Source organism: Kitasatospora sp. NPDC004669, assembly GCF_040609455.1.
Lineage (GTDB): Bacteria > Actinomycetota > Actinomycetes > Streptomycetales > Streptomycetaceae > Kitasatospora.
In genome coordinates this window covers 161,596-218,442 of record NZ_JBEXKB010000004.1, presented here as the reverse complement: position 1 = coordinate 218,442, position 56,847 = coordinate 161,596, and the positions used below count along the sequence as shown (strand labels likewise).

50 protein-coding genes (2 of these 50 cut by a window edge) are annotated in these 56,847 nt (G+C 71.9%); 27 read left to right on the top strand and 23 right to left on the bottom strand.

Features of this window, described 5'->3' with window-relative positions; translation table 11 throughout:
- Positions 1 to 361: the 3' portion of a hypothetical protein gene (locus ABZW30_RS05765; protein WP_355669758.1), read on the top strand. It extends 374 nt beyond the left edge of the window; 361 of the gene's 735 nt are visible here — the last part of the coding sequence; the start codon falls outside the window, past its left edge; the stop codon is at positions 359 to 361.
- A gap of 236 nt (positions 362 to 597) precedes the next feature.
- A complete protein-coding gene (locus ABZW30_RS05760; RefSeq protein ID WP_355669757.1) occupies positions 598 to 2,373 on the top strand; it encodes a biotin carboxylase N-terminal domain-containing protein in 1,776 nt (591 codons plus the stop codon).
- A gap of 86 nt (positions 2,374 to 2,459) precedes the next feature.
- On the opposite strand, the gene ABZW30_RS05755 is transcribed toward ABZW30_RS05760, so the two are convergent.
- A complete protein-coding gene (locus ABZW30_RS05755) occupies positions 2,460 to 3,416 on the bottom strand; it encodes a DeoR/GlpR family DNA-binding transcription regulator (RefSeq protein ID WP_355669800.1) in 957 nt (318 codons plus the stop codon).
- A 236-nt stretch (positions 3,417 to 3,652) separates the two neighbouring features.
- The gene (locus ABZW30_RS05750; RefSeq protein WP_355669756.1) at positions 3,653 to 5,113 is read right to left on the bottom strand and encodes an NAD(P)H-quinone dehydrogenase; all 1,461 of its coding nucleotides are present in this window, start codon (positions 5,111 to 5,113) and stop codon (positions 3,653 to 3,655) included.
- Between the two features lie 111 nt (positions 5,114 to 5,224).
- On the opposite strand from ABZW30_RS05750, the gene ABZW30_RS05745 reads away from it, so the two are divergent.
- From ABZW30_RS05745 to ABZW30_RS05735, 3 genes are all read left to right on the top strand, one after another.
- Entirely contained in the window at positions 5,225 to 5,662 is a 438-nt protein-coding gene (locus tag ABZW30_RS05745; protein ID WP_355669755.1) for a gamma-glutamylcyclotransferase, read from the top strand.
- 195 nt (positions 5,663 to 5,857) lie between these two features.
- Positions 5,858 to 6,679: a purine-nucleoside phosphorylase gene (locus ABZW30_RS05740; RefSeq protein WP_355669754.1), complete on the top strand. Its 822-nt coding sequence runs from the start codon at positions 5,858 to 5,860 to the stop codon at positions 6,677 to 6,679.
- Positions 6,680 to 6,842: 163 nt separating this feature from the next.
- The gene (locus ABZW30_RS05735) at positions 6,843 to 8,561 is read left to right on the top strand and encodes a phospho-sugar mutase (protein WP_355669753.1); all 1,719 of its coding nucleotides are present in this window, start codon (positions 6,843 to 6,845) and stop codon (positions 8,559 to 8,561) included.
- Between the two features lie 64 nt (positions 8,562 to 8,625).
- Here the strand turns inward: ABZW30_RS05735 and ABZW30_RS05730 are convergent, their stop codons facing one another.
- The gene (locus ABZW30_RS05730) at positions 8,626 to 9,300 is read right to left on the bottom strand and encodes a PH domain-containing protein (RefSeq protein ID WP_355669752.1); all 675 of its coding nucleotides are present in this window, start codon (positions 9,298 to 9,300) and stop codon (positions 8,626 to 8,628) included.
- Positions 9,301 to 9,406: 106 nt separating this feature from the next.
- Between ABZW30_RS05730 and deoC the strand changes: the two genes are divergently transcribed.
- The 4 genes from deoC (at position 9,407) to ABZW30_RS05710 (ending at position 13,661) form a co-directional block, all read left to right on the top strand.
- Positions 9,407 to 10,393 carry a deoxyribose-phosphate aldolase gene (gene deoC / locus ABZW30_RS05725; protein ID WP_355669751.1) on the top strand — a complete coding sequence of 329 codons (987 nt, stop codon included), beginning with the start codon at positions 9,407 to 9,409 and terminating at the stop codon, positions 10,391 to 10,393.
- A gap of 5 nt (positions 10,394 to 10,398) precedes the next feature.
- Positions 10,399 to 11,874: an aldehyde dehydrogenase family protein gene (locus ABZW30_RS05720; RefSeq protein ID WP_355669750.1), complete on the top strand. Its 1,476-nt coding sequence runs from the start codon at positions 10,399 to 10,401 to the stop codon at positions 11,872 to 11,874.
- Complete coding sequence (locus ABZW30_RS05715) at positions 11,867 to 12,772, top strand: aldehyde dehydrogenase family protein (protein ID WP_355669749.1); 906 nt, start codon at positions 11,867 to 11,869, stop codon at positions 12,770 to 12,772. Before ABZW30_RS05720 ends, ABZW30_RS05715 begins: the two co-directional genes overlap by 8 nt.
- Positions 12,773 to 13,037: 265 nt before the next feature.
- Positions 13,038 to 13,661 (top strand): ATP-binding protein, encoded by a 624-nt coding sequence (locus ABZW30_RS05710; RefSeq protein WP_355669799.1) that lies wholly within the window; start codon positions 13,038 to 13,040, stop codon positions 13,659 to 13,661.
- Between the two features lie 180 nt (positions 13,662 to 13,841).
- Here ABZW30_RS05710 and ABZW30_RS05705 read toward each other — a convergent pair whose 3' ends face one another.
- A complete protein-coding gene (locus tag ABZW30_RS05705; RefSeq protein WP_355669798.1) occupies positions 13,842 to 14,450 on the bottom strand; it encodes a SigE family RNA polymerase sigma factor in 609 nt (202 codons plus the stop codon).
- Positions 14,451 to 15,106: 656 nt separating this feature from the next.
- Between ABZW30_RS05705 and ABZW30_RS05700 the strand changes: the two genes are divergently transcribed.
- From ABZW30_RS05700 to ABZW30_RS05685, 4 genes are all read left to right on the top strand, one after another.
- Positions 15,107 to 15,787: a response regulator transcription factor gene (locus ABZW30_RS05700; RefSeq protein WP_355669748.1), complete on the top strand. Its 681-nt coding sequence runs from the start codon at positions 15,107 to 15,109 to the stop codon at positions 15,785 to 15,787.
- A gap of 46 nt (positions 15,788 to 15,833) precedes the next feature.
- Entirely contained in the window at positions 15,834 to 17,378 is a 1,545-nt protein-coding gene (locus tag ABZW30_RS05695; protein WP_355669747.1) for a HAMP domain-containing sensor histidine kinase, read from the top strand.
- On the top strand, positions 17,375 to 17,698 hold the full coding sequence (locus tag ABZW30_RS05690; RefSeq protein WP_355669746.1) for a hypothetical protein: 324 nt from the start codon (positions 17,375 to 17,377) through the stop codon (positions 17,696 to 17,698). Before ABZW30_RS05695 ends, ABZW30_RS05690 begins: the two co-directional genes overlap by 4 nt.
- 82 nt (positions 17,699 to 17,780) lie before the next feature.
- Positions 17,781 to 18,398 carry a VanZ family protein gene (locus tag ABZW30_RS05685; protein WP_355669745.1) on the top strand — a complete coding sequence of 206 codons (618 nt, stop codon included), beginning with the start codon at positions 17,781 to 17,783 and terminating at the stop codon, positions 18,396 to 18,398.
- Here ABZW30_RS05685 and ABZW30_RS05680 read toward each other — a convergent pair.
- Entirely contained in the window at positions 18,368 to 19,042 is a 675-nt protein-coding gene (locus ABZW30_RS05680; RefSeq protein WP_355669744.1) for a PhzF family phenazine biosynthesis protein, read from the bottom strand. The two genes, ABZW30_RS05685 and ABZW30_RS05680, sit on opposite strands and share 31 nt — an antisense overlap.
- 144 nt (positions 19,043 to 19,186) lie before the next feature.
- On the opposite strand from ABZW30_RS05680, the gene ABZW30_RS05675 reads away from it, so the two are divergent.
- Positions 19,187 to 19,732, top strand: coding sequence for a hypothetical protein (locus tag ABZW30_RS05675; RefSeq protein ID WP_355669743.1), 546 nt, complete (start codon positions 19,187 to 19,189; stop codon positions 19,730 to 19,732).
- 77 nt (positions 19,733 to 19,809) lie between these two features.
- On the opposite strand, the gene ABZW30_RS05670 is transcribed toward ABZW30_RS05675, so the two are convergent.
- On the bottom strand, positions 19,810 to 21,234 hold the full coding sequence (locus ABZW30_RS05670; RefSeq protein ID WP_355669742.1) for a hypothetical protein: 1,425 nt from the start codon (positions 21,232 to 21,234) through the stop codon (positions 19,810 to 19,812).
- Positions 21,235 to 21,582: 348 nt separating this feature from the next.
- On the opposite strand from ABZW30_RS05670, the gene ABZW30_RS05665 reads away from it, so the two are divergent.
- Complete coding sequence (locus ABZW30_RS05665; RefSeq protein ID WP_355669741.1) at positions 21,583 to 21,768, top strand: PspC domain-containing protein; 186 nt, start codon at positions 21,583 to 21,585, stop codon at positions 21,766 to 21,768.
- Positions 21,769 to 21,855: 87 nt separating this feature from the next.
- Here ABZW30_RS05665 and ABZW30_RS05660 read toward each other — a convergent pair whose 3' ends face one another.
- From ABZW30_RS05660 to ABZW30_RS05650, 3 genes are all read right to left on the bottom strand, one after another.
- Entirely contained in the window at positions 21,856 to 22,224 is a 369-nt protein-coding gene (locus tag ABZW30_RS05660; protein ID WP_355669740.1) for an ATP-binding protein, read from the bottom strand.
- A 216-nt stretch (positions 22,225 to 22,440) separates the two neighbouring features.
- Complete coding sequence (locus tag ABZW30_RS05655) at positions 22,441 to 23,598, bottom strand: adenosine deaminase (protein ID WP_355669739.1); 1,158 nt, start codon at positions 23,596 to 23,598, stop codon at positions 22,441 to 22,443.
- Positions 23,599 to 23,723: 125 nt separating this feature from the next.
- On the bottom strand, positions 23,724 to 24,692 hold the full coding sequence (locus ABZW30_RS05650; protein ID WP_355669738.1) for a LysR family transcriptional regulator: 969 nt from the start codon (positions 24,690 to 24,692) through the stop codon (positions 23,724 to 23,726).
- Between the two features lie 92 nt (positions 24,693 to 24,784).
- Between ABZW30_RS05650 and ABZW30_RS05645 the strand changes: the two genes are divergently transcribed.
- Together ABZW30_RS05645 and ABZW30_RS05640 are read left to right on the top strand one after the other, a co-directional pair.
- Positions 24,785 to 26,062, top strand: a complete 1,278-nt coding sequence (locus tag ABZW30_RS05645) for an MFS transporter (protein WP_355669737.1) — start codon at positions 24,785 to 24,787, stop codon at positions 26,060 to 26,062.
- Positions 26,063 to 26,088: 26 nt separating this feature from the next.
- Positions 26,089 to 26,643, top strand: a complete 555-nt coding sequence (locus tag ABZW30_RS05640; protein WP_355669736.1) for a Uma2 family endonuclease — start codon at positions 26,089 to 26,091, stop codon at positions 26,641 to 26,643.
- A gap of 30 nt (positions 26,644 to 26,673) precedes the next feature.
- Here ABZW30_RS05640 and ABZW30_RS05635 read toward each other — a convergent pair whose 3' ends face one another.
- The 8 genes from ABZW30_RS05635 to ABZW30_RS05600 all read right to left on the bottom strand — a co-directional run bounded on the left by ABZW30_RS05635 (position 26,674) and on the right by ABZW30_RS05600 (position 37,184).
- Positions 26,674 to 27,951, bottom strand: a complete 1,278-nt coding sequence (locus ABZW30_RS05635; RefSeq protein WP_355669735.1) for a thymidine phosphorylase — start codon at positions 27,949 to 27,951, stop codon at positions 26,674 to 26,676.
- A 106-nt stretch (positions 27,952 to 28,057) separates the two neighbouring features.
- Positions 28,058 to 28,450 carry a cytidine deaminase gene (locus ABZW30_RS05630; RefSeq protein ID WP_355669734.1) on the bottom strand — a complete coding sequence of 131 codons (393 nt, stop codon included), beginning with the start codon at positions 28,448 to 28,450 and terminating at the stop codon, positions 28,058 to 28,060.
- Entirely contained in the window at positions 28,447 to 29,712 is a 1,266-nt protein-coding gene (locus tag ABZW30_RS05625; protein ID WP_355669733.1) for an ABC transporter permease, read from the bottom strand. Before ABZW30_RS05625 ends, ABZW30_RS05630 begins: the two co-directional genes overlap by 4 nt.
- Complete coding sequence (locus ABZW30_RS05620) at positions 29,709 to 30,863, bottom strand: ABC transporter permease (protein ID WP_355669732.1); 1,155 nt, start codon at positions 30,861 to 30,863, stop codon at positions 29,709 to 29,711. Before ABZW30_RS05620 ends, ABZW30_RS05625 begins: the two co-directional genes overlap by 4 nt.
- A 3-nt stretch (positions 30,864 to 30,866) precedes the next feature.
- Positions 30,867 to 32,690 carry an ABC transporter ATP-binding protein gene (locus tag ABZW30_RS05615; RefSeq protein ID WP_355669731.1) on the bottom strand — a complete coding sequence of 608 codons (1,824 nt, stop codon included), beginning with the start codon at positions 32,688 to 32,690 and terminating at the stop codon, positions 30,867 to 30,869.
- Between the two features lie 51 nt (positions 32,691 to 32,741).
- Entirely contained in the window at positions 32,742 to 33,797 is a 1,056-nt protein-coding gene (locus tag ABZW30_RS05610) for a BMP family ABC transporter substrate-binding protein (protein WP_355669730.1), read from the bottom strand.
- A 254-nt stretch (positions 33,798 to 34,051) separates the two neighbouring features.
- On the bottom strand, positions 34,052 to 35,338 hold the full coding sequence (locus tag ABZW30_RS05605; RefSeq protein WP_355669729.1) for an amidohydrolase: 1,287 nt from the start codon (positions 35,336 to 35,338) through the stop codon (positions 34,052 to 34,054).
- A 256-nt stretch (positions 35,339 to 35,594) separates the two neighbouring features.
- A complete protein-coding gene (locus tag ABZW30_RS05600; protein ID WP_355669728.1) occupies positions 35,595 to 37,184 on the bottom strand; it encodes a methylmalonyl-CoA mutase family protein in 1,590 nt (529 codons plus the stop codon).
- A gap of 127 nt (positions 37,185 to 37,311) precedes the next feature.
- On the opposite strand from ABZW30_RS05600, the gene ABZW30_RS05595 reads away from it, so the two are divergent.
- From ABZW30_RS05595 to ABZW30_RS05565, 7 genes are all read left to right on the top strand, one after another.
- Positions 37,312 to 38,067, top strand: a complete 756-nt coding sequence (locus tag ABZW30_RS05595) for an SDR family oxidoreductase (RefSeq protein ID WP_355669727.1) — start codon at positions 37,312 to 37,314, stop codon at positions 38,065 to 38,067.
- Positions 38,068 to 38,137: 70 nt separating this feature from the next.
- On the top strand, positions 38,138 to 39,778 hold the full coding sequence (locus tag ABZW30_RS05590; RefSeq protein ID WP_355669726.1) for an alpha/beta hydrolase: 1,641 nt from the start codon (positions 38,138 to 38,140) through the stop codon (positions 39,776 to 39,778).
- 297 nt (positions 39,779 to 40,075) lie between these two features.
- Entirely contained in the window at positions 40,076 to 40,561 is a 486-nt protein-coding gene (locus ABZW30_RS05585; protein WP_355669797.1) for a 2-oxo-4-hydroxy-4-carboxy-5-ureidoimidazoline decarboxylase, read from the top strand.
- Positions 40,562 to 41,026: 465 nt separating this feature from the next.
- A complete protein-coding gene (sdhC, locus tag ABZW30_RS05580; RefSeq protein ID WP_033332398.1) occupies positions 41,027 to 41,407 on the top strand; it encodes a succinate dehydrogenase, cytochrome b556 subunit in 381 nt (126 codons plus the stop codon).
- A gap of 8 nt (positions 41,408 to 41,415) precedes the next feature.
- Entirely contained in the window at positions 41,416 to 41,907 is a 492-nt protein-coding gene (gene sdhD, locus ABZW30_RS05575) for a succinate dehydrogenase, hydrophobic membrane anchor protein (RefSeq protein WP_355669725.1), read from the top strand.
- Between the two features lie 51 nt (positions 41,908 to 41,958).
- The gene (gene sdhA, locus ABZW30_RS05570) at positions 41,959 to 43,701 is read left to right on the top strand and encodes a succinate dehydrogenase flavoprotein subunit (RefSeq protein ID WP_355669724.1); all 1,743 of its coding nucleotides are present in this window, start codon (positions 41,959 to 41,961) and stop codon (positions 43,699 to 43,701) included.
- Complete coding sequence (locus tag ABZW30_RS05565) at positions 43,701 to 44,471, top strand: succinate dehydrogenase iron-sulfur subunit (protein WP_355669723.1); 771 nt, start codon at positions 43,701 to 43,703, stop codon at positions 44,469 to 44,471. The genes sdhA and ABZW30_RS05565 overlap by 1 nt, the downstream gene beginning before the upstream one ends.
- Before the next feature lie 67 nt (positions 44,472 to 44,538).
- Here the strand turns inward: ABZW30_RS05565 and ABZW30_RS05560 are convergent, their stop codons facing one another.
- From ABZW30_RS05560 to ABZW30_RS05550, 3 genes are all read right to left on the bottom strand, one after another.
- Entirely contained in the window at positions 44,539 to 46,164 is a 1,626-nt protein-coding gene (locus ABZW30_RS05560) for a hypothetical protein (protein WP_355669722.1), read from the bottom strand.
- Positions 46,165 to 46,247: 83 nt separating this feature from the next.
- Entirely contained in the window at positions 46,248 to 46,505 is a 258-nt protein-coding gene (locus tag ABZW30_RS05555) for a hypothetical protein (protein WP_355669721.1), read from the bottom strand.
- Complete coding sequence (locus tag ABZW30_RS05550) at positions 46,502 to 46,660, bottom strand: hypothetical protein (protein ID WP_355669720.1); 159 nt, start codon at positions 46,658 to 46,660, stop codon at positions 46,502 to 46,504. Before ABZW30_RS05550 ends, ABZW30_RS05555 begins: the two co-directional genes overlap by 4 nt.
- On the opposite strand from ABZW30_RS05550, the gene ABZW30_RS05545 reads away from it, so the two are divergent.
- Positions 46,651 to 47,862: a D-alanyl-D-alanine carboxypeptidase gene (locus tag ABZW30_RS05545; RefSeq protein ID WP_355669719.1), complete on the top strand. Its 1,212-nt coding sequence runs from the start codon at positions 46,651 to 46,653 to the stop codon at positions 47,860 to 47,862. The two genes, ABZW30_RS05550 and ABZW30_RS05545, sit on opposite strands and share 10 nt — an antisense overlap.
- Positions 47,863 to 47,900: 38 nt before the next feature.
- Here the strand turns inward: ABZW30_RS05545 and ABZW30_RS05540 are convergent, their stop codons facing one another.
- Positions 47,901 to 48,824: a YihY/virulence factor BrkB family protein gene (locus ABZW30_RS05540; protein ID WP_355669718.1), complete on the bottom strand. Its 924-nt coding sequence runs from the start codon at positions 48,822 to 48,824 to the stop codon at positions 47,901 to 47,903.
- Between the two features lie 48 nt (positions 48,825 to 48,872).
- Positions 48,873 to 49,871, bottom strand: a complete 999-nt coding sequence (locus ABZW30_RS05535) for a glycosyltransferase family 2 protein (RefSeq protein WP_355669717.1) — start codon at positions 49,869 to 49,871, stop codon at positions 48,873 to 48,875.
- A gap of 135 nt (positions 49,872 to 50,006) precedes the next feature.
- Here ABZW30_RS05535 and ABZW30_RS05530 point away from each other — a divergent pair, with 135 nt between their 5' ends.
- Both ABZW30_RS05530 and ABZW30_RS05525 read left to right on the top strand, forming a co-directional pair.
- A complete protein-coding gene (locus tag ABZW30_RS05530; RefSeq protein ID WP_355669716.1) occupies positions 50,007 to 53,579 on the top strand; it encodes a CDP-glycerol glycerophosphotransferase family protein in 3,573 nt (1,190 codons plus the stop codon).
- A gap of 281 nt (positions 53,580 to 53,860) precedes the next feature.
- A complete protein-coding gene (locus ABZW30_RS05525) occupies positions 53,861 to 56,371 on the top strand; it encodes a CDP-glycerol glycerophosphotransferase family protein (RefSeq protein ID WP_355669715.1) in 2,511 nt (836 codons plus the stop codon).
- 51 nt (positions 56,372 to 56,422) lie between these two features.
- Here the strand turns inward: ABZW30_RS05525 and ABZW30_RS05520 are convergent, their stop codons facing one another.
- Positions 56,423 to 56,847, bottom strand: partial view of a 2'-5' RNA ligase family protein gene (locus ABZW30_RS05520; RefSeq protein WP_355669714.1) — the 3' portion only. Its footprint extends 64 nt past the window's final position; 425 of the gene's 489 nt are visible here — the last part of the coding sequence; the start codon falls outside the window, past its right edge — the gene reads right to left on this strand; the stop codon is at positions 56,423 to 56,425.

The window sequence follows — 56,847 nt, the reverse complement described above, 5'->3', positions numbered from 1 at the left end:
GCCGGGCGTGACCGTCGCCTCCGGCCCCGGCCCGGGCAGCAACGTGATCGTGGTGGGCGGCCACGACTACACCGCCGACCAGGACCAGGTGCACACCCTGCTGGCCCGGATCGCCACCCCGGACGGCGGCCGCCCGGTGTTCCTGATCTCCGGCCAGACCGGCACCGCCAACCAGGCCGGGGTGCGCTACCTGGTCTCCCACCACCGCGAACTCGCCCGCGAGTACGGGCAGAATGGGACGTTCGCGCTCATCCTGAAGGTGGTCAACCCCAACGCGTACGGGCCGGACATGGTGGAGCTCGCCGCCGACGTCACCGCCGAGGCACTGCGGCGCCCCGCCCCCGCCTCGACCACGGCTTAAGCGGGCTGCGGGAAGGTGTGTCCCATGACACCGTCCCGCCACGCCGCCGCCCGGTCACCCGACGTCGACCACAGCGGTCCCAACCCACCGGCCGCGACCTGCGAAGTCCCCGAAAGGGCGGCATCGGGGGCCGCGATTGCCATCACCGAGCGTGTGGGATAGTTCACAACCTGGGGCTACTCGCCGGTACTGCCCAGGAATCCATAAACTCAACGAGGTTCAAGAAGGGAGCCACAGTGCGCAAGGTGCTCATCGCCAACCGCGGGGAAATCGCCGTCCGCGTCGCCCGGGCCTGCTCGGACGCCGGTATCGCCAGCGTCGCCGTCTACGCCGAGCCGGACCGGGATGCGCTGCACGTCCGCGCGGCCGACGAGGCTTACGCGCTGGGCGGTGACACCCCCGGCACCAGTTACCTGGACATCGCCAAGGTCCTCAAGGCCGCCGAGGACGCCGGCGCCGACGCCGTCCACCCCGGCTACGGGTTCCTGTCGGAGAACGCCGACTTCGCCCAGGCCGTCATCGACGCGGGTCTGACCTGGATCGGCCCGCCGCCGCAGGCCATCCGCGACCTCGGTGACAAGGTCACCGCCCGCCACGTCGCCCAGCGCGCCGGCGCCCCCCTGGTGGCCGGCACCCCGGACCCGGTCTCGGGCGCCGACGAGGTCGTCGTCTTCGCCCGGGAGCACGGCCTGCCGGTCGCCATCAAGGCGGCGTTCGGCGGCGGCGGCCGCGGCCTCAAGGTCGCCCGCACCCTGGAGGAGATCCCGGAGCTGTACGAGTCGGCGGTCCGCGAGGCGGTCGCCGCCTTCGGCCGCGGCGAGTGCTTCGTCGAGCGCTACCTGGACAACCCGCGGCACGTGGAGACCCAGTGCCTCGCGGACAAGCACGGCAACGTGGTGGTCGTCTCCACCCGTGACTGCTCGCTGCAGCGCCGGCACCAGAAGCTGGTCGAGGAGGCGCCCGCGCCGTTCCTGACCCCGGAGCAGAACGCCGAGCTGTACCGCGCGTCCAAGGCCATCCTGAAGGAGGCCGGCTACGAGGGCGCCGGGACCTGCGAGTTCCTGGTGGCGATGGACGGCACGATCTCCTTCCTGGAGGTCAACACCCGTCTGCAGGTGGAGCACCCGGTCACCGAGGAGGTCACCGGGATCGACCTGGTCCGCGAGATGTTCCGGATCGCCGACGGCGAGGAGCTCGGCTACGGCGACCCGGAGGTGCGCGGCCACTCCTTCGAGTTCCGCATCAACGGCGAGGACCCGGGCCGCAACTTCCTGCCCGCGCCCGGCACCGTGACGCTGTTCGCCCCGCCGTCCGGCCCGGGTGTGCGCCTGGACTCCGGCGTGGAGACCGGCTCGGTCATCGGCCCCGCCTGGGACTCGCTGCTGGCCAAGCTGATCGTCTCCGGCCGCGACCGCAAGCAGGCCCTGGAGCGCGCCAAGCGCGCGCTGAACGAGTTCAAGGTCGAGGGCATGGCCACCGCCATCCCGTTCCACCAGGCGGTCGTCACCGACCCGGCGTTCGCGCCCGAGGTGCACGGCAGCGACGAGCCGTTCACGGTCTACACCCGCTGGATCGAGACCGAGTTCAACAACACCATCCCGGCGTTCGCGGGCGCGGCCGGCGAGGCCGAGGAGGCCGAGACCCGGGAGACCGTGGTCGTCGAGGTCGGCGGCAAGCGGATCGAGGTCTCGCTGCCGTCCTCCCTGGGCGTCGCGGCGGCCCCGGCGGCCGGTGCCACGGGTGCGGCCAAGGCCAAGCGCCGGGTGGGCGCCAAGAAGGCCGGCTCGGCCGTCAGCGGTGACACCCTGGCCTCGCCGATGCAGGGCACCATCGTCAAGGTCGCCGTCGAGGAGGGCCAGGTCGTCGCCGAGGGCGAGCTGATCGTGGTCCTGGAGGCGATGAAGATGGAGCAGCCGCTGAACGCCCACAAGTCGGGCACCATCGTCGGCCTCAAGGCCGAGGTGGGCGCGAGCGTCAGCAGCGGCGCCGCGCTGTGCGAGATCAAGGACTGACGCGAGGTCCGTCAGCCACCGACCGGTCCGTACGCCCTTCGGGGTGTGCGGACCGGTCGCGTTCTCCGGTCGTACGGGGGACGGGCTCAGCGCCCACGCGGCAGACCCAGCTCGGCCAGCCGGACCGGCATCCCGCCCGGGCCGACCGGCCCGCCGTGCGCGCCGGGGCGGCGCTGGGCGGGCAGCGGGGCGCCGCCGGGGGCCGGGGCGGGCCGGCGGCCCATCGGGCCGGGCTGGGTCTGGTGGACCGGGCCGCTGCCGGTGCCGTGCACCGGGGCGTCGCCGCCGGAGCCCGCGCCGAACGGCGCCAGGTCGATCTGCACCCCGCAGTCGGCCAGCGCGTCCAGCTCGCGGACGGTGGCGTCGTCGGCGGTGGCCTGCTCGTCGGTGACCAGCCGGGTGATGGTCTCGGTGGCGACGGTCTGGAACATGCCGGCCGCGCCGAGCTTGGTGTGGTCGGCGAGGACGATGACCTCGGCGGCCGCCAGCACCATTGCCCGGTCCACGCTCGCGGACAGCATGTTCGCGGTCGACAGCCCGCGCTCGGCGGTCAGCCCGCTGCCGGAGATGAAGGCCTTGGTGACCCGCAGCCCCTGCAGCGACTGCTCGGCACCGCTGCCCACCAGGGCGTAGTTGGAGCCGCGCAGGGTGCCGCCGGTCATCACCACCTCGACCCGGTTGGCGTGCGCCAGCGCCTGGGCGACCAGCAGCGAGTTGGTGACCACGGTCAGGCCGGGCACCCGGGCCAGCCGGCGGGCCAGCTCCTGGGTGGTGGTGCCGGCGCCGACCACCACCGCGTCGCCCTCCTCCACCAGCCCGGCGGCGAGGTCCGCGATGGCGCTCTTCTCCGCCGCGGACAGGTGGGTCTTCTGCGGGTAGCCGGGTTCGCGGCTGAAGCCGCCGGGGAGCACCGCGCCGCCGTGCCGGCGGTCGAGGAGCCCTTCTGCCTCCAGCGCCCGCACGTCGCGACGCACGGTCACTTCGGAGGTCTGGACGACGCGGGCCAACTCCCGGAGCGAGACGGCTCCGTTGGCGCGCACCATTTCGAGGATCAACTGGCGACGTTCTGCTGCAAACACAGAACCGACGGTAACCTGCGTGACCGTCTGCTTTCAGGCGTTTGCAGCTAGTAGCTGGAATTGCTCACGCACGAGCGGCGCGTGACCGTACAATACGCGCCGTCAATAGCCCGGGCCTGCGCCCGCCGTCCGGGTGACGATCACCCATGCGCGAAGGGCGGCCGCCGATCGGCAGCCGCCCTCAACTTCACGCCTTGAGCTCAGGATTCGCCGTCGGCCCGCTTGCGGATGTGCAGCTGTCGGGCGGCCTCGGCGGTCGAGCCGGAGACGGACGGGTAGACGGTGAAGCCGCTGGCCACCTGTTCGACGGTCAGATTGGCGTCCACCGCGAGCGAGATCGGGTGGATCAGCTCGCTGGCACGCGGGGCGACGACCACGCCGCCGACCACGATGCCGGTGCCCGGGCGGCAGAACAGCTTCACGAAGCCGTCCCGGATGCCCTGCATCTTCGCCCGCGGGTTGCCGCGCAGCGGCAGCTTGACCACGACGGCGTCCATCTTGCCGCACTCCACGTCGGCGGCGGTGTAGCCGACGGTGGCGATCTCCGGGTCGGTGAAGACGTTGGAGGCCACGGTCTTGAGGTTCAGCGGCTGCACCGCGTCACCGAGCGCGTGGTACATCGCGATCCGGCCCTGCATGGCCGCCACCGAGGCGAGCATGAAGACGCCGGTGCAGTCACCGGCCGCGTACACGCCCGGGGCGCTGGTGCGGGAGACCCGGTCGACCCGGATCTGGCCCCAGTCGTTGAGCTTGACCCCGGCCCCCTCCAGGCCCATGTCGGCCGTGTTGGGGATCGAGCCGACCGCCATCAGGCAGTGGGTGCCCTCGATCACCGTGCCGTCGGAGAGGGTCACCTCGACCCGGTCGCCGATCCGCTTGGCGCTCTCGGCGCGCGAACGGCTCATCACGTTCATGCCGCGGCGCCGGAAGACGTCCTCCAGCACCTCGGCGGCGTCCGGGTCCTCGCCCGGCAGCACCCGGTCGCGGCTGGACACCAGGGTGACCTTGGAGCCGAGCGCCTGGTAGGCGCCGGCGAACTCGGCGCCGGTCACACCGGAGCCGACCACGATCAGCTCGCGGGGCAGCTCCTCCAGGTCGTACACCTGGGTCCAGGTGAGGATCCGTTCGCCGTCCGGCTGGGCGTCCGGCAGCTCACGCGGGTGGGCGCCGGTGGCGATCAGCACGGCGTCGGCGCGCAGCGACTGGACGCTGCCGTCGGGCGCGTCCACCAGCACCTCGCGGGAGCCGTCCACGGCCTGCCCGCCGGCGCCGAGCCGGCCGCGGCCGCGCAGCACGGTGACCCCGGCGCGGGTGACGGACTGGGTGATGTCGTGGGACTGCGCGATCGCCAGGCGCTTCACACGGCGGTTGACCTTGCCCAGGTCCACGCCGATGACCTTGGCCGGCCCACCCTCGCCGTCCCCGTCGCCGTCCCGGGCGACCGTGATGCCCAGCTCCTCGTACGAGCTGTCGAAGGTGGTCATCACCTCCGCGGTCGCGATCAGGGTCTTCGACGGCACGCAGTCCGTGAGCACCGCCGATCCGCCCAGACCGTCGCGGTCGACGACGGTCACCTCCGCGCCGAGCTGAGCGGCGACCAGCGCCGCCTCGTAGCCGCCGGGTCCGCCACCGATGATCACGATCCGAGTCACGCTCACCATTGTCCCGCACGCCGAGAGTGCCGCCACAACGGGGTCCCGGCTCCGTACGAACCTCGGGGGCTCGTCCCCAGTCGCCCCGCTGCGTGCGCCGACCGGGCTACGCTGGCCCCCATGCCCCTTTACGCCGCGTATGCCACCAACCTCGATGCCCGGCAGATGACCCGCCGAGCCCCGCACTCCCCGCTGCGCGGCACGGGGTGGCTGGACGGCTGGCGGCTCACCTTCGGCGGCGAGCAGCTCGGCTGGGAGGGCTCGCTGGCCACCGTGGTCGAGGACGGGAAGGACCAGGTCTTCGTCTCGCTCTACGACATCGCGCCGATGGACGAGGAGGGCCTGGACCGCTGGGAGGGCGTCCAGCTCGGCATCTACCGCAAGATCAAGCTGCGCGCGCACACCCTGGACGGCGACATCCCGGTCTGGACGTACGTGCTCAACGACTACGAGGGCGGTCTGCCCGCGGCCCGCTACCTCGGCCTGATCGCCGACGCCGCGGAGAGCGCCGGCGCCCCGCACGACTACGTGATGGACCTGCGTCGCAGGCCGTGCTGACGCCGGCCCCTTTTCCGGTCGGCCTTCTTTCTGTACGTACCGACTTTCTGCACGTACCGACTTTCTGTACGTACCGACAAGCCCGGTCACTCGAAAGCGCCACCGAGCTGTGTTTTCGGGTCAACCGGGTAACGATCCGGCATGCCGCGCCAGAATTTCTACGCGCGTAGCCGATTCCCGTCTATCCTCGGACCCGTGAACGCTTCTCCTCAGTCGGTCGTCTCCACCGACCCCTACGCCGCCGCCCAGGCCGCCGCCGAGCGCCTGCGCGAGCTGACCGGTGCCGAGCGGCACGACGTCGCCCTGGTGATGGGCTCCGGCTGGGTGCCGGCCGCCGACGCCCTGGGCGAGACCGTGGCCGAGTTCCCGGTCACCGAGCTCCCGGGCTTCCCCGCCCCCGCCGTCGCCGGCCACGCCGGCAAGATCCGCTCGGTGAAGATCGGCGACAAGCGCGCCCTGATCTTCCTCGGCCGCAACCACTACTACGAGGGCCACGGTGTGGCCACCGTCGTCCACGGCGTGCGCACCGCCGCCGCGGCCGGCTGCGGCATCATCGTCCTCACCAACGGCTGTGGCGGCCTGCGCGAGGGCTGGGTGCCCGGCCAGCCGGTGCTGATCCGCGACCACATCAACCTGACCGCGGACTCCCCGATCGTCGGCGCCAACTTCGTCGACCTCACCGACCTGTACTCCAAGCGCCTGCGCGCCCTGTGCCACGAGGTCGACCCGTCCCTGGACGAGGCCGTCTACGTCCAGTTCCGCGGCCCGCACTACGAGACCCCGGCCGAGGTCAACATGGCCCGGGTGATCGGCGGCGAGCTGGTCGGCATGTCCACCACCCTGGAGGCCATCGCCGCCCGCGAGGCCGGCTCCGAGGTGCTCGGCATCTCCCTGGTCACCAACCTGGCCGCCGGCATGACCGGCGAGCCGCTCAACCACGAAGAGGTGCTGGAGGCCGGCAAGGCCTCCGCCGAGCGCATGGGCGAGCTGCTGGCGAAGGTCCTGGAGCGGATCTGACGCCTGCCGGGCGCAGAATCATGAGTGTGACGGGGCCCACGGGCGGCGTGATCCGCTGATCACGCCTTCCCGCGGGCCCCGTCCGCATGTGCACACCTCTTCCCTTCTTGCGCGGAACCCTCCGGCCGACACACCGACGCACTTCCCGATGGAGCAGGCAACCATGACGCAGGCAGTTAACCCCGACCTCCTCGCCCGGGCCCGGGCCTGGCTGGCCGAGGACCCCGACCCGCAGACCCGCGAGGAGCTCACCGCCCTGCTGGCCCGGGCCGAGGCCCCGGAGGCCGAGACGGACAGCAAGCTCGCCTGGGCCGACCTCACCGAGCGCTTCTCCGACCGCCTTCAGTTCGGCACCGCCGGCCTGCGCGGCGAACTCGGCGCCGGCCCGATGCGGATGAACCGCGCCGTGGTGATCCGGGCCGCCGCCGGCCTGGTCGCGTACGTCAAGAAGGAGAACCTGGGCGACCTGGTCGTCATCGGCTACGACGCCCGGTACAAGTCGTACGACTTCGCCCGCGACACCGCCGCCGTGGTGGTCGCCGCCGGCCTGCGCGCCGCGCTGCTGCCGCGCCCGCTGCCGACCCCGGTGCTCGCCTTCGCCGTCCGCCATCTGGGTGCGGCCGCCGGAGTGACCGTCACCGCCAGCCACAACCCGCCGCAGGACAACGGCTACAAGGTCTACCTGGGCGACGGCTCGCAGATCGTCCCGCCGGCCGACGCCGGGATCGCCGCCGAGATCGACGCGATCGGCTCGCTGAACGACGTCCCGCGCGCCGAGGAGGGCTGGGAGGTGCTCGGCGAGGACGTCATCGAGGCCTACCTGACCCGGGCCGTCTCCATCGTCGACGAGCACAGCCCGCGCGAGCTCGACGTCGTCTACACCCCGATGCACGGCGTCGGCCGCGACACCCTGGTCGCCGCCTTCCGCCGGGCCGGCTTCCCGGCGCCCACCGTGGTCGCCGAGCAGGCCGAGCCCGACCCGGACTTCCCGACCGTGGCCTTCCCCAACCCGGAGGAGCCGGGGGCGATGGACCTCGCCTTCCGCACCGCAGCCGAGGTCGGCCCGGACATCGTGATCGCCAACGACCCGGACGCCGACCGCTGCGCGGTGGCCGTCCCGGCCAACGGCAACGCGGCCGGCAGCGGCAACGGCACCTCCGGCTGGCGGATGCTGCGCGGCGACGAGGTCGGCGCGCTGCTCGGCTCCGCCCTGGTCGCCAAGAAGGCCGAGGGCACCTTCGCCACCACCATCGTCTCCGCCACCCTGCTCGGCCGGATCGCCGAGGCGGCGGGCCTGGGCTACACCGAGACCCTGACCGGCTTCAAGTGGATCTCCCGCGCCGAGGGCCTGCGCTACGGCTACGAGGAGGCGCTCGGCTACTGCGTCGACCCGGAGGGCGTCCGGGACAAGGACGGCATCACCGCCGCCCTGCTGGTCGCCGAGCTCGCCGCGACCCTCAAGAAGTCCGGCCGCACCCTGACCGACCTGCTGGACGACCTGGCGCTGGAGCACGGCCTGCACGCCACCGACCAGCTCTCCGTCCGGGTCCAGGACCTCTCGCTGATCGCCGACGCCATGCGCCGCCTGCGCGAGCAGCCCCCGACCGTCCTGGCCGGTCTGACCGTCACCCGCGCCGACGACCTCTCGGCCGGCTCCGCCGACCTGCCCCCGACCGACGGCCTGCGCTACCACCTCGCCGGCGAGGCCGTCCGCTCCGCCCGCATCGTGGTGCGCCCCTCCGGCACCGAGCCCAAGCTCAAGTGCTACCTGGAGGTCGTCCTCCCGGTCGCCACCGCGGCCGACCTCGCCGCCACCCGCACCCGCGCCGCCGAGCTCCTCGCCACCGTCAAGCAGGACCTCGCCCGGGCCGCGGGCATCTGACCCACCCGTGTGAAAGGGCCCGCCGGTACGCGACCGGCGGGCCCTTTCCCGTACGTTCGTCAGGTCAGACCGTGATCACCGTGATCAGGGCGACCAGGCCGGCCAGGGTGGGGGCGATGACCCACCAGCACCACTGGACGACGACGGGACCGGCGGCGTCGGGACGGGTGGCGTTGCGCTCGGCCATCTCCTGGAGGACGTCGGTGATCTGGTCGGACCAGGCGCGGGTGGGATCCGGGGAGCCCTGGACCACCGGGTTGGCCTGACGGCCGAAGACCATGCCCATCCGGGAGGCGTGCTCGGCGGCGCCGCGGGTCTGGGCGCGGGTGGCGCGCTTGCGCTGGCGGAGGGAGACCGGGACGGCCCAGACCTGGTACTTCTTGCCGCCGGCGAGGAGCTCGACCGAGTAGCCCGCGCGCAGGGCGTCCACCGAGGCCCAGGGGGCGGTGATGGTCCGCCACGGGTTGCGGACGAGCAGGCGGCTCTTGTCGGCCAGCACCGCCGGGCGCAGCGTGTAGGCGATCACCGGGAGGGCGAACACCGGTACGGCCGCGAGGGCGACGTACGGGGTCTTCCCGGTGCCGGTCACCACCGCGTCGCCGATCAGCCAGGCGGCGACGGCCAGCAGGAACACGCCGGAGATGACGCCGGGGACGGAGCGGTACACGCGGTCCGCGTACTCGGGTTCCCCGTCGGGGGCGGCCGAGCCCCGGTGGGGCTTGCCGTCGGATTCGGTCATGGCGTCGATTCTGCCCCATACCCCTCACCAGCAGGTCTCGGTCCGGCCACGAATGGCAGGCGCCCTAGCGGTCGACTACGCGCGTAGATATGCTGGTCTGGTGACTATGTCCACTGTTGCAGCCAATGCCCCCGGCGTTGCGGGCAGCGGCCTCGCGGACGTTGCGGCGTCCGAGGCCTCACTCCGCCGCTTCCTGCACGGCCTGCCCGGCGTCGACCAGGTCGGCCTTGAGGCGCGTGCCGCCACCCTCGGTACCCGCTCGATCAAGACCACGGCGAAGGCCAATGCCATCGACCTGGCGATCTCCATGATCGACCTGACCACGCTGGAGGGCGCGGACACGGTCGGCAAGGTGCGCGCCCTGTGCGCGAAGGGCAGGACCCCCGACCCGACCGACCCGACCACCCCGCGCGTCGCCGCCATCTGTGTCTACCCCGACATGGTCGCCACCGCGAAGGACGCCCTGCGCGGCACCGACGTCCAGGTCGCCTCCGTGGCCACCGCCTTCCCGGCCGGCCGCGCCGCCCTCCCGGTCAAGCTCGCCGACACCGCCGACGCGGTGGCCGCGGGTGCCGACGAGATCGACATGGTGATCGACCGTGGCGCCTTCCTCTCCGGCCGCTACCTCGACGTCTTCAACGAGATCGTCGCCGTCAAGGAGGCGTGCAAGCGCGCCGACGGCAGCTACGCCCACCTCAAGGTGATCTTCGAGACCGGCGAGCTGCAGACGTACGACAACGTGCGTCGCGTCTCCTGGCTGGCGATGCTGGCCGGTGCCGACTTCATCAAGACCTCCACCGGCAAGGTCGCCGTCAACGCGACCCCGCCGGTCACCCTGCTGATGCTGGAGGCGGTCCGCGACTTCCGCGCGCAGACCGGCGTCCAGGTCGGCGTGAAGCCCGCCGGCGGCATCAAGACCACCAAGGACGCGATGAAGTACCTGGTGATGGTCAACGAGACCCTCGGCGACGACTGGCTGACCCCGCACTGGTTCCGCTTCGGCGCCTCCAGCCTGCTCAACGACCTGCTGATGCAGCGCCAGAAGCTCGCCACCGGACGCTACTCCGGCCCCGACTACGTGACGGTGGACTGATCACCATGGCCAAGAAGAAGAACATCGAGGAGCCCGTGCGCAAGGCCGGCCTCTTCGAGTACGCACCGGCCCCCGAGTCCCCCGCCGCCGCGGGTGACATCGCCACCTCGTACGGCCACTTCATCGGCGGCGAGTTCGTCGACTCCTCCGGCAGCGAGGCCCTGAAGACGGTCAACCCGGCCACCGAGCAGGTGCTCGCCGAGTTCGCCCAGGGCACCGACGAGGACGTGGACCGCGCCGTCGCCGCCGCCCGCAAGGCCTTCGCGGACTGGTCGGCGCTGCCCGGCAGCGAGCGCGCCAAGTACCTGTTCCGGATCGCCCGGATCGTCCAGGAGCGCAGCCGCGAGCTGGCGGTGCTGGAGTCGATCGACAACGGCAAGCCGATCCGCGAGACCCGCGACGTCGACCTGCCGCTGGTCGCCGCGCACTTCTTCTACTACGCGGGCTGGGCGGACAAGCTGGACTACGCCGGCTTCGGTCCGAACCCGAAGCCGCTCGGCGTGGCCGGCCAGGTCATCCCGTGGAACTTCCCGCTGCTGATGCTGGCGTGGAAGATCGCGCCCGCCCTGGCGACCGGCAACACGGTCGTCCTGAAGCCGGCCGAGACCACCCCGCTGACCGCGCTGCGCTTCGCCGAGATCTGCCGCCAGGCCGGTCTGCCGAAGGGCGTCGTCAACATCGTCACCGGTGACGGCCGCACGGGCGCCGCGCTGACCGCGCACCCGGACGTCAACAAGGTCGCCTTCACCGGCTCCACCCCGGTCGGCCGGGCCATCGCCAAGCAGCTGGCCGGCACCCGCAAGAAGCTCTCGCTGGAGCTGGGCGGCAAGGCCGCGAACATCGTCTTCGACGACGCGCCGATCGACCAGGCGGTCGAGGGCATCGTCAACGGCATCTTCTTCAACCAGGGCCACGTCTGCTGCGCGGGCTCGCGCCTGCTGGTCCAGGAGTCGATCCAGGACGAGCTGCTGGAGGCCCTGAAGCGTCGGATGGGCACCCTGCGGGTCGGCGACCCGCTGGACAAGAACACCGACATCGGCGCCATCAACTCGGCCGAGCAGCTGGCCCGGATCACCGCGCTGACCGAGGCCGGCGAGGCCGAGGGCGCCGAGCGCTGGTCGCCGGCCTGCGAGCTGCCGGGCACCGGCTTCTGGTTCAAGCCGACCCTGTTCACCGGCGTCAGCCAGGCCCACCGGATCGCCCAGGAGGAGATCTTCGGCCCGGTCCTGTCGGTGCTGACCTTCCGCACCCCCGACGAGGCGGTCGCGAAGGCCAACAACACCCCGTACGGCCTCTCCGCCGGCATCTGGACGGAGAAGGGCTCGCGCATCCTCTGGATGGCCAACAGGCTCAAGGCCGGTGTGGTCTGGGCCAACACCTTCAACAAGTTCGACCCGACCTCGCCGTTCGGCGGTTACAAGGAGTCGGGCTACGGCCGCGAGGGTGGCCGCCACGGTCTGGAGGCCTACCTCGATGTCTGACACGACCTTCGCGCGTCTTGACGTCCTCAAGACCTACAAGCTGTACGTCGGCGGGAAGTTCCCGCGCTCCGAGAGCGGGCGGGTGTACGAGGTGACCGACGCAAAGGGCGAGTGGCTCGCCAACGCCCCGCTGGGCACCCGCAAGGACGCCCGCGACGCCGTCGTGGCCGCCCGCGCGGCGGTCAAGGGCTGGGCCGGCACCACCGCGTACAACCGCGGCCAGGTGCTGTACCGGGTGGCCGAGATGCTGCAGGGCCGGCGCGAGCAGTTCGCCGCCGAGGTGGCCGTCTCCGAGGGCATCGGCCCGAAGAAGGCCGCCGCGCTGGTGGACGCCGCGATCGACCGCTGGGTCTGGTACGCGGGCTGGACGGACAAGGTCGCCCAGATCGCGGGCGGCGCCAACCCGGTGGCCGGGCCGTACTTCAACCTGTCCACCCCGGAGCCGACCGGCGTGGTCGGGATCGTCGCGCCGCAGGCCGGGTACGGGCACTCGCTGCTCGGCCTGGTCTCGGTGATCGCCCCGGCGATCGCCACCGGCAACACGGTCGTGGTCGCGGCCGCCGCGGACGCCCCGTTGCCCGCGCTGTCGCTGGGCGAGGTGCTGGCCACCTCGGACGTCCCGGGCGGCGTGGTCAACATCATCTCGGGCCGGACCGCGGACATCGCCCCCACGCTGGCCTCGCACCAGGACGTCAACGCGCTGGACCTCACCGGGGCCATCGCCTCCGACGGCCCCGGCGCGGCGCCCGCCCTGGAGGCCGCCGCCGCGGATACCCTGAAGCGGGTGGTCCGTCCGGAGCTGGACCCGTTCGCCCAGGACTGGACGAATGCGCCCGGTACGGACCGGCTACTCTCGTTCCTGGAGACGAAGACGGTCTGGCACCCGATGGGGATCTGACCCTTCGTCGCCGATCGGTAACAACTCCACAGACTGACCGTCCCCAGTGCCCTCTCCCCCCCAGGGCCCGGGCGGTCATTGGACGGACCCGCGCCTCTCCCCCCTGGCGCGGGTCCGTCGGTGTTCCGGCGACTTTCGTCGACAGCCGCTACCCGCCGACGGTCCACCTCGCCCCGGCCGCCCCGGCGGCCCGGAAGTTCCGCGCACACCGGTTTCGGCAACCGGCCGGGATGCGTCAGACTGGTGTCCCGTGAGTGACTCCCCCATGAATCCCGCCCAGCCGGCCCACGCCCGGGTGATCCTGCTCTCCGGACCCTCCGGATCGGGGAAGTCCTCGCTCGCCGAGCGCAGCGGCCTGCCGGTGCTCCAACTGGACGACTTCTACAAGGACGGGGACGACCCGACCCTGCCCCGGCTGCCGGACGGCGCCGTGGACTGGGACTCCCCGCTCGCCTGGCACCGTGACCAGGCCGTCGCCGCGATCCGCGCGCTCTACGAGCACGGCCGCGCGGACGTACCGGTGTACTCGATCCCGGACAACGGCCGGATCGCCACCCGCAGCCTGGAGCTGGGCGGCGCGACCGCGTTCATCGCGGAAGGCATCTTCGCCGCCGAGATCGTGGCGCAGTGCGCCGCCGAGGGGCTGCTGGGCGACGCCCTGTGCCTGCGCAACGGCGCGCTCACCACGGCCTGGCGCCGGCTGCGCCGGGACGTCCGCGAGGGCCGCAAGTCGCTGCCGGTGCTGCTGCGCCGGGGCTTCCGGCTGATGCGGGCCGAGCGCTCCATCGTCGGGCGGCAGGTCTCGCTGGGCTCGTACCCGTGCGCCGGGCCGGAGGCCTACCGCCGGGTCCGCGCGGCGGCCGGGCGGCGCGAGCTCTCGGCGGTCTGAGGCCCTGGGGGCGCATCCCCCGAACAGCGACGACGACGGGCCCGGTGCGTCTCCCCCGCACCGGGCCCGTCGCCTTCCCGAACGGCTCTCGGCTCCCCACAGGCACCCGCTCCCCCGAGTCGGTGCCCCCGAACCGCGACCGTCCGCTACCCGTCCCCCGACGGGAGTCCTCTGTGAGTCCTACGCGACCAGCTCGCCGAACGCCCGGACGGTGTCGCCCGACTTGTTCAGGTGCTCGTCGTCGCGCAGCCGGCGCAGGGCGCGCCAGATGCTGCTCTTGACCGTGCCGACGCTGATCCCCAGCACGTCGGCGATCTCCGGGTCGGTCTTGCCCTCGTAGTACCGCAGCACCAGCATGGTCCGCTGGTTCTCCGGCAGCTTCGCCAGCGCCTGCCAGAGCACGGTGCGCAGCTCGGTGCCGCCCATCGCGTCGGTGTCGCCGGCCGTCTCCGGCAGCTCCTCGGTCGGGTACTCGTTGACCTTGCGGCGCCGCCAGGCGGAGATGTGCAGGTTGGTCATGGTGCGGCGGAGGTACCCGCCGACCGCGGCCTTGTCGGTGATCCGGCCCCAGGCCCGGTAGGTGCTGAAGAGCGCGCTCTGCAGCAGGTCCTCGGCCTCGTAGCGGTCACCGGTCAGGTGGTACGCCGTGGCGTACAGGGAGGCGCGGCGCTCGCGCACGTACGCGGTGAACTCCGTGATGTGGTCCTCCGCGACGGCCGAGTGCTCCCCCTGCGCGTCTCCCTGTCCCGCCTCGGTGGTGCGGGCCGGTGCGGGGTTCAGCCGCAGCAGCGTCGCACCGGCGGCCTCGCGGCTGGTCGGCTCCCCCGAACCGACCGTCCGCAGGCCGTTGTTCCCCCCGGTTCCCCTGGTTCCCCCATGACCCCCCAGGGCGTCCTTGCCCTCGACGCGGACGGGGAGGATCCCCCGCAGCGTGAGGGTGTTGGCGGAGTCGACCGCACTCCCCAGTCGGCCGATCCCGTACAGCTCCCCCGTCCTGCCGCCGCCGCTCACCCGGCGTGCGACAGGGTTTCCACCGGTGCTGTGCGCGCACCCCCGTACGGTTACGGCACCGGAGTTCTCGTCGGTCCTGATCTCGTACCGGGTCCGATGGGTGGTCGCTGAGGAACGCGCGGTGCGGAGAGCCGGGTTGGTCCGGGTCTGAAGCGTGGCGTTCATCGTGCGCCCCCTGGGTCGGTACGAGCGGTTCCTGTTGCCGCCCTCCAGCCGGCCCTTGCGGCCCGCTGTCCTGCGGCGACATGGAAAATCCTGCCCGCCGGTTGTGATGGCGCTGTCCGCCGACTGTCACAGGGGTGTCACAGGGGCGGGCCTTTCGTCCCGGTCCGCCTCCCCCCTACCGGACGCCGGTAGCCGTCCTTCCGGTTCCCATACGGGCGGTGACCGGTCCGGGGGGTGATTCGCCGCCTCCGGTGGGCCAAAATGGGGCCGTGCCTTTCCTCCTACTGATCGAGGACGACGACGCCATCCGGACCGGCCTCGAACTCGCCCTCACCCGCCAGGGCCACCGCGTGGCCACCGCCGCCTCCGGTGAGGACGGTCTGAAGCTCTTCAAGGAGCAGCGACCCGACCTGATCGTGCTGGACGTGATGCTGCCCGGGATCGACGGCTTCGAGGTGTGCCGCCGGATCCGCCGCACCGACCAGCTGCCGATCATCCTGCTCACCGCGCGCTCGGACGACATCGACGTGGTCGTGGGCCTGGAGTCCGGCGCGGACGACTACGTGGTGAAGCCGGTGCAGCCGCGCGTCCTGGACGCCCGGATCCGGGCGGTGCTGCGGCGCGGGGAGCGGGAGAGCTCGGACTCCTCCGCGTACGGCAGCGTGGTGATCGACCGGGCGGCGATGACCGTCACCAAGGACGGGCAGGACCTCCAGCTCACCCCGACCGAGCTGCGGCTGCTGCTGGAGCTCAGCCGCCGGCCCGGTCAGGCGCTCTCCCGCCAGCAGCTGCTGCGACTGGTCTGGGAGCACGACTACCTCGGCGACTCGCGTCTGGTGGACGCCTGCGTGCAGCGGCTGCGGGCGAAGGTCGAGGACGTACCGTCCGCTCCGACGCTGATCCGCACCGTGCGCGGCGTCGGCTACCGACTGGACCCGCCGACGGTCTGACCACGCACTCCAGGCATTCTGAACTCCCGTACGACGACAGGCTCTTGTGACTGACCATCAGCAGACTGCCCGACGGTTCTCCGCGGGCCGGTGGCGAAAGCTGCGCTCCCTGCGGGTGCGGCTGATCGCGGTGTTCGCGGCGGTCGCGCTGCTCGCCGCCGTCTCGGCCTCCGGCATCGCGTACTGGCTGAACCGCGACGCGGTGCTCAAGCGTGCCCAGGACACCGCGCTGAACGACTTCCGGGTCTCGCTCAGCCGCAACGTCTCCGACCTGCCGCTGAACGCCAGTTGCCCGGACCTCGCCACGCTGGCCTCCAACGTGGCGAGCTCCGGCCTGAGCTACGACGTGGTGGTGGTCGACCCGGCGCACCCGGAGTGCCCGGCCTCCTCCGACCCGCAGCGCTACACGCTGGCCGACGTGCCGGCGGCACTGCAGTCCACCGTCGCCAAGCCGCGCGAGGTCAGTGAGAGCAACCCGTACCCGTACCACCTGTACTGGCAGCGGCAGAACCTGGCGGGCCGCCCGTTCGTGATCGGCGGCACCAAGGTGGTGCCGAACGGCCCGACGGCATACGTCTTCAAGTCGCTGGAGAACGAGCGGGCCGACCTCAACACCCTGGGCTGGTCGCTGGCCATCGCGACGCTGCTCGCGCTGATCGGCTCGGCGCTGCTCGCCCAGGCCGCCTCGGCGACCGTGCTGCGGCCGGTCAAACGGCTCGGCGAGGCCGCCCGGCGGCTCGGCCAGGGGCACCTGGACACCCGGCTGGAGGTCGAGGGCTCCGACGAGCTCGCCGACCTGGCGCGGACGTTCAACCGGGCCGCGGAGTCGCTGCACGAGCAGGTCGAGGAGCTGAGCGCGCGCGAGGCGCAGAGCCGGCGGTTCGTCGCCGACATGTCCCACGAGCTGCGCACCCCGCTGACCGCGATGACCGCGGTGACGGACATCCTGGAGGACGAGGCCGAGTCGCTGGATCCGATGATCGAGCCGGCCGTCCGGCTCGTGGTGAGCGAGACCCGGCGGCTGTCCGACCTGGTGGAGAACCTGATGGAGGTGACCCGCTTCGACGCCGGCACCGCCAAGCTGGTCGCCGACGAGGTGGACATCGCCGACCTGATCATGTCCTGCATCGACGGCCGGGCCTGGTACGACGCGGTCGAACTGGACGCCCCGCGCGGCATCCTGGCCGTGGTCGACCCGCGCCGACTGGACGTGGTCTTCGCCAACCTGATCGGCAACGCGCTCAAGCACGGCGGCTCACCGGTGCGGGTCAAGGTCCGGCAGACCGAGGACTCGGTCGTGATCGAGGTCTCCGACAGCGGCCCCGGCATCCCGGAGGACGTGCTGCCGCTGGTCTTCGACCGCTTCTACAAGGCCGACCGGGGGAGGGCCCGCTCGGAGGGCAGCGGTCTGGGGCTGTCCATCGCGATGGCCAACGCACAGATCCACGGGGGGACGATCACGGCGGCCAACGGGGAGGTCGGCGCGGTGTTCACCCTGACGCTGCCGCTGGCCCCGCCGCCTCCGCCGTCCGCGGGCGAGGCCGAGGGCCGCCCCGCCGGCGACGCCGCCGAGGACAAGGACGCCACGTGACCGCCCCCACCCGCACCACCGTGCGCCGCACCGCCGGCGTACTGCTCCTGCTCGCGCTGGCCTCCGGCTGCGGCATCCGGCCGACCGCCGTACCGGTGGACGCCGGCGCGCCGGCCAGCCGGACCGCCTGCCCGACCGCGCCGCACGTACCGACCGCCCTGGCCACCCCGTCCGGCCCGGCGCCGGTCTCGACCCCGGCCCGCGGCGCGGCGGCCAGGGCGAGCCTCAGCCCGAGCCCGTCGCCCACCCTGGTGACACCCGGTTCGCCGCCGCCGGACAACGTGTTCAGCGCGGTGCCGACGGCCTCGCCGTGTAAGTGAGGAGGCGGTGCGAAGGGGCGCGTCCGGGAATGTTCACGCCCGGCGTGGAACCGCCGCGCCACCGGTTCACGTCCTTCCCCCCGTGCAGCGAGATGGCACCAGGACACGCGACGAGCGTTCCGGCGCGCGGACCGAGACGAGGCCGGCGGCGGCCGTCCACCGTTCCCTCCGACTGGCGGGGCTGGCGGGCCTGGCCCTCCACCTGACGCTGGCGCTCTGGCTGGTGCTGAGACCCCTGCCAGTGGCCTGGGTGTACGACGCCAACCTGACGCCGCTCGCCTCGCTCCGCTCCTCCACCACCTGGCAGGTGGTCGGCGAGTTCCTGCTGCTCGCCCCGCTCGGGGTCCTGCTCCCGTTGGCCGGCGGCCGGATCCGGGCCCCCTGGCTGCCGTCCTTCCTGCGCACCACCGGCGTGTCCGCCCTGCTGGCGACCGGCCTGGAGTTCCTCTCCTCCTGGACACCCGGGCACGTCCTCAACGTGGACCACATACTGTTCGCCGTGATCGGCGTGGTGATCGCCCACCTCGCCCTCGTCCCCGGCCTGCGCCACCTGCTGCGGGACCGCCGGCCGAATCCGCGGGCACCGCGGGTCGCCGTCCTGACCGGCGCGCCGGTGACCGCCACCGTCGCCCCGACGGTGGCGGTCGCGCCCGCGGCCCGTCCGCGCGCCTACGCGGAGCCGACGCCGCCGGTGGGCTGAGGTTCCGCCCTCACCACCCGGCCGCCGACCTCGATCAGCCCGTCCGGGCGCGGCTCGGTCAGCAGCTGCGAGCCCCGACCCTGGGTGATGGTCAGCTCCCGTCCGAGCCGGGCGGTCAGCAGCAGGGCGGCCGCGCCGGTCGCCTCGTCCTCGTCGATCCCGTCGCCCCGGCCCGGGAAGGCCCGCGCCCGGATCGTCCCGGCCGCCTCGTCCTGCCAGGCCCACGCGTAGATCCACTCCCCCGGCGGCGGCACCCGGAGCCCGTCCACCTCGGCCGCCGAGCCGTACTGCCGCAGGGTGCGCCCGGGGGCCCACTCGGGCCGGGCCCCGATCCGGGTGAGCCCGTCCTCGTGCCGGACGGCGACCGGGCCGGCCGCGGTGACCAGCCGGTCCACGCCGAGCAGCCAGGCCACGCCGACACAGGGGTGACCGGCGAAGGGCAGCCGCACACCCGGGGTGTAGATGTCGATCTCCCCGCGCTCCGGGTCGTCGACGAACACCGTCTCGCTGAAGCCGAGTTCGCGCGCGAAGGCCTGCCGCTCCGTCCGCTCCGGCACGGCGGCGCCGTCGCGCACCACACCGAGTTCGTTGCCGTGCCGTCCGTCGGGCCCGCAAAAGACCCGCAGCACCTCATAGCCAGTCATTTCCCACCTCGTCAATTGCCGTTCCGGCGCGGCGCAACAACACCGTGATGAAAAGGCGACGACGGATGTCGGCCGCCTCCAGTACTGTGCGCTCTCGTCCCCGAACGGTTCCCGCCGTTTTTCTTCCTCCCACAGGAAACCCCCTTGAACAATCTCGACTTCAGCGCCGAGCCGCTGTTCTCCTGGTACGTCGTCGTGCTGGCGTTCAGCGGCATCTCCATGCTGGTCTTCGGGGCGTTGCCCATCGCCGGCCTGAAGGTCGGCCTGCGGATCGTCAGCATCCTCGTCGGCCTCGGGTTCCTGGGGTACGCCTACTACCTCGCGTTCGTGTTCGAGGGCGGCACGTACACCGTCTACTACAAGCTGTTCCTCGTGCCGATCGCGGTGATCGCCGCCTTGGTGAAGGAGATCGTCGATCGCGGCAAGGCCAGGAAGCGGCCGCCGACCCCGCCGGTCGGGACGCACAGCCCCAACGCGGCGTACGACCCGAACGCCCCGTACGGCCCCAACACGCCGTACAACCCCGGCGCGCAGCAGGCCCCGTTCAACTCGAACGCCCCGCAGCCCAGCCGGCCGGTGCCGCCGCAGGGTGCCGTGCCCGCCCCGCCGTACCAGCCGGGCGTCCCGTCGCAGCCGGTGGCGGACAACCCGTACGCCCAGCCGCAGCCGCCGCAGCACCCGGCCGGCTGACCCGCCGTACGTAGGCCGAAGGCCCGTCCGTCCCCGCTTCGCAGCGGGTGACGGGCGGGCCTTCGGGTCGTACGGGGTCAGTTCCCGGTGCCCTGCGCGCCCTTGCGGCGGTGCGCCACGACCATGGTGCCGACGCCGAGGGCGATCGCCGTCGCACCGGTGATCGCCATCGGGGCGGCGGAGGAGCCGCCCCCGGTGGAGGCCAGCTGGGTGCCGGTCCCGGCGACGGGGGCGGCCGGGACCGCGGCGGCCCGCACGGTGTCGCCGGACTGCTCGACGGCGGCCGCCGGGCTCGGCGCACCGGTGGTGGCCTGCACGGCCGGGACGGCCGGTGCGGTGGACGGGTCGGCGGTGGCGGCCGGGGTGGTCGGCGCCGCACCGGTGGCCGGGGAGGTGGGGGCCGGGGTGTCGGTGCCGCCCGCGGCGGCCTCGATCCGGAAGGCGACCTTCGGGCTGGTGGCGGCGGACTCGTGCCCGCCCGGGCCGGCCAGGCTCCACCCGTTGGCGAACACCGACTCGGCCGCCGCCGGAGCGCCCTTGGTCCAGGCGACCCGCAGGTTGACCGTACGGGTCTCGCCGTTCGCCAGCGCGATGACGTCGGCGTCCTTGGAGCCGCTGAGCAGCTGCACGCCCAGCTGGCTGCCGGGGAGGTCGTGCCACTCCGGCGTGCCGGAGATCCAGACGCCCTCCTGGGTCTGGAATTCGATCTTGATCATGTCCGCGCGGAGCAGGCCCTCGCCCTCGAACACGACCGTCGGGACGACCCGGAGGTCCTTGCCGGTGTGGTTGCCGTAGACCACCTTGAACGGCTTGGCCTCGCCACCGGCGGTGAAGGAGGCGGGCACACCCTCGACCTTCACGTCCGGGATCCCGGCCGGGGCCGGGGTAGTCGGGTTGCTGCTCTCGACGGTGAAGTTCGGGGTGCCGCCCCAGACTGGGGTGCCGCGCTGCTCCGGGGGCAGGGTCGGGTCCGAAACCACGGCGCTGAGGGCCGCGGAGGCCGGGCCGGGAGCGGCGTCGGCGGCGAAGGTCAGCCGCAGCCGGTAGGTGAACTCGGTGCCGGGCGCCAGGTGCAGCTCGGTGGCGAACGGGTCCAGGTCCCAAAGGCCGCCGGCGTCGGTGCCCTGCGCCTTGGCGTTCTGCCACTGGGTGTCGCCGGGGCGCTGGTATTCCAGCTTGAGCTGGCTCGGCCTGGGACCGCTGCCGCGGACCGTCGTGACGACGAAGCCGGTCGTCACGTCCACCTGGTGGTCGGCGGTGTTCTTGAGGGTCGAGGTGAGCTCGACCACGGTGCCCGCCTTGACCGTGGCCGGCATGCCGCTCGTGGTGATCACGACGGGCGACGCCCAGCCGTGCGGCCCGGGGGTGGGGGCGGTGGAGCCCGTGGCGGTGGGGCCGGCCGTCGGGGCCGCGACGGCGGCCGGGGCCGAGGCCAGGGCGAGACCGGAGACCAGGGCGGCGGTGGCGGCTGCGGCGAGGAGTCTGCGGGACTGACTGCGCAATGGAACCTCACGGAAGAATTCGGGCGAACACCCGAGGAGAGTGCGAAATCGCAGGCGTGAGGAGCCGTTTGAGGCCGTGCAGGCGCCGCCGATCCGCCCCCCACCATCCGCGACCGCGGAATCATATCCCCCCGGTCGTACAGCTTTGCGAACGGGTTTTCCGCACCCCGCGGGACCTTGTCTCAGGGGCGTCCCTGAGACGGACCCCGACTCCGGCCTACGCCTCCCCGGTGACCTGTCGGGGTGGGGAATCGCCTGGTGGGCGGAGGTTTTCGGGCCGGCGGACGCCGAGTATGGAAGTACGCCCGCCGGACCAGCCGGACCGGGCCGCCAGCCCGAGGAGCCGACATGAGTGCCCGTCTCGCCCGCCCCCGTCACAACCGCGTCATCGCCGGCGTCTGCGCCGGGATCGCCGAGCGCTTCGGCCTGACCCCGTGGACCGTCCGCCTGGTCTTCCTGCTCTCCTGTCTGCTGCCCGGCCCGCAGCTCCTGATCTACCTCGCCCTGTGGGTGCTGCTCCCCCAGGAACCGTGACGCCGTACGGGCGGGCACGGCGACGGGCCGCCCGCTCCCGGGTTCTCCGGGGGCGGGCGGCCCGTCGCCGTTCAGGGCCTGGGCGGATCAGCCCAGCGGCAGGCCCGGCAGGGTGTTGGCCAGTCCGCCGACGGGGGTCTTGTCCAGGCCGGGGACGCCCGGGAGCGCGCCGCGCTGCTGGGTGACACCGGCGATCGGGGCGACGTCGGCGGCGGACGCGGCCTGACCGGCGGTCGGGGCCAGGGTGCCCAGCGTGCCGGCGACCTTGTCGCCGCCGGGCAGCTTGGCGGCGGTGTCGGTGACCGCGCCGGTCACCGCGGGGTTCGTCACCGCGCTGGTGGGCAGCCCGAGGCCGCCGGTCGCCTGGCCGGCGGCCGCGGAGGCCGTGCCGGCGCCGACCGCCGCGATCGCGATGCCGAGCGCCGCGGTGCCGGCGGCCTTGAGAGCCTGCTTCATGGTTCGTCCCCTTGGGTCGTCGTCGGTGGCCGACATCGCGCGGGGCCGCCGGACGGGCGACCGACGCCATGGCCTGTCGGCAATGACTGGCACACCGTAGTGACAGGGTCGCGCGAGAACCAAAGGGTGTTCACTCACCCGAGTGAGTAGTCGGATGAACGCCAACTTCCATGCCTGGAAGCCGCGTTCATCCGACCGCAAGGACGGGGTGTCGACTCAGTTGCCGCCGGTACCCGCGCTGAACAGCCACTCCGCCTTGAGCTCGGCGTAGCCCGGCTTGATCACGTCGTTGATCATCGCCAGCCGCTCGTCGAAGGGCAGGAACGCGGACTTCATCGCGTTCACGGTAAACCACTCCATGTCGCCCAGGGTGTAGCCGAAGGCGTCCACCAGGTGGCCGAACTCCTGGCTCATGCTGGTGCCGCTCATCAGCCGGTTGTCGGTGTTCACGGTGACCCGGAACTTCAGTCGGCTGAGCAGCCCGATCGGGTGCTCGGCGTACGAACTGGCCGCCGCCGTCTGGAGGTTGGAGGTCGGGCACATCTCCAGCGGGATGCGCTTGTCACGCACGTACGCGGCCAGTCGGCCGAGCTCGACGCTGCCGTCCTCGTTCACCGTGATGTCGTCGACGATCCGCACGCCGTGACCGAGCCGGTCGGCGCCGCAGCACTGCAGGGCCTCCCAGATCGACGGCAGGCCGAAGGCCTCGCCCGCGTGGATGGTGAAGTGGTTGTTCTCTCCCTTGAGGTAGTCGAAGGCGGCCTGGTGGCGGGTGGGGGGGTAACCGGCCTCGGCGCCCGCGATGTCGAAGCCGACGACGCCCTGCTCCCGGTGGCGGTTGGCCAGCTCGGCGATCTCCTGCGAGCGGGCGGCGTGCCGCATCGCGGTGATCAGGGTGCCGATGCGGATGCGGTGGCCGGCCGCGCGGGCGTTGGCCTCGCCCAGACGGAAGCCCTCCTGGACGGCCTCGACGACCTCGTCCAGGGTCAGGCCGCCCTCCAGGTGCTGCTCGGGGGCGTAGCGGACCTCGGCGTACACGACGCCGTCGGCGGCCAGGTCCTCGGCGCAGTCGGCGGCGACCTTGATCAGGGCGTCACGGGTCTGCATGACGGCGCAGGTGTGTGCGAAGGTCTCCAGGTAGCGGACCAGCGAGCCGGAGTCGGCGGCCTCGCGGAACCACTCGCCGAGCTCCTTGACGTCGGTGGTCGGGAGGCCCTCGTAGCCGGTCGCGGCGGCCAGCTCGACGACGGTCTCCGGACGCAGCCCGCCGTCCAGGTGGTCGTGCAGCAGGACCTTCGGCGCGCGGCGGATCTGTTCGGGGGTGGGGATGCGCGGGCCGGTGCCCGCGGTGGTGACGGGAATCTGCTTCTCCATTGCGGAAATATAGCCCCTACGCGCGTAGACCTACCACCGCGAACAGCACCGAATGGTCCAAACCCGGCCCAGAATTCCACCGACCGGTCCATAGGATCCGCCAAACCGGTGACGGTTGCGCCATCTCAGTCGTGGTGCAGCAGCCGCCCGCGCCGGGACAGCACGAAGTCCCGGAACGCCGCCACCGGAGGGGTCAACGGCCGCCCCGCCGCCCAGGCCAGGCCGATCGCCCGCCTGGTCCGCGGCGCGGTCACCTCCAGCTCCACCACCCCGGGCCGCGGCACCAGCGCAGGCGGCAGCAGCGCCACCCCCAGCCCGGCCGCCACCAGCCCGCGCAGCGTCTCGGTCTCCTCCCCCTCGAAGGCCAGCCGGGGCGTGAACCCGGCCTCGGCGCAGAAGCCGTCCGTGATCACGCGCAGCCCGTACCCCTGCTCCAGCCCGACGAACGGCTCCTCGGCCACCTCCGCCAGCCGGATCCGGCGGCGGCCGGCCAGCCGGTGGTCGGCCGGGACGACCAGGTGCAGCCGCTGCTCGTCCAGCGGGCGGGCGGTGAACGCCGGGTCGTCCGGCAGCGGCGCGACCAGGCACAGGTCCAACTCCCCGGCCCGCAGCCGCTCCAGCATCGCCATGCCGTAGTCCTGCACCAGCTGGAACCGCACCTGCGGGTGCGCCGCCCGGAAGCCGCGCAGCAGCGCCGGGACGGCATCCGGCCCCATCGTGTGCAGGAAGCCGAAGGCCACCCGACCCACCGCCGGGTCCGCCTCCGCCCGGGCCGCCTCCGCGCCGCGCTCGACCTCCGCCAGCGCCCGCTCCACCGAGGCCAGCAGCAGCCGGCCCGCCCTGGTCAGCCGGACCGCCCGGCCCTGACGGGCCAGCAGGTCCACCCCCAGCTCCTCCTCCAGCCGGGCCACCGCGCGCGACAGCGTCGGCTGCGGCACCCCGAGCAGCGCCGCCGCCTGGGTCACGTGCTCCAGCCGGGCCACCGCGGCGAACTGGGCCAGCCGGGGCGCCAGCAGGACGGCCGGCTCGTCCGGCCCCAACTCGGCTGCCCGGTACCGCTGCTCCGTGCCGTCCGACACATCCGGCACCGCCATCCCGCCACCACCTCGACTCATACGCCAATGCATCGATCATCCACTCTTCATGCATTGGACGCATCAACCGGGCCGGGCCTACGGTCGACGCCATGCAGCCCTCAAATACCAGGGCATCCGCGCCCGCCCCGGATGCCACCGCCGCCACCGTCCCCACCGAGGACGACCGCCACCGCCCCGGCCAGCGCGACTTCCGCCGCGCCAACCTCGCCCTGTTCGCCGCCGGGATCGCGACCTTCGTCCTGCTCTACTCCACCCAGGGCCTGCTGCCGATCCTCTCGGCCGACCTCGACCTCACCCCAGGCCAGGCCAGTTGGACCGCCTCCGCCGCCACCCTGGGCCTCGCCCTCGGGCTGCTCCCGGCCAGTGCGCTGTCCGACCGGTTCGGCCGCACCGCGGTGATGACCGCCTCCACCCTCGCCGCCTCCGCCCTCGCCGTCGCCCTGCCCTTCGCGCCCGGCCTCACCGCCCTGGTTGCCCTGCGCGTCCTGCAGGGCGCCGCCCTCGCCGGACTGCCCGCCACCGCGATGGCCTACCTCGCCGAAGAGGTCCACCCCAGCGCGCTGGCCTCCGCGATGGGCCTGTACGTGGCCGGCAACAGCATCGGCGGCATGGGCGGGCGGCTGCTCTCCGGCTGGACCGCCGCCGCCCTCGGCTGGCGCTGGGGCCTGGCCGCCTCCGCCGTCCTCGCGCTGCTCGCCGCGCTCGCCTTCCGGCTGCTGATCCCCGCCGCCCGGCACTTCGCCCCGGCCCCGGTGGACGCCCGCGCGCTCGCCCGTACGGTCGGCCGGCACCTGCGCAACCCGCTGCTGGTGCGGCTGTACGCGCTCGGGATGCTGTTCATGGCCGTGTTCGGCGCGGTCTACAACACCGTCGGCTACCGGCTGATCTCCGCGCCGTTCCACCTGCCGGAGTCGGTCGCCGCCTCGATCTTCGTGGTCTACCTGGTCGGCACCGGCACCTCCGCCGCGGCCGGCCGGCTCTCCGCCCGTCTGGGCCGTCGCGGCGCCCTCTACGTCTCCATCGGCGTCACCGCCGCCGGCCTGCTGCTCTCCCTCGCCGACTCACTGGCGTGCGCGCTGCTCGGCCTGGTCCTGATCACCGCGGGCTTCTTCGCCGGCCACGCCACCGCCTCCTCCGCCGTCGGCCGCACCGCCACCGAGGGCCGCACCCAGGCCTCCGCCCTCTACCTGATCGCCTACTACCTCGGCAACAGCCTCGGCGGGACCCTCGGCGCCGACGCCTACCACGCGACCGGCTGGCCCGGCGCCGCCACCGTCGGCCTCATCGCCATGGCCCTCGCCGCCGCCGTCACCCTCTACGCCAGCCGTCAGGCGCACACGGCCCGGCGGGCGGTCGCCGACGCTTGACAGTGGGCGCCGATACACTCCGGGACATGAGCATCGATCCTGCTGTGTACGCCCGGCTGCGGGAGATCGCCGACCAGTTGCCACAGGTGCCGGGGATAGGGAAGATCGAGATCGCCGACGGCGAGATCGTCATGATGATGTCACCGGTCAGGAAGCACGAACTCGCCGTCATCCGGATCGCCCGGCAGCTCAACGCTCAATTGCCGACCACTCACCCGGGCTACATCGCGCATCCCGGCGCGGACCTGGAAGATGCCGGTCTGGGCAGGCTTCGCAACCCTGATCTGATGGTCTTCTCCGAGAAAGTGCTCGAAAGCGACCAGCCCGCACTTCTGCCTCACGAAGTGCTGCTCGTCGTGGAGATCGTCTCCAAGTCCAACCCTGAGAACGACTATCGAAACAAGGTCCACGATTACGCCGCCATGGGCATTCCGCTCTACGTGATCGTCGACCCCCGCACGGGCACCGGCATCGTGCACTCGGAGCCCGGTTACCAGTCCCGCGAGAAGTTCTCCTTCGGCGACAGCATCGCCGTCGGTCCGTGGACGCTCGACACCAGCGGTCTGCTCACGTACGCCTGACCTCGCGTACGTGAGCAGACCTCAGGCCCGTCAGGCGATGCGGTCCAGCACGATCGGGTTCGGGGTGAACGCCGTACCGGCCGGGGAGACCTCGATGCCGCCCGTCAGCGCCTCGATGGCGTAGTCGTAGCGCTCGGGGGTGTCGGTGTGGAGGGTCAGCAGCGGCTGGCCGGCCACCACGGTGTCACCGGGCTTGGCGTGCATCTCGACACCGGCGCCGGCCTGCACCGGGTCCTCCTTGCGGGCGCGGCCGGCGCCCAGACGCCAGGCACACACGCCGACGGCGTAGGCGTCCAGCGCGGTGAGCACACCGGAGGCGGGCGCGGGGATGACGTGCTGCTCGCGGGCGACCGGGAGCGGGGCGTCGACGTCGCCGCCCTGGGCGGCGATCATGCGGCGCCAGTGGTCCATCGCGGAGCCGTCGCGCAGCGCGTCGGCCGGGTCCTTGCCGTGCACGCCGGCCGCGGCGAGCATCTCGCGGGCGAGCGCGAGGGTCAGCTCCACGACGTCGGCCGGGCCGCCGCCCGCCAGCACCTCGACGGACTCACGGACCTCCAGCGCGTTGCCCGCGGTGAGGCCGAGCGGGGTGGACATGTCGGTGAGCAGGGCGACGGTGTTGACCCCGGCGGTGGTGCCCAGGCCGACCATGGTGCGCGCGAGTTCGCGGGCGTCGTCCAGGGTCTTCATGAAGGCCCCGGAGCCGACCTTGACGTCCAGCACCAGCGCGCCGGTGCCCTCGGCGATCTTCTTGGACATGATCGAGGAGGCGATCAGCGGGATGGCCTCGACGGTACCGGTGACGTCGCGCAGCGCGTACAGCTTCTTGTCGGCGGGCGCGAGGCCGTCGCCGGCCGCGCAGATGACCGCACCCGCGTCGCGCAGCACGTCCATCATCTCGTCGTTGGAGAGCAGGGCGCGCCAGCCGGGGATGGACTCCAGCTTGTCCAGGGTGCCGCCGGTGTGGCCGAGGCCACGGCCGGACAGCTGCGGGACGGCCGCGCCGCAGGCGGCGACCAGCGGGGCGAGCGGGAGGGTGATCTTGTCGCCGACGCCGCCGGTGGAGTGCTTGTCGCTGGTGGGCAGCGGCAGCGAGGAGAAGTCCATCCGGACGCCGGAGCGGATCATGGCGTCGGTCCAGCGGCTGATCTCGCGCGGCTGCATGCCGTTCAGCAGGATCGCCATGGCCAGCGCGGACATCTGCTCGTCGGCGACCTCGCCACGGGTGTAGGCGTCGATGACCCAGTCGATCTGAGCGTCGCTCAGCTCTCCGCGGTCGCGCTTGGTCCTGATGACGGAGATGGCGTCCATGCGTGCTCCCAGTGGGGTTTCTAAAAGCCTGAAATGCGAAGAGTGCCGCGAGATGACCGGGTTCCGGCCCACTCGCGACACTCTACGCGCGTAACAAATGCCGATGCTAGAGCCGCTCCGGCCCGAACGCGTCGGGCAGAACCTCGCTCATCGGCTTCACGCCCGAGGCCAGGTCGACCAGCAGCTCGGGACCGCCGTGCTCGTACAGCAGCTGGCGGCAGCGCCCGCACGGCATCAGCAGCTCACCCGCGCCGTCGACGCAGGTGAAGGCGACCAGCCGGCCGCCGCCGGAGGCGTGCAGCGCGGACACCAGACCGCACTCGGCGCACAGCCCGAGCCCGTACGAGGCGTTCTCCACGTTGCAGCCGCTGACCACCCGGCCGTCGTCGACCAGCGCCGCCGCGCCGACCGGAAACTTGCTGTACGGGGCGTACGCGCGGCCCATCGCCACGCGCGCCGCCTCGCGCAGCCGCTCCCAGTCGATCACGGGGGCGGTCACTTGCCCTGACCCTTGCGGTAGATCTGACCGTCCGCCTTGGGCATCCGCAGTCGTTGCGAGGCCAGCGAGAGCACCACGAGGGTGATCAGGTACGGCGTGGCGACGATCAGCGGACGCTGGACCTCATCGGTCAGCGCGTACCAGGCACCCATGCCGCCGGCCACCACGAAGGAGATCACCGTCGCGACGTACTTGCGGCGGTACAGCTGCCACAGGGCGAGCAGCGCCATCGCGATCGAGACGATCAGGATCAGCACGTGGACCGACTCCGGGTCGCGCAGCTGGAGGCTGTCGGTGAAGCCGAACAGGCCGGCGCCCATGGCGAGACCGCCGGGCATCCAGTTGCCGAAGATCATCGCCGCGAGGCCGATGAAGCCTCGGCCGAGGGTCTGGCCGTCCTTGTAGAAGTGCGCGGCGACCAGCGAGAGGTACGCACCGCCGAGGCCCGCGAAGGCGCCGGAGGCGATGACCGCCATGTACTTGTACTTGTAGACGTTGACGCCCAGCGACTCGGCCGCGGTCGGGTTCTCACCACAGGAGCGCAGCCGCAGGCCGAACACCGTGCGCCAGAGCACGAAGTAGCTGACCACGATCAGAGCGGCGGCCAGGATCACGACCACCGAGATGTTGGTGACCAGACCGCCGAGCACGCCGGCGATGTCCGAGACGAGGAACCAGTGGTGGCTCTCGATGGTCTTCAGGCCCGAGGACAGCCCCGGAACGGTGATGTACGGCAGCGGATCCGCCGGCGGGGACTGGTTCGCACCGGCACCGGCCGAGATGTAGTCCTTGTAGTAGATCCGGTTGACGTACGCGCAGATGCCGGGGATCAGCAGGTTGATGCCGACACCGGAGACGATGTGGTCGACGCCGAAGGTGACGGTGATGACCGCGTGCAGCAGACCGCCGAGCGCACCGCCGAGCATGCCGGCCAGCAGGCCGACCCACGGGTTGACCAGGTAACCGGCCCAGGCACCGCAGAAGGTGCCGGCGACCATCATGCCTTCGAGGCCGATGTTGACCACACCGGCCCGCTCGGACCAGAGACCGCCCAGACCGGCCATGCCGATCGGCACGGCGGCGCTGAGCGCGGCGGTGACCTGGCCGGAGGAGGTCAGCGAGTGGTTGCCGGTGGCCATGCCCACGGCGGAGAACAGGACCAGGGCGCCCGCGATCAGGAGCAGGACCACCGGCCAGGACAGCTTGCGCTTCTTAGCAGGCGCGCCCGGCGCCTTGGGACGAGCAGCGGTAGCCGTGCTCATGCCGACACCTCCTTCTTCTCAGTGGCCGCGAGCTGGGCGGCGAGCTGGGCGCCGACCTTCTGCTGCTGGCGCTTCAGGCCGTAGCGGCGCACCAGCTCGTACGCGACGACGACGCAGATGACGATGGTGCCCTGCATGACCGCGACGATCTCGGACGGGAAGCCGCCCTGCAGCGGCAGCTGGGAACCGGTGGCGTCCAGGAAGGCGAACAGCAGGGCCGCGAAGGCCATGCCGATCGGGCTGTTGCGGCCGAGCAGGGCGATCGAGATGCCCAGGAAGCCGAGGCCGGGCTGGAAGCTCTGGCCGTAGGAGTACGAGTTCTGCAGCAGCTCGGGCAGGCCGATCAGACCGGCGATGGCGCCCGAGGCGACCATCGAGATGATCACCATGCGCTTGACGTTCACGCCGGACGCGGTCGCGGCGGACTCCGAGCGGCCGGTGGCGCGCAGGTCGAAGCCGAAGCGGGTGCGGGTCAGGGTGAACTGGAACAGCACACCGACCAGGGCGGCGATGAAGATGAAGCCCCAGAGGTCTCCACCGGCGGTGGGGATGCTGAAGAAGTGGCTGGACTGCGAGACCGGGTCGGTCTGGATCGAGTTGCTGGTGGCGCTGGTCTTCGGCGCGAAGACGCCGGGAGCGAGCAGCAGGCCGACGATCGCGACCGCGATCGAGTTCAGCATGATGGTCGAGATGACCTCGCTGACGCCGCGGTAGACCTTCAGCAGACCGGCGATGCTGGCGTACAGACCACCGACCAGCATGGCGGTGATCAGCAGCAGCGGGATCTGGATGAACGACGGCAGGTCGACCTGGGCGCCGACGAAGGCCGCGAACAGCCCCGCGACCTTGTACTGGCCCTCGACGCCGATGTTGAACAGGTTCATCCGGAACCCGAAGGCGGCGGCCGCGGCGGCCAGGTAGTAGGTGGTGGCCCGGTTGAGGATCAGCACCTGGCCGTCCGACTTGGTGGCGTACGTGATCATCACGTTCCACGCGTCGAACGGGTTCTTGCCAGAGGTCGCCAGCAGGACGGAGCAGATCGCGACGGACAGCACGACCGCGAGCACCGGCGCCGCCAGTGCGAGCACGATCCGCTCACCGCTGATCCGCTGCGCCAGGCTGCGCTTGGCGGCGGGGTTGGGACTGGTCATGGGTTACTCCCCCGCCTGCTGGTCGTCGGCGGTGTCGGTGTGCGGGTGCTCGGCCGCGGCCTCGGTGCCCTCGGCCGCGGCGGCCTGCGCCTCGGCGACGGCCTCCGGCTCGGACTCGATGTGGCCGGCGGCGGCACCGGTCATCGCGGTGCCGAGGTCCTCGGCGGTGACGGTGGCCGGGTCGGCGTCGGCGACCAGGCGGCCGCGGTAGATGACCCGGATGGCGTCGGAGAGGCCGATCAGCTCGTCCAGGTCGGCGGAGATCAGCAGGACGGCGAGGCCCTCCCGCTGCGCGGACCGGATGTGCTCCCAGATCTGCGCCTGCGCGCCGACGTCCACACCGCGGGTCGGGTGGGCGGCGATCAGCAGCTTGGGCTGGTGGCTCATCTCGCGGCCGATGATCAGCTTCTGCTGGTTGCCGCCGGAGAGCGAGGCCGCGGTGACCTCGATGCCGGGGGTGCGGACGTCGTACTGCTCGACGATCCGCCAGGTGTCCTCGCGGGCGGCGGTGGGCTTGAGCAGGAGGCCGCTGGAGTTGGGCTCCTCGGTGACGTGGCCGAGGATGCGGTTCTCCCAGAGCGGGGCCTCCAGCAGCAGGCCGTGCTTGTGGCGGTCCTCGGGGATGTAGCCGATGCCGGCCTCGCGGCGGGCCCGGGTGAGGGTGCCGGAGAGGTCCTTGCCGTCCAGGGTGACGGTGCCGCCGTCCAGCGGCAGCATGCCCATGATGGCCTCGACCAGTTCGGCCTGGCCGTTGCCCTCGACACCGGCGATGCCGAGGATCTCGCCCTTGTGGATGCGCAGCGAGATGTCGTCCAGGACGACGCGCTCGATGCCCTCGGCGTCGGTCTTGGCGATCCGCAGGTCCTCGACCTTGAGCATCTCGGTCGTGGTGACGGTCGACTCGCGGCTCTCGGGGGAGGGCAGCTCGGCGCCGACCATCAGCTCGGCGAGCTGCCGGGCCGTGACGGCCTTCGGGTCGGCGTCGCCGACCGTGGTGCCGCGCCGGATGACGCTGATCGCGTCGGCCACCGCGAGCACCTCGTGCAGCTTGTGCGAGATGAAGATGACGGTGACGCCCTCGGACTTGAGGTCGCGCAGGTTGTCGAACAGCGCGTCGACCTCCTGCGGGACCAGCACGGCCGTGGGCTCGTCGAGGATCAGGATCTTGGCGCCGCGGTACAGCACCTTGAGGATCTCGACGCGCTGGCGGTCGGCGACGCCGAGGTCCTCGACCAGGGCGTCCGGGCGCACGCCCAGGCCGTACTGGTCGGAGATCTCCTTGATCTTCGCCTTCGCCTTGGCACCGATGCCGTGGAGCTGCTCGCCGCCGAGGACGACGTTCTCCAGCACCGTGAGGTTGTCGGCGAGCATGAAGTGCTGGTGCACCATGCCGATGCCGCGGGCGATGGCGTCGCCCGGGGTGTGGAACTCGCACAGCTCACCGTTGATCGCGATGGTGCCCTCGTCCGGCTTCTGCATGCCGTAGAGGATCTTCATCAGCGTCGACTTGCCGGCGCCGTTCTCGCCCATCAGGGCGTGCACGGTGCCGGTGCGGACGGTGAGGTTGATGTCGTGGTTGGCCACGACACCGGGGAAGCGCTTGGTGATGCCGCGCAGTTCGACGGCCGGTGTCGCCGTCCCCGCGCTGGGGGTGCCGTCCTTGCGCAGGGGGACGGGGTCGGATCCGGTGATGGCGATCTCCTGGTGGTCTGGAGGCGCGTCATTGCGCGGGGAGGGCCAAGGGGGGGAAACGTGAAGACGGAACGGGGCCCGGGGGTACGCGTTGAGCGCACCCTGCCGGGCCCCTCCCGTAACTGTGTCGATCATCGCGCCACCGGGCAGGCGGCAGGCGCATGACGCGTCCGAGACGCGCGGGCCTTACTGGGCCGGCGTGGTCGGGATGGTGGTGGCGCCGCTGGTGATGGCGTCCGTGGCGGCCTTCAGCTTGTCCTGGATGTCGTCGATCTTGCCGCCGGTGGTGGCGAGCGAGACACCGTTGGCCTTCAGGTCGAACAGCTTGACGCCGGTGAACGGCGAGCCCTTCTTGACCGAGTCGATGTACGAGTAGACCGCCGTGTCGACGTTCTTGACCATCGAGGTCATGATGCTGTTCTTGAACTTCGCCAGGGCCGGCTGGCTGGCCTGGTCGGAGTCGACACCGATGGCGAGCTTGCCCGCGTTGGCGACGGCCTCGATGGCACCGTTGCCGGAGGAGCCGGCGGCGGAGTAGACGACGTCCGCGCCCTTGTCGAGCTGGCCCTGCGCGGCCTCCTTGCCCTTGTCGGGCGAGTTGAAGCCGGTGAAGTCCGGGGGCGTGGTCAGGTAGGTGGTCTCGATCTGGATGTTCGGGTCGACGGACTTGGCACCCGCCTTGTAGCCGGCCTCGAACTTCTTGATCAGCTCGGACTGCACACCGCCGATGAAGCCGATGTGGTGGGCCTTCGACTTGTTCGCGGCGGCGACACCGGCGAGGTACGAACCCTCCTGCTCGGCGAAGACCAGCGACGTGACGTTGGACGGCTGGTCCTTGTCGTTCGAGTCGATGATCGCGAACTTGACGTTCGGGTTGTCCTTCGCGACCTTGTCGACCGCCTGCTGGTAGACGAAACCGACGGCGATGATGGTCTTGTAGCCACCGTCGATCAGGTTCTTGAGGCGGGTCTCCTTGTCGGCCTCGGCCTCACCGGTCTTGGCCTCGGCCTCGGTGACGGAGACGCCCAGGTCGGACTTGGCCTTGTCGAGACCGCGCGCGGCGGAGTCGTTGAAGGACTGGTCGCCACGGCCGCCGATGTCGTAGGCCATACCGACCTTGAGACCGTCGGACGAACCGGAGGAGGCGTTGGTGTCAGTGCTCTTTGCGCCGCAAGCGGCGAGCGAGGCCATGCCCAGGGAACCCGAGAGCACAACCGCGGCGAGCTTCATTGAACGGCGCAAGGGAGTATCTCCTTCTCACACGCACCCGTTTAGCGTGGTCGGACGCCACCGTAACGCGCGTAGAACACGGTTGTATTACGGGGTGCCGGAGCATTCGGGTTGTTATCAAACCGTGGTCTGAAGGCCTTCCGAAGGCTCCATTCCCGTGCACGGACGGCGATCCGAGATTGGTCCGACCCAGTTTACGGAACCCAATCGGAACTCCGGGTCTCGACAACGCGATCACGCACCGACCACAACTCGCCGGTGAACGGTCAGTCCCGGTCCTCCTCCAGGGCCAGCGCCGCGAACAGCTCCACCCCGACGCCGATCGCCCGCTCGTCCACGTCGAAGCGGCCCTGGTGCAGGTCGCGGACCGTGGTGTCACCGGGGGCGCGGACGCCGAGCCGGGCCAGCGCGCCCGGGGCGTGCTCCAGGTACCAGGAGAAGTCCTCGCCGCCGAGGCTCTGTTCGGTGCTCTCCACCACCTGGGCGCCGCTCAGTCCGTCGACGGGCTCGTGACCCTCGCCCCCGTGACCGAAGCGGGCGGTCATCGCGGCGTCCAGCCGGGCGACCGAGACCGCCTCGTTGACCACCGGCGGCACCCCGCGGTGGTAGTCCAGCGTCCACTTGGCCCGGTAGGTCTCGGCCAGCTTGGCGATCAGCTCGTGCAGCAGGTCCGGCGCCTCGCGCCAGCCGTCCAGCTCCAGGCAGCGGACGGTGCCCTCCAGTTCGGCGTGCTGCGGGATGACGTTGGGCGCGGAGCCGGAGGCGATCCGGCCCCAGACCAGGCTGACGCCCCAGCGCGGGTCCATCCGGCGGGCCAGCGCGGCCGGGAGCTCCGCAGCCATCCTGGCGACCGCGGTCACCAGGTCGGTGGTCAGGTGCGGGCGCGCGGTGTGACCGCCGGGCCCGTCCAGGTGCAGCACCAGGCGGTCGCAGGCCGAGGTGATCGCCCCGGTGCGCAGGGCGATCCGGCCGACCTCCACCTTCGGGTCGCAGTGCACCGCGAAGATCCGGCCGACGCCGTCCATCCCGCCGGCCTTGATGACGTCCAGCGCACCACCGGGCATCACCTCCTCGGCGGGCTGGAACACCAGCCGGACCGGGCCTCGCAGCTCACCGGCGCGGGCGGCCTCGGCCAGCACCAGGCCGGTGCCGAGCACCACCGAGGTGTGCACGTCGTGGCCGCAGGCGTGGGCCCGGCCGGGGACGGTCGAGCGGTAGGGGACGTCGGTCTTGGCGTCGTCGATCGGCAGCGCGTCGATGTCCGCGCGGAAGGCCAGGAACTCGGCGCCCGGGACGGTGCCGGCCGGGACGATGTCCACCAGTAGGCCGGTGCCGCCGGGCAGCACCCGCGGGTCCAGGCCCGCCTGCACCAGCCGGTCGCGCAGCAGGTCGGTGGTGCGGAACTCCTGGCGGCCCAGCTCCGGGTGACGGTGCAGATCGCGGCGGAAGGCGACCAGCTCGGGCTCCAGCCTCCTGACCCGGCCGCGCAATTCGGCGGCGGGGCGTGCGGCGGCGAGGGTAGCGCCCGACTGAGCGGGCTCAGGACGGTTCATCTCCCCAAGAGTAGGCCCGTTGGGGGGATTTGGCCCGACTTCCGGAAAACTAGTCCCCGGATGGGCGCATACCGGCCGGACAGGTGGGTATGACATCTCGTTTCAGCCGCCTTCCCCGGGTTGCTTGCCCTGTGCAACGATCACCCGAGCCGGTGGTCACGGCCACCACCGGCTTGACGGACTCCGGTCATTGACGACGGCTCAGCGTGCCGGTCCGGACCCCCCGATCGGACGCGCCGGTCAGGCGCACCGGATGTCAGAAGCGCTCCACCGGAACGTACGTGCCCCACACCCCGCGCAGCGCGTCGCAGACCTCGCCGACGGTGGCCCGGGCGGCCAGCGCCTCCTTCATCGGGTAGAGCACGTTGTCCGACCCCTCGGCGGTACGGCGCAGCGCGTCCAGCGCCCGGGTGACGGCGGTCGGGGACCGGTCGGCCCGAAGCCGGGCCAGCCGCTCGGCCTGCTGCCGTTCGATCGCCGGGTCCACCCGCAGCGGCTGGTACGGCTCCTCCTCGTCCAGCCGGAAGCGGTTGACGCCGACCACGGTCCGCTCGCCGGAGTCGGTCTCCTGCTGGAGGCGGTAGGCGGTGCGCTCGATCTCGCCCTTCTGGAAGCCCTGTTCGATCGCGGCCACCGCGCCGCCCCGCTCCTCGACCCGGGCCATCAGGGCCAGCGCGGCGGCCTCCACGCCGTCGGTCAGCGACTCGACCGCGTAGGAGCCGGCGAAGGGGTCGACGGTGGCGGTCACATCGGTCTCGTGGGCGAGCACCTGCTGGGTGCGCAGGGCGAGCCGGGCGGCCTTCTCGGTGGGCAGCGCGATCGCCTCGTCGAAGCTGTTGGTGTGCAGCGACTGGGTGCCGCCGAGCACCGCGGCCAGCGCCTGCACCGAGACCCGGACCAGGTTCACCTCGGGCTGCTGGGCGGTGAGCTGCACCCCGGCGGTCTGGGTGTGGAAGCGCAGCATCTGCGAGCGCGGGTCCCTCGCGCCGAACTCCTCGCGCATGATCCTGGCCCAGATCCGGCGCGCGGCCCGGAACTTGGCCACCTCCTCCAGCAGCGTGGTGCGGGCCACGAAGAAGAAGGAGAGCCGGGGCGCGAAGTCGTCCACGGCCATCCCGGCGGCGAGCGCGGTCCGGACGTAGGCGATGCCGTTGGTCAGGGTGAAGGCGATCTCCTGCGCCGGGTCGGCCCCGGCCTCGGCCATGTGGTAGCCGGAGATGGAGATGGTGTTCCAGCGCGGGATCTCGGCCCGGCAGTACCGGAACACGTCCGCGACCAGCCGCAGCGAGGGCTGCGGCGGGAAGATGTAGGTGCCGCGGGCGATGTACTCCTTCAGCACGTCGTTCTGGACCGTGCCGGTGAGCGCGGACGGCGCCACCCCCTGGGCCTCGCCGACCAGCTGGTAGAGCAGCAGGAGCAGGGCGGCCGGCGCGTTGATGGTCATCGAGGTGGACACCCCGCCGAGCGGGATGCCGTCGAAGAGCACCGCCATGTCCTCGACGCCGTCCACCGCCACGCCCACCTTGCCGACCTCCCCGGCGGCGAGCGGCGCGTCCGAGTCGTAGCCCATCTGGGTGGGCAGGTCGAAGGCCACCGAGAGGCCGGTGCCGCCGCCCGCGATCAGCTGCCGGTAGCGGGCGTTGGACTCGACGGCGGTGCCGAAGCCCGCGTACTGGCGCATCGTCCACGGCCGGCCGGTGTACATCGTCGGGTAGACGCCCCTGGTGTAGGGGTACTCACCCGGTCGGCCCAGCCGGGTGTCCGGGTCCCAGCCGGCCAGCGCGTCGGGGCCGTACAGGGGCTCGATCGGGAGGCCGGACTCGGTGCGGCGCGGCTCGGCTGCCATGGGTCCCTCCACGGGATCGGCGGGGGCACAGGTCGGTTCTCGAAATGTAGAACGCGACCGGGCGGCGGGGTCGCCGACGCGGTTGAGATGATCGGCTGAACGACCGATGAGCCCCCAGGGAGTGGCAATGACCGAGCAGAAGGTGGCCGTGGTCACCGGTGCCAGCAGCGGAATCGGCGCGGCGACCGCCCGCCGGCTGGCCGCCGAGGGCTTCGACGTGGTGCTGACCGCCCGCCGGACGGAGCGGATCGAGGCGCTGGCCAAGGAGATCGGCGGCCGGGGCGGTTCAGCCAGGGCGGTCACCCTGGACGTCACCGACCGGGCCGCGGTGGACGCCTTCGCGGCCGAGGTCGGCCGGGTGGACGTCCTGGTGAACAACGCCGGCGGCGCGATCGGCGCCGAGACGGTCGAGCACGGCGACCCGGCCGACTGGCGGGCCATGTACGAGGTGAACGTGCTCGGTGTGCTGCACATGACGCAGGCGCTGCTGCCCGCGCTGCGTGCCACCGGCGACGGCACGGTGCTGGTGCTCTCCTCGACCGCCGCGCTGGCCGCGTACGAGGGCGGCGGCGGGTACGTCGCGGCCAAGCACGCGGCGCACACCATCGCGGCGACGCTGCGGCTGGAGCTGTGCGGGGAGCCGATCCGGGTGATCGAGATCGCGCCCGGCATGGTGAAGTCCGAGGGCTTCGCCGTCACCCGTTTCCGCGGCGACGAGGAGAAGGCCGCCGCCGTGTACGCGGGCGTGGCCGAGCCGCTGACCTCGGAGGACATCGCGGACACCGTGGCGTGGACGGTCACCCGGCCTTCACACGTGAACATCGACCTGCTGGTGGTCCGCCCCCGGGCGCAGGCCGCCAACCACAAGGTCCACCGCGGCTGACCGACGACGGGCGGGCGGACCGGCAGGGGTCAAGATCGAACACGCCACCCCAGGGTGGTACACACGTGCGATGAAGACCTTCCGGGCCGCCCGCCCACGTGTCCTGCTGACCGCGCTGGCGGCAGGCACTCTGCTGCTCACCTCCGCCTGCGACGACACCGCACAGCCGTCCCGGGACCAGGCCGCCGGCACCACCGGCGCCACCGCGAGCCGGTCGGCCGCCCCGGCGTCCAAGCCCGGCGGCGAGGCGGACCCGGCGCTGAAGCCCTTCTACGGTCAGAAGATCAGCTGGTCCGACTGCCCGGCGGACCCCAAGGCCGAGGAGGCCAAGGCCGACGTCTCCGGGATGAAGTGCGGCAAGCTGCACGTCCCGCTCGACTACACCGACCCCGGCGCCGACGCGATCGACCTCGCGCTGGTGAAGTACCCCGCCGGCCGGCAGGACCAGCGGATCGGCTCGCTGATGGTCAACCCGGGCGGCCCCGGCGGCTCCGGCGTCGAGATGGTCAAGTACGGCGCCAAGGACTTCGCCGGCGCCCTGCACGACCGCTTCGACGTGATCGGCTTCGACCCGCGCGGCACCGGCGACAGCTCGCCCGTCCTCTGCCTGGACGACAAGCAGCGCGACGCCCAGAACCAGGTGGACTCCCCGCTGGACCCGGCCGCCCGCCGGACCGCCGAGGAGAAGCAGAACACCGAGTACATCGCCGCCTGCAAGGCCAAGTCCGGCAAGCTGCTGCCCTTCGTCGGCACCCGCAACACCGCCCGCGACCTGGACGTGCTGCGCGCGGCGGTCGGCGACAAGAAGCTCGACTACCTGGGCGTCTCCTACGGCACCTACCTGGGCTCGCTCTACGCCGAGGAGTTCCCGCAGAACACCGGCCGGCTGGTGCTGGACGGCGCGGTCGACCCGGCCGCCGACGACCTGGACTCCGCGATCAAGCAGCGGATCGGCTTCGAGACCTCCTTCGAGCACTTCGCCGCCGACTGCGTCGAGAACCACGCCGACGAGTGCCCGCTCGGCACCGACAAGGGCCAGGCCGCCAAGAAGGCCGCCGACTTCCTGGACGGCCTGATCGACAACCCGCTGCCCACCAAGGACGGCCGCAAGGTCGGCCGCGACCTGGCCTGGAACGGCGTCACCGCGGCCCTCTACGGCGACCAGACCCAGGACTGGAAGTACCTGCGGGTGGGCCTCGGCATGGCGATGACCATGAAGCAAGGCGACATCCTGCTCGCCTTCTCGGACAGCTACCTGGAGCGGGACGAGAACGGCCACTACTCCCCGATGGAGTCCGCCCACACCGCGATCAGCTGCGCCGACGGCTCCGCCCCGGCGCCCTCGCCCGAACGCGCCCAGGCCGCGGTCAAGGAGCTCCAGGAGAAGGCCCCGCTGCTGACCAAGGGCGTCACCGCCGAGGACTTCACCGACGCGGCCTGCGAGGGCTGGCCGTACCAGTCCCCCGAGAAGCCGCACACCATCCGGGCCGAGGGCGCCGCGCCGATCCTGGTGATCGGCACCACCAGCGACCCGGCCACCCCGTACGCCGCGGCCGAGTCACTGGCCAAGGGCTTCGCCAAGGCCACCCTGCTCACCCGGGTGGGCGAGGGCCACGGCGCCTTCGGCAAGGGGAACACCTGCATCGACCGGGCTCTGGAGGCCTACCTGACCGAGGGGACCATGCCGGCCGAGGGGACCCGCTGCTCCTGAGCCCACGGCGGTGAACCGGCAGACGACGGCGGGGAGGGCGATGACGCGAAGGTGTCAACGTCACAACTTGATAGCTCGTCCGGATGAATTCCGCGCGCGCCCTCCCCAACTGATGACGGCTCAACTACCGTTGAGTCGCTGCCCGACCGGCGCCGTGCGCCCCCCGCAGCCTCCATACTTCACCTGCTTCACCACCCCACTCCACCGGCACCTTCCCGCCCTCACGAGGAGGACCCGCTGGCCAGCGACATCCCGCCACAGCGGCTCGACGCCAGCACCGAGCCGACCCTCCTCGGGCTGCACCGCTTCAACGAGGCCGACGCCGGCGCCGCCGAGGAGGCCCTGCTGGCCTGCTGCGGCAGCCACCGCTGGGCGCTCAGGCTCACCGCGCACCGGCCCTACCCCGACATAGAGTCCCTGCTGGCCGCCGCCAGCGAGGCCTCCTACGACCTGCGTCCGGCCGACCTGGCCGAGGCACTGGCCGACGAGAGCTGGATGCCGCAGCCGCTGCTCGGTATGCGGGCCCCCGGCAGCCAGGCCGCGCACACCGCGCTGCGGGCGGCGCACGCCGCGTACGAGGCCCGGTTCGGCCACGTGTTCGTGGTCTGCCTGGAAGGCGTCGCCCCGGAGGAGATGCTCGACACCGTGCTCTCCTCGATCCGCACCCGGCTGGCCAACGACCCGGACGAGGAGCGGCTGATCTCGGCGGACGAGCTCCGGCGGATCGCCCTCACCCGACTGGAGCACCTGGTCGCCACCCACTCGGAGGCCGGGGCCCGGTAGGGCCCGTCCGGCCCCGGCCACCTCCCCTTCGCCTGCGCGACGCGCAGCTCGGCCACCCGCTGCCGGACGATCCGTTCGTCCGGCACGGCCGTACCCGATTCATTCGTGAGGGTGAATCCGGCTGACAGACCGGAACGTCCGCGGCCTCCCGCCCCGGTGTCGCCGTGACCGGGCGTCATCAGGGTCACCGGACGGGTGGGGCGAAATGACACGGACGCCTCGGCAGGGTGTCGGCGGGCGGGGGGGGTGCCACCGTAGCGCAGCCCGACGGTCACCCAGCGTCACCAAAGCGGGGCCGGTTCCCTCGCTACTAGGCCAGAAGTGCCTGATTGATCACACATGGGGGCCCCGGAGGCGGTTCCCGACAAGGCGTCGATAGGATGCTGGCGGCCGGTGGACCGACCCGGCCGGGCTGACCGACACCGAAGCCGGCCGAGCCCCCAATCGCTTCCGGAGGGTTTTTCCGTGCCGGCTGGAACGCTGTACCGCGGCCGGGAAGGCATGTGGAGCTGGGTGGCTCATCGAGTCACCGGCGTCCTCATCTTCTTCTTCCTGTTCGCCCACGTCCTGGACACCGCCCTGGTGCGAGTGTCGCCGGAGTCCTACGACACCGTCATCCAGACGTACAAGACTCCCCTTGTGAACCTGATGGAGTACGGCCTGGTGGCCGCCATCCTGTTCCACGCGCTCAACGGCCTGCGCGTCGTCGCCGTGGACTTCTGGTCCAAGGGCCCGAAGTACCAGAAGCAGATGCTCTGGACCGTGGTCGGAGTCTGGGTCGTCCTGATGGCCGGCTCGTTCTACGGGATCCTGCAGCACACGCTGATCTCCTGGTTCGGGAAGTGAGCTGAGACATGTCCACGGAAATCTCCGACGCCGTCGTCGTCCCCTCGAAGCAGGCGCACACCGGCAAGGGTCTCGGCACCGGCAACCCGGCCGAAGCCTTCGTCATCGAGCCGCCCCGCAAGCGGACCACGAAGACCCCGCGCCGCACCCGCACCAACTTCGAGATGCTGGCCTGGCTCTTCATGCGCCTGTCCGGTGTCGTCCTGGTCGCCCTGATCCTCGGCCACCTGATCATCATGCTGCTGCTCGACGGCGGCGTCTCCAAGATCGGGTTCGCCTTCGTCGCCGGCCGCTGGGCCTCGCCGTTCTGGCAGGGCTGGGACCTCCTGATGCTCTGGCTCGCCATGCTGCACGGCGCCAACGGCATGCGTCAGGTCATCAACGACTACGCCGAGAAGGACTCGACCCGGCTCTGGCTCAAGGGGCTCATGGGTACCGCCACGGTCTTCACCGTGCTGCTCGGCACCCTGGTGATCTTCACCTTCGACCCCAACATCTGAGCCGCGAGCACCATCGACCATCGGCAGAGGCCAGAGGCGAGTTAACCCCCCATGCAGATTCACCAGTACGACACCGTCATCGTCGGCGCCGGCGGCGCCGGCATGCGCGCGGCCATCGAGTCGACGCAGCGCAGCCGCACCGCGGTCCTGACCAAGCTCTACCCGACCCGGTCCCACACCGGCGCGGCCCAGGGCGGCATGTGCGCCGCCCTCGCCAACGTCGAGGAGGACAACTGGGAGTGGCACACCTTCGACACGGTCAAGGGTGGTGACTACCTGGTCGACCAGGACGCCGCCGAGATCATGTGCAAGGAGGCCATCGACGCCGTCCTCGACCTGGAGAAGATGGGTCTGCCCTTCTCCCGCACCGAGCAGGGCCGGATCGACCAGCGCCGCTTCGGCGGTCACTCCCGCAACCACGGCGAGGCCCCGGTCCGCCGCTCGTGCTACGCGGCCGACCGCACCGGCCACATGATCCTCCAGACGCTGTTCCAGAACTGCGTCAAGCACGGTGTCGAGTTCTTCAACGAGTACTACGTCCTCGACCTGCTGATCAACGAGGGCAAGACCGCCGGCGTCGTCGCCTACGAGCTGGCCACCGGCGAGATCCACGTCTTCCAGGCCAAGTCGGTCGTGTTCGCCTCCGGCGGCACCGGCAAGATGTTCAAGGTCTCCTCGAACGCCCACACCCTCACCGGTGACGGCCAGGCGGTGGCCTACCGCCGCGGCCTGCCGCTGGAGGACATGGAGTTCTTCCAGTTCCACCCGACCGGCATCTGGCGCATGGGCATCCTGCTCACCGAGGGCGCCCGCGGTGAGGGCGGCATCCTGCGCAACAAGGACGGCGAGCGCTTCATGGAGCGCTACGCCCCGGTCATGAAGGACCTCGCGTCCCGTGACGTCTGCTCCCGCGCGATCTACACCGAGATCCGCGAGGGCCGCGGCTGCGGTCCGGACGGCGACCACGTCTACCTGGACCTGACCCACCTGCCGCCGGAGCAGCTGGACGCCAAGCTCCCGGACATCACCGAGTTCGCGCGCACCTACCTCGGCATCGAGCCCTACACGGACCCGATCCCGATCCAGCCCACCGCGCACTACGCCATGGGCGGCATCCCGACCAACGTCGAGGGTGAGGTCCTGCGCAACAACACGGACGTCGTCCCGGGCCTGTACGCGGCCGGCGAGGTCGCCTGCGTGTCCGTCCACGGCGCCAACCGCCTGGGCACCAACTCGCTGCTGGACATCAACGTGTTCGGCCGTCGCGCGGGCATCGCCGCCGCCGACTACGCCAACGCGAACGAGTTCGTCCCGCTGCCGGAGAACCCGGAAGAGCTGGTCCAGGGCATGGTCGACAAGCTGCGCGAGTCGACCGGCACCGAGTCCGTGGGGCAGATCCGCACGGCCCTGCAGGAGACCATGGACGCCAACGCGATGGTGTACCGCACCGGCGCCACCCTGAAGCAGGCGGTCGAGGACATCGCCGCGCTGAAGGAGCGCTACAAGAACATCTCCATCCAGGACAAGGGCTTCCGTTACAACACGGACCTGCTGGAGGCCATCGAGCTGGGCAACCTGCTCGACCTGGCCGAGGTGCTGGCCGTCTCCGCGCTGGCCCGCGAGGAGTCCCGCGGCGGTCACTACCGCGAGGACTTCCCGACCCGTGACGACGTGAAGTTCATGCAGCACACCATGGCGTACCAGGAGGTCGCCGCCGACGGCAGCACCTCCATCCGCCTCGACTACAAGCCGGTCGTTCAGACCCGCTACCAGCCGATGGAGCGTAAGTACTGATGAGCACTCCGACTGTGGAGCACTCGGCCGCTCTGGACGCGGTCGAGGCCGGTGGCACCCAGCTGATCACCGTCACCTTCCGGATCCGCCGGTTCAACCCGGAGGAGCACCCGGACCCGGTGTGGGTCGACTACCAGCTGACGATGGACCCGAAGGAGCGCGTCCTGGACGCGCTCAACAAGATCAAGTGGGAGCAGGACGGCACCCTCACCTACCGCCGTTCCTGCGCGCACGGCATCTGCGGCTCCGACGCCATGCGGATCAACGGCCGCAACCGGCTGGCGTGCAAGACCCTGATCAAGGACGTCAACCCGGAGAAGCCGATCACGATCGAGGCCATCAAGGGCCTGACGGTCCTCAAGGACCTGGTCGTGGACATGGACCCGTTCTTCCAGGCGTACAAGGACGTCATGCCGTTCCTCATCACCAAGGGGAACGACCCGACCCGCGAGCGCCTGCAGTCCGCCGAGGAGCGCGAGCGCTTCGACGACACCACCAAGTGCATCCTGTGCGCCGCGTGCACGTCGTCCTGCCCGGTGTTCTGGAACGACGGCCAGTACTTCGGCCCGGCCGCCATCGTCAACGCGCACCGCTTCATCTTCGACTCGCGCGACGAGGGTGCCGAGCAGCGCCTGGAGATCCTCAACGACCGTGAGGGCGTGTGGCGTTGCCGCACCACCTTCAACTGCTCCGAGGCCTGCCCGCGTGGCATCGAGGTCACCAAGGCGATCCAGGAAGTGAAGCGGGCGCTGGTCACCCGCCGCTTCTGATCCCTGCCTGACACACGCCGAAGGCCCCCGCCCGATCGAAGGATCGGACGGGGGCCTTCGCTTTCCGTCAGTTCAGCGCGCCGAGGTCGTTGGCGTCGGTCCAGCCGCTGTACATCACCAGGTGCCGGTCGGCCGTGACGGCCCACAGGTCCGGCTTGCCGTCGCCGTCCGCGTCGCCCGAGCTGCCGAGCGTCGGGTAGGCGGCCACGGTGAAGCCGCTCGCGACCACGTCCGCCTTCGGGTCGGCGAGGGCGGAGAAGTCGAAGGTGCCGTCGGCCTTCTTCGGGATGGGGTAGGCATGCAGCTCGCCGGTGGCCCGGTCACGGGCCCAGAGGGCGAGGTTGCCGTCCTTGTCCGCCCCGGGGGCGATCAGGTCGTAGCCGTTCCAGGCGCCGGAGGTGGTGAGCTTGCGGACCTTCTGGAAGCCGAAGCTGAAGTCGCCGCCGGCGTGCAGCCAGAGGTTGCCGCCTTCGAGGGTCACCAGCGACGGGGTGAAGCCACCGGTCACCGGGCCCAGCGCGACAAGCTGGTCCACCTTCGACCAGTCGGAGGCGTAGTCGGCGGGGCACGCCGCGGAAGCCCCGGTGTCGTTCACACAGCGGGTCGAGCGCTGGGCGCCCGTCCAACCCTGGGTGAACGAGCCGTAGTCGAGGTTCCGGTACTGGTAGAGCCAGCCGTCGCCCGGCTTGTGGATGAAGAGGTCGTCCGAGGACGGCGCGTGCTGGTTCGACCAGCCCCGGTGAGCCACCTGGAACGGCGCCCAACTGCCGTCGTGGGGCGCATGGGCGCCCGCGATCACCGAATTGGGCGTGGTGTCGGACGCGTTGACGCTGATGTACTGCAGGTTGCCCTGGGCGTCCGGCAGCAGGATGTCCGCGACGCCGTCCCCGTCGACGTCGCCGAGGGTCTTCGGCGGGTTCGGGTTCGAGGGGGCGTAGAAGCTGTAGGACGCCCCGCCGACGTTGCCCGCGTTGTCGATCACCTGGATGTTGAGGTTGTTGGTGCCCCAGTTCAAAACCTTGAGATCGAGCGTCACCGTACCGTCGCCCTCCGGCGTGACGGCATCCGGCGAGCTGCAGCCGCCCACCCCGAGGTAGTCGAATCCGTACCGGACGCAGGCGACCCCGGAGGCCTCCCCGCCGGCCGGGGCGGGGTCGGCGGTCTTGAGGACGAAGGTCCCCTTCTGCCCCGCGTACTTGGTCGCGGTGCCACCGGAGCCGCTGGCCGGGAAGTCGGGCGAGGAGACCGTGACGGTCGGGGACGTGGTGTCCACCGTGAAGTGGCAGTCCGCCGACGGCGCGGAGAGCTGCGTGCCCTGCAGCGCCCAGGCGTGCCAGGCGTAGCTGTGCCCGTCCACCAGGCCGGGGACGTGGAGGCCGGCGCTCGGCTGGCCGTAGGTCTGGGCGTCGCCGGTGAACACCGGGTCCTCCGCGCCCGTGGTCACGTCCCAGACGCTGAACCGGACCCCGCTGCCGGTGACCTTCGCGTTGAGCGCCGGTCCGTCGACGGACCGTCCGAGCCAGGTCGGATCGGCGGTCGAGTCGCAGGCGGCGGTGTTGTAGCCGACGCCCTGGCTGGTGCCGAGGACGGCCGGCGCGGTGTCGGCCGCCGCCGACGACGGTGCGGCGACCAGGCCCGCGGCCACGGCGAACACCGCGCCCGCCCCCAGCCGCCGGGCATGCGTGTGCTTCATCAAGTTTCCCCACCCTGGAACGATTTCGTGATCGAGCGGTGAGGATCTTGCCAGTGCGCACCGACAGTGGCAACGGGGATTTCTCAGTCGGTGGCCGGGGTGCGGCGGGTGGCGCGCAGGCCGCGCACGCCGATGGCGCCGACGGCGATGCCGAGGCAGAAGGAGGTGACGGCGAGCAGGAGGTGGATCCAGAAGAAGGCGGTGGGCTGGGAGTGGTCGCCGTTGACGAAGGCCTGGCCTCCGGAGTCCTTCCACAGGTTCTTGACGAAGGTCGTCCAGATGATCACCGACCAGACGCCGAAGGCGGTCAGGAACCAGGAGGTGCGGCGGCTGAGCTTCATGCGGGGTCCTCGGCGGCGGTGGGGGAGGCGGTGTGCAGCACCCCCAGTATGCGCGGGCCGCCGATCGGCGTACGGCGGGCCCCTCGCAGGGAGGAGCGTTGCGGCGTGGCGAACGGCGGCGGCGCCGGGTGGGTACGGTCTGCGGGTGACTGCACGCCTTCGAAAGCTCGCGCACCGGCTCGTCGCCGCCACCGCCGTCCTCCCCGCGCTGCTCGCCGCCCCGGGGGCGGTCGCGGCCCCGTCCGAGCCGGCCCCGTCGGCCGTGGTCGGGGGCGGCCGGCTCGGCCAGTCCGGGGTCCAGGTCTCGCCGTCGGCCGGCGCGCCGGCGCTCCCGGGGGATCTGACCGGCCAGTCCTGGATAGTCTCCGACGCCGCCACCGGGGACGTGCTGGCGGCGTACAACCCCCATCTGCGGCTGCCGCCGGCCAGCACCCTGAAGATCCTCTTCGCCGACACCGTGCTGCCCAAGTTCGACCGCAACGCGGTGCACAAGGTCGCGGACGAGGAGATCCAGGGGATCGGGCCCGGCAGCAGCCTGGTGGGGATCAAGGAGAACCTCGAGTACCGCGTCGAGGACCTGTGGCGCGGGGTGTTCCTCAGTTCGGGCAACGACGCCGTGCACGTCCTCGCGCACATGAACGGCGGCGTCCAGCGGACCGTCGCCGAGATGCAGGCGCGCGCGGACGCCCTCCAGGCGCGGGACACCACGGTGATCTCCCCGGACGGCTACGACATGGACGGCCAGCTCTCCTCGGCCTACGACCTGACGCTGTTCGCCCGGGCCGGGCTGCGCAACCCCGACTTCCGGACGTACTGCGCGACCCGGTCCGCGATGTTCCCGGGCGCGGTGGACCGCAACACCGGCCAGCGCGGCAGCTTCGGGATCGCCAACACCGACCGGCTGCTGGGCAAGTACCCCGGTCTGATCGGCGTGAAGAACGGCACCACCACCAACGCCGGCTCGACCTTCGTGGGCGCCGCCGAGCGGAACGGCCGCACGCTGCTGGTGACGGTGATGCACCCCGCGTCGTACCAGAAGGTCTACGACGAGACGGCCGAACTGCTGGACTGGGGCTTCTCGGCGGCCGGCAAGGTCCAGCCGGTGGGCCGGCTGGCGGACGACCTGCCGGCCGGCGACGCCGAGCCGACCGCCCCGGCGGGCGAGGCCTCCGGACTGCCCGAGCCGCCGCCGCACCTGTCGCCGTCCACCCCGGCGGCATCGGCCGCATCGGCTGCATCGGCCGCATCGGGTGACGGGACCGACTGGATCGGCGTCGGCGGCTGGCTCGCGGTCGTCGCGGTCGGGGCCGTGGTGGGCGCGTGGGCCCTGACGGTGCTGCGGCGCCGAACGGTCTAGCCCTCGAACGGCCGAGGACGCCCTACCCCGGCCCAGCCTCACGCGGGAGGTCGGGCCGCTTCCATCTCGTCCGCCGCCGCCAGCAGCGCCCGGCCGTGCGCCCTGGTCCGCTCCCGGGCGGCCTCCGGGTCGGCCGTCGCCGTCCAGGCCACGCAGTACATCAGCAGTCGGCAGACGACGTTGATCCACAGCAGCAGCGCCACCGGTGTGGCGAAGGCCCCGTACAGGCTCCGCCCGGCGACCGAGCCGAGGTAGGAGGCCAGCAGCAGCTTCAGCAGTTCGAAGCCGACCGCGCCGATCAGCGCGCCGCGCAGCAGCTCCCGGCGGCGCTGGCCGGTGATCCCGGGGAAGGGCGCCAACAGGTACACGAAGAGCAGGGTGTCGCACCCTATGGAGATCAGCACGCCGACCCCGGTCAGCAGGTAGCCGTTGCCGAGGCCGATCTCGTCGGCGATCCGCCCGGCGAGCGTCGTCCCGGCGGCGGAGGCGGCCAGCGAGAACAGCGACACCAGGCCGAGGCCGCCCAGCACCGCGACGTCCCGCGCCTTGCGCAGCACCGGGTTGCCCTTCTCCTCGGGCAGCTGCCACAGGTCCCGGATCGAGGTGCGCATGGTGTCCACCCAGCCGAGGCCGGAGATCAGCAGCAGCGCACCGCCGACCAGTCCGACCGTGCCCGCGTCGGCCACCAGGGACGGCAGGTTGAGCGCGTCCGAGATGCCGGGCAGCTGGTCGGAGATGCGCTTCTGCAGGTCGTCCACCTGGCTGTCGTCGAGCGTCGCGACGGCGATCGCCAGGCCCACCGTGAGCAGCGGGAAGAGGGCGAGGAAGCCGAAGAAGGTGACGGCCCCGGCCAACCGGTTGCCTCGGGCGGCGGCGAAGTACTCGTACACCCGGTACGGGCGGCTGCGCAGCACCCGGGTCAGCAGGGGGCCGATGACCGGAAGGCGGGTCAGGAATTCCACCCGACCGGTTATACCGGCCCGTCCCCCGAACGGCCGTCAGGCACAGTCCTAGCGCTTGACGAGTCGGCGGGCCTTGGCGAGGGCGCGGACGGCCTGGTAGGCGCCGTAGCGGCCGTGGCTGAGCAGTTCGGTGCGCATGCCCTCCACGCCGGCCGGCGGGCGGTAGCCGGCCGGGCGCAGCCGGGCGCAGTGCGCGGCGGCGCGGCGGAAGTACTCGCGGCGGTCGCCGGCCGGGACCCGGCCGGGCTTGGCGACCACGGTGTTGAGGTGGTGCAGCATCTTGCCGTAGACGACCGGGCGCCAGTGGTCCAGGTCGGGGCGGCGGTCGAGGAAGGCGAAGACCAGGTCGTACTGGGCGAACACGTCGAAGTGCTTGCGGCTGGCGGTGGCCAGGATGTTGCCGCCCTCCTGGCGCTGGCGGTAGTGCACGCCGACCCGGTCGAGCAGGGTGATGCTGGCGGCGGCGAGCAGCGCCGGGTACGTCCAGGGGGTGTCCTCGTAGTAGCCGGCCGGGAAGACCAGCCGCTGCTCGGCGATGAAGGCGCGGCGGTAGGCCTTGTTCCAGACGACCTGGAGCAGGTCGAGCAGGTCGGGGCGGGCGGCGAGGTCGAAGACGTCCGGGGAGGCGGCGCCGAAGACGTGGCCGGAGGCGGCCCGGGTGATCCGGCCGTCGGCGTAGGTGCGGGCGTAGTCGTAGACCAGGATGTCCGGGTCCCCGGTGGCGGCGAGCCGGTCGTCGACGGCCTTCAGCAGGCCGGGGGTGAGGGTGTCGTCGCTGTCGAGGAAGACCACGTAGTCGCCGGTGGCGACCTCCAGGCCGGCGTTGCGGGCCCGGCCGAGGCCGACGTTCTCCGGCAGGTGCAGCACCCGCACCCGGGGGTCGGTGGCGGCCGCCTCGTCCAGCATGGCGCCGCAGCCGTCCGGGGAGCGGTCGTCCACCGCGATCAGTTCGATGTCGGGGCCACCCTGGCCGAGAACCGAGTCGAGGCACTCGGCGAGGTAGTCCTGGACCTGGTACACGGGGACGATCAGGCTGAAGCGGGGCACGGGGCCCAGCGTAGTGGCCCGGGGAGGGGCCTCGAGCCCGGAGGTAGGATCGGGGCGCACGTACGCACCGATCCAATGTGCGGCCAGGCCCCCACCGGGCTGCCACGCTCCTCCCGAGAAAGGCCTGCGTAGCCGATGGCTCCCCGCCTCTCCATCGTCGTTCCGATCTACAACGTCGAGCGCTATCTCGTCGAATGCCTCGACTCGATCGCCGCCCAGACCTTCACGGACTTCGAGTGCGTCATGGTCGACGACGGTTCGAAGGACGACAGCGCGGCCCTCGCCGAGGCGTACGCGGCCAAGGACTCCCGGTTCCGGCTGGTCCGCCAGGTGAACAAGGGCCTCGGCGCGGCCCGCAACACCGGTATCCGGCACATCGACCCGGACGCCGAGTTCCTGTGCTTCGTGGACAGCGACGACTCGATGCCGCCCAGCGCGTACGAGTTGATGATCAACACGCTGGACGAGACCGGCTCGGACTTCTGCACCGGCAACGTGCTGCGCTTCCGCGCGGTGGGCTACTACCAGTCCGGCGGGCACTCGAAGCCGTTCAGGACGACCAAGCTCAAGACCCACATCACCGAGATCCCGGCGCTGGTCACCGACCGCACCGCGTGGAACAAGGTGTACCGCCGCTCGTTCTTCGACGCGGCCGGGCTGCTCTACCCCGAGGGCATCCTGTACGAGGACGCGCCGGTCAGCGTCCCGCACCACTACCTGGCCAAGAGCGTGGACGTGCTCTCCGAGCCGATCTACCACTGGCGCGAGCGCGAGGTCGGCGAGATGTCGATCACGCAGATGCGCACCAACCCCAAGGGCCTGGTCGACCGCGTCACCTCGGTCGAGCTGGTCCGCGGCTGGCTGAAGAAGCAGACCGATCCGCGCTTCGCCCAGTACCTGCGCTCCTACGACGAGAACACCCTCGTCGAGGAGATCCCGATGTTCTTCTGGTCCGTCGTGGACGGCGACAAGGAGTACCGGGACGCCTACATCCAGCACGTCAGCCGGCTGCTCCGGGCGATCGGCCCCGAGCAGGTCCGCAAGCTGCGCGCGCCGCTGCGGCTGAAGTACCACCTGACCCTGCAGGGCCGGATCGACGAGTTCGTCGAGCAGATCAAGTACGAGGGCGAGAGCAACGGCGGTGTCCAGGCCCGCGGTCTGCTGCGTCCGTACGCCGACTACCCGTTCCTGCGCGGCGGGCGCAGGAGCGTGCCGGCCGGCGTGCTCAAGCTGGACAATTCGCTGGTCATGCGCAGCCGGCTGTACGAGAGCGCCTGGGTGGGCGGGAAGCTGCAGCTGACCGGGTACGCGTACCCGGAGCAGCTGGGCGCGGCGTCCAAGCACGACATGGTCCGCACGCTGGTGCTGCGCGAGACCAAGGGCCGCCGGGTCGTCGCGGTGCCGATGAAGACCCAGTACAGCCCCGAGGCCACCGCGAGCTGCAGCCACGACCTGTACAGCTGCGACTGGTCCGGCTTCACCGTCGCCCTGGACCCGAAGAAGCTCAAGCACCGCGGCCAGTGGAAGGACGGCCACTGGCGCGTCCTGGTCGCCGGCGCGGGCAAGGGCGGGGTGTACAAGGGCCGGGTCTCGGCCGGCTGGAGCGACACCGCGGAGTACATCCCGGCGCACTGGGTCGAGCCGGACGTGCGGATCGTGCCGTGGGTCCGGGACAGCTTCGTCTACCTGCACGTGGAGACCGTCAAGGCCCGGGTGACCGGCCTGGCCGCGCACGGCGGCCGGGTGGAGGTCTCCGGCGCCGCGCGCTCCGGGGTGAGCTTCGCCGGGGCCCGGCTGCAGCTCACCCACCTCGAGTCCGACCGCGAGCTGTCCTTCCCGCTGGAGCTGGGCGCGCCGGCCGGCACGCTGCAGCCGTTCACGGCCTCCTTCCCGGTCGCGGAGCTGACCGCCGTCCGCGAGGCCTGGGCCGAGCTGGACCCGGTGGCCGCCGAGCGCAGCCGCGACCGCTGGGACGCCGCACTGCTGCTGGCCGACGGCAGCGCCGTCCGGCTGGCCTGGGACGACCGCAACGCGCCTGAGCAGCTGCACCTGCCGCTGGACCCGCAGTCCTCGGGCAAGCCGCGCCGGGCCCTCTACTCCAAGCCCTCCCCGGGCGGCCACCTGCAGTTCTGCGACCAGCTGCTGCAGCCGCTGGTGGACGAGGTGGCCTCGCGCGGAGCCGACGGCTTCCTGCTCAGCGGTTCCTTCCCGCTGCCCGGCGCCCACCGCTGGGAGCTGGTGGTCCGGCACCACTGGCGCGAGGAGGAGCACGTCTACCCGGTGGAGATCTCGGACGGCCGGTTCCGCACGGCGCTGCCCGCCGTGCCGACCGCCTCCTTCGCCGGGCAGGTGCCGCTCGCCGCCGGTACCTGGAACGTCTTCTTCCGCCCGGTCGGCGTGCCGGTGGCCGACCTGCCGGACTCCTCGGCGATGGTCACCCCGGACTGCTTCGGCACGCTGCCGCTCGAAGTGGAATCCCGCGGCAAGCGGATCGGGCTGGAGCGCCGCTACCACGACGGCCTGTCGCTGGAGTCGCACGCGGCGCTGCTGCCCGAGGAGCGGGCCGGCTACCGCCAGCGCCTGCTGCGCACGGACCACTACCCGACCGCCCGCCATCTGCCGATTCGTGACACGGTGCTGTACAACGCCGGGCACGGCAGCGTGTACGCGGACTCGCCGAAGGCGATCCACCAGGAGCTGGTCCGCCGCGGCCTGCCGCTGGAGCACCTGTGGGGCAGCGACGACCTGCAGGCCGACCTGCCGCAGTCGGCGACCCCGATCCGGCTCTGGAGCCCGGAGTGGTTCGAGGCGCTGGCGACCGCCAAGTACATCGTCACCGGCACCCACCTGCCCGACTTCTTCGTCCGCCGCCCCGGCCAGGTGGTCCTGCAGGCCTGGCAGGGCACCCCGCTGAAGCAGGTCGGCTTCGACTTCGAGAAGGTCTGGTTCACCGACTCCAACTACCTCAAGGGCCTGATCCGCGAGATTCCGAACTGGAGCCTGCTGGTGGCCGGCAACACCTGGTCGGCCCCGGTGTTGAAGCGCGCGTTCGATTTCAAGGGCGAGATCCTGGAAAGCGGTTCGCCCAGGAATGACCTTCTGTTCGCGGCCGACCGGGAGAAGACGGCCGAGCAGGTTCGCGAACGGCTCGGCCTGCCCGAGGGCAAGCAGGTCGTGCTGTACGCGCCGACCTGGCGCGAGGACCGGCGCCGGCCGAACGGCGGCTACCAGATCGACCTGCGGATCGACCTGGCGGCGGCCAGGGCCGCACTCGGTGACGACCAGGTGCTGCTGGTGCGCCGACACAACGTGATGTGCGGCCAGATCCCGGGCGCCGGCAACGGCTACATCTGGGACGTGGGCAGCTACCCCGACATGGCGGAGCTGCTGCTGATCGCCGACGTGCTGGTGACCGACTACTCGGCGAGCGTGTTCGACTTCGCCACCACCGGCAAGCCGATGCTCTTCTTCACCCACGACCTGGAGCACTACCGGGACAACCTGCGCGGCTTCAGCCTGAACTTCGAGGCCGAGGCGCCCGGTCCGCTGCTGGCCACCTCCGAGGAGCTGGTCGCCGCGCTGGGCCGGGTGGACGAGGTCGCGGCCGAGTACGCCGACAAGGCGGCCGCGTTCCGTGAGGCGTACTGCGATCTGGACGACGGCAAGGCCTCCGCCCGGGTGGTCGACGCGATGCTCCGCAAGGAGTAGCCACCGGCATCCTCCGAGGCGCCCGGCGCGGTTCACGCCGGGCGCCTCGGCGCTGCCTGGGAATTTCCTGAGATCCGCCTCACCCTTTACGTCCATTTTGCACTTGAACTTACGCTTAACTGACGAACTTCAAAGGAAATTCTCCGAACTGTACAGTTGACCACGGGCGCCTTCCGGGTATGGGATATCAATTCGGCCCCGGACCGGTTCGCCATCGGCTCGCGGCCCCTCCCGGTCACCGCCATGTCCGGGACCCCGTCCCCGAAGGGCTCCCCCGCACCATGCCTGCGCTCACCCGGTTCGTCCTGCCGCACGCCGCCCCCCGCGTGCCCGCCGGCCGGCCCGCCGTCGACGAGGACGTGGTGTTCGGCCTGCTCCGGGCCCGCTGGCACGGCCGCGGCCTGGAGCTCACCGGCTTCGCCCGCCCGCTGAACCTGGACACCGGCCGCCCCGGCTCGGCCTGGACCTGGCTGACCCTGCGCCACGAGGACGAGAGCCGGCCGCCGGTCCACCTGCGCTCCAGACCCCGGAGAATGCCCGAGGTCACCGACGACAGCGCCCAGCCCGAGTACAACCACGACTGGTCCGGCTTCACCGCGCTGATCGAGCCCGACCGACTGCGCCCCGACGGCCACTGGCTGCTCGGCGACTGGCAGATCGAGACCACCCTCATCACCCACCCCCGCCCCACCCGGCTGCGCCGCCAGTACGGCGCCCTCGCCCCGCACTGGTGCGGCTCCGGCGAGTACCCCCCGGCCCGCTGGGTGGACCAGGGCGTCCGCCTCCAGCCCCATTTCGAGGACGGCCGACTGCGGCTGCGGCTGGAACGCCCGGGCATGCGGATCAACCGCGCCGCACCCGGCGCCGACGGCATCGAGCTGAGTGGCATCGCCGACCACTGCCCCTCCGGCACCGTGCTGCGGCTGCGGCACCGGCAGAGCGACGCGGTGCTCGAACAGCCGGTGACCCGCACCGGCAACACCTTCACCGTCCACCTGCCGTACCGGCCGTTCACCACCGCCGGGCGCGGCCGGGGCGAGCTGGAGCACTGGGACGCCGAACTGCTGCGGCCCGACGGCAGCACCGAGCGGCCCTGCCTGGACGAGCGCGGCGGCCCGGTGTCCGGCCAGTACCCGCTGCCGGACGCCCTGGACCGGGTGCTCTACCTCAAGCACCTCGCCGACGGCCGGCTCCAGGTCTGCGTCCAGCCGGCGGCCGGGATGGTCGACCGGATCGCGGTCCACTTCGGCGGCTTCGTGCTGACCGGCCACTGCCCCGACCCGGCCGCCGACCGGCTGGAGCTGGTGCTGCGGCACACCGGCAGCGCCGGCGAGGTCCGCACCCCGGTCGAGCCCGAACCGGGCGGCCGCTTCCGGGTCCGGATGCCCGCCACCCGCACCGGCTCGGACGGCGCCGTGCTGCCGCTGCGCAAGGGCGTCTGGGAGGCCGCGCTGGAGCCGGTCGACCGCTCCGGCCCGGCCCGGCCGCTGCTCGCCGCCCCCGCCGCGCTGCCCGCGTTGCCCGCCACCGCCGCGGTCGGCGGCAAACAGGTGCTGCTGCAGCGCCGCTGGCACGACACCCTGCTGGTGGACTCCACCCCGGTGCTCGACCCCACCGAGCGCAGCGCCTGGACGCAGCAGCGGCTGCGCACCGAGCGCTACCCGGCCGCCCGCCGCGAGCCGCTGCGCGAGGCGGTGCTGTACGACGTCTTCGGCGGCCGCGGCTACGCCGACTCCCCGCGCGCGGTGCACGCCGAACTCGCCCGCCGCGGCGAGCCGTTGGAGCACCTGTGGGTGGTCGACGACGCCCAGGCCGAGCTGCCGCCCGGGGTCCGCCCGGTGCGGATCTGGAGCCCGGAGTGGTACCGCGCGCTGGCCACCTGCCGGTACCTGGTCGGCAACACCCACTTCCCGGACTTCCTGGAGCGCCGCGAGGGCCAGGTCGTGGTGCAGACCTGGCACGGCTCGCTGCTGAAGCGGATCGCCCACGACGTCGACAACCCCTGGCTGGCCGACCACGGCTACCTGGAGGCGCTCGACCGGGAGACCCCGCAGTGGAGCCTGCTGCTCTCCCCCAGCCCGTTCGCCACCCCGATCCTGCAGCGCGCCTTCCGCTACGGCGGCGAGGTGCTGGAGTCCGGCTACCCGCGCGGCGACGTACTGGCCCAGGCCGACCCGCGCACCGCGGCGGCCGTCCGGCGTCGGCTCGGCGTGCCGGAGGGCAAGCGGATCGTGCTGTACGCGCCGACCTGGCGCGAGGACCAGCAGCGCGGCGACGGCCAGGGCTTCCGGCTCGACCTGCGGCTGGACCTCGACCACGCCCGCCGGCTGCTCGGCGAGGACCACGTGCTGCTGGTCCGCCCGCACTCCCACGTGCGCGACCCGCTGCCGGGCGCCGGCGACGGCTTCCTGTACGACTGCGGGGACTACCCCGACCCGCAGGAGCTGCTGCTGGTCGCGGACGTCCTGGTGACCGACTACTCGTCGATCATGTTCGACTTCGCGATCACCGGCCGCCCGGTGTACTTCTTCACCTACGACCTGGAGCACTACCGCGACACCCTGCGCGGCTTCTACTTCGACTTCGAGCCGAACGCCCCCGGCCCGCTGGTGCCGACCTCGGCCGAACTGCTCGGCGCGCTGCGCGAACTCGCCGACAGCGGTGCCGAGTTGCCGCCCGGGTACGCGGAGCGCTACCGGCGTTTCCGGGCCGAGCACTGCGCGCTGGACGACGGCGGCGCGGCCCGCCGGGTGGTCGACCGGATGCTCGAACTCGGCCGCACCGAGCGGTAGTCGCACCGAGCGGCGGTCGCACCGAGCGGCAGTCGCCGTCGGCCGGCCGGTTCAGGAGAAGGAGTAGCCCCGCCAGGGCCGCCAGACCTCGTCCGCGTCGAAGCGGGAGAGCGAGAAGCCCGGGACGGTGAAGGACGCCCGGAAGCCGCGCGCCTGCTCGTACGCCCGGTCCAGCACGTCGTCCGGCAGTCCGTGCGCGACCGTCACGTGCGGGTGGTACGGGAAGGCCAGCTCACGGGCCAGCGGGCCGGAGCGGACGTCCGCCTCCAACAGCCGGCACTCCTGCGCGCCCTCCTCGACCCGGACGAACACCACCGGGGAGACCGGGCGGAAGGTGCCGCCGCCGCGCAGCAGCATCCGGAACGGCCGGTGCGCGGCCGCCACCGCGGCGAGGTGCTCCTCGATCTTCGGCAGCAGCTCGGCCGGCACCTCGGTCGGCGGCAGCAGGGTGACGTGCGTCGGTATCGAACGGGCGT

What these genes read in the sequence shown, in the direction of transcription:
- ABZW30_RS05595 (WP_355669727.1), top strand. Translation starts at nt 37,312, where the DNA reads ATGACCGAGCAGAAGGTGGCCGTGGTCACCGGTGCCAGCAGCGGAATC.
- ABZW30_RS05645 (WP_355669737.1), top strand. Translation starts at nt 24,785, where the DNA reads ATGCAGCCCTCAAATACCAGGGCATCCGCGCCCGCCCCGGATGCCACC.
- ABZW30_RS05680 (WP_355669744.1), bottom strand. Translation starts at nt 19,042, where the DNA reads ATGACTGGCTATGAGGTGCTGCGGGTCTTTTGCGGGCCCGACGGACGG.
- deoC (WP_355669751.1), top strand. Translation starts at nt 9,407, where the DNA reads ATGTCCACTGTTGCAGCCAATGCCCCCGGCGTTGCGGGCAGCGGCCTC.
- sdhD (WP_355669725.1), top strand. Translation starts at nt 41,416, where the DNA reads ATGTCCACGGAAATCTCCGACGCCGTCGTCGTCCCCTCGAAGCAGGCG.
- ABZW30_RS05720 (WP_355669750.1), top strand. Translation starts at nt 10,399, where the DNA reads ATGGCCAAGAAGAAGAACATCGAGGAGCCCGTGCGCAAGGCCGGCCTC.
- ABZW30_RS05625 (WP_355669733.1), bottom strand. Translation starts at nt 29,712, where the DNA reads ATGAGCACGGCTACCGCTGCTCGTCCCAAGGCGCCGGGCGCGCCTGCT.
- ABZW30_RS05750 (WP_355669756.1), bottom strand. Translation starts at nt 5,113, where the DNA reads ATGGTGAGCGTGACTCGGATCGTGATCATCGGTGGCGGACCCGGCGGC.
- sdhA (WP_355669724.1), top strand. Translation starts at nt 41,959, where the DNA reads ATGCAGATTCACCAGTACGACACCGTCATCGTCGGCGCCGGCGGCGCC.
- ABZW30_RS05655 (WP_355669739.1), bottom strand. Translation starts at nt 23,598, where the DNA reads ATGGAGAAGCAGATTCCCGTCACCACCGCGGGCACCGGCCCGCGCATC.
- ABZW30_RS05665 (WP_355669741.1), top strand. Translation starts at nt 21,583, where the DNA reads ATGAGTGCCCGTCTCGCCCGCCCCCGTCACAACCGCGTCATCGCCGGC.
- ABZW30_RS05555 (WP_355669721.1), bottom strand. Translation starts at nt 46,505, where the DNA reads ATGAAGCTCAGCCGCCGCACCTCCTGGTTCCTGACCGCCTTCGGCGTC.
- ABZW30_RS05600 (WP_355669728.1), bottom strand. Translation starts at nt 37,184, where the DNA reads ATGGCAGCCGAGCCGCGCCGCACCGAGTCCGGCCTCCCGATCGAGCCC.
- ABZW30_RS05620 (WP_355669732.1), bottom strand. Translation starts at nt 30,863, where the DNA reads ATGACCAGTCCCAACCCCGCCGCCAAGCGCAGCCTGGCGCAGCGGATC.
- ABZW30_RS05715 (WP_355669749.1), top strand. Translation starts at nt 11,867, where the DNA reads ATGTCTGACACGACCTTCGCGCGTCTTGACGTCCTCAAGACCTACAAG.
- ABZW30_RS05615 (WP_355669731.1), bottom strand. Translation starts at nt 32,690, where the DNA reads ATGATCGACACAGTTACGGGAGGGGCCCGGCAGGGTGCGCTCAACGCG.
- ABZW30_RS05755 (WP_355669800.1), bottom strand. Translation starts at nt 3,416, where the DNA reads ATGGTGCGCGCCAACGGAGCCGTCTCGCTCCGGGAGTTGGCCCGCGTC.
- ABZW30_RS05560 (WP_355669722.1), bottom strand. Translation starts at nt 46,164, where the DNA reads ATGAAGCACACGCATGCCCGGCGGCTGGGGGCGGGCGCGGTGTTCGCC.
- ABZW30_RS05710 (WP_355669799.1), top strand. Translation starts at nt 13,038, where the DNA reads ATGAATCCCGCCCAGCCGGCCCACGCCCGGGTGATCCTGCTCTCCGGA.
- ABZW30_RS05530 (WP_355669716.1), top strand. Translation starts at nt 50,007, where the DNA reads ATGGCTCCCCGCCTCTCCATCGTCGTTCCGATCTACAACGTCGAGCGC.
- ABZW30_RS05650 (WP_355669738.1), bottom strand. Translation starts at nt 24,692, where the DNA reads ATGGCGGTGCCGGATGTGTCGGACGGCACGGAGCAGCGGTACCGGGCA.
- ABZW30_RS05525 (WP_355669715.1), top strand. Translation starts at nt 53,861, where the DNA reads ATGCCTGCGCTCACCCGGTTCGTCCTGCCGCACGCCGCCCCCCGCGTG.
- ABZW30_RS05745 (WP_355669755.1), top strand. Translation starts at nt 5,225, where the DNA reads ATGCCCCTTTACGCCGCGTATGCCACCAACCTCGATGCCCGGCAGATG.
- ABZW30_RS05565 (WP_355669723.1), top strand. Translation starts at nt 43,701, where the DNA reads ATGAGCACTCCGACTGTGGAGCACTCGGCCGCTCTGGACGCGGTCGAG.
- ABZW30_RS05590 (WP_355669726.1), top strand. Translation starts at nt 38,138, where the DNA reads ATGAAGACCTTCCGGGCCGCCCGCCCACGTGTCCTGCTGACCGCGCTG.
- ABZW30_RS05735 (WP_355669753.1), top strand. Translation starts at nt 6,843, where the DNA reads ATGACGCAGGCAGTTAACCCCGACCTCCTCGCCCGGGCCCGGGCCTGG.
- ABZW30_RS05640 (WP_355669736.1), top strand. Translation starts at nt 26,089, where the DNA reads ATGAGCATCGATCCTGCTGTGTACGCCCGGCTGCGGGAGATCGCCGAC.
- ABZW30_RS05660 (WP_355669740.1), bottom strand. Translation starts at nt 22,224, where the DNA reads ATGAAGCAGGCTCTCAAGGCCGCCGGCACCGCGGCGCTCGGCATCGCG.
- ABZW30_RS05635 (WP_355669735.1), bottom strand. Translation starts at nt 27,951, where the DNA reads ATGGACGCCATCTCCGTCATCAGGACCAAGCGCGACCGCGGAGAGCTG.
- ABZW30_RS05605 (WP_355669729.1), bottom strand. Translation starts at nt 35,338, where the DNA reads ATGAACCGTCCTGAGCCCGCTCAGTCGGGCGCTACCCTCGCCGCCGCA.
- ABZW30_RS05730 (WP_355669752.1), bottom strand. Translation starts at nt 9,300, where the DNA reads ATGACCGAATCCGACGGCAAGCCCCACCGGGGCTCGGCCGCCCCCGAC.